The organism is Inhella sp., from assembly GCF_041912635.1.
Classification (GTDB): Bacteria; Pseudomonadota; Gammaproteobacteria; order Burkholderiales; family Burkholderiaceae_C; genus Inhella.
The window spans coordinates 1-55,064 of record NZ_JAYRMO010000025.1; the positions used below are offsets into that span (position 1 = coordinate 1).

Below are 55,064 nucleotides of genomic sequence, written 5' to 3' on the forward strand. Positions count from 1 at the left end.
ATTGGATTGATTTCTTGCAACCCGCGCCATCGGCATTGGCCCGCTCACGGCATCTGCGCTCCTATGAGAACGAGGCCGGAGATGGGTTTTTCAGGGTCGACTAGGTAATCAAATGGTTTGTCTACCAGGTCTCGGATCGCACTTAACTGTTTCGACGATCGGGTGGTGGCTAGCCAGCGAGCCTTAATTTGATACCTTGTGCCCGACTCATCTTGTGCGTCATAGCCCTTGGCTGAATTTGCTGCCAGCTTCAGGGCAAGTTTGTTTGAAACCAGCCACTCAGCCACATCGGCTACGGGATTGTTGAAGGACCTAACGATGCCGTGATGGCGGAGCAGATGCAGGACTGATGCATAAGCTGACAACAGGCCGCCAACACCTTGAACGCGCAAATCGTCTGATCGCATTTGTGAGGCCTAACGAATGAATTCAGCGGACCAGCCAGCGCAGCTGGCGCAGGTCCGCTGCATTGAAGGGTTGGCCGGCACTCTGCTCATAGCGAATATTTCGCTGCAAGGTTATGAAGCGGCTGCACCAGCAGAGCCACTAGAACGCAAGTGAGGGTGAGCCACTTGGAGGCTTTCCGATTCTCTGGGGAGCCTTGCATAGCAAGTGCAAGTGCAGCAATCACGGAGACCGTCAAGACCAGTAAGAGAAGAACCCCCAGAATCAATTCGATGACATCTGAAATTCCATAAGGGTCGTTTGGCCCGATGTACATGCGGCTGTACATAGCGAATCGAAATATCAACCCACCGAAAAACAAGGCCGCGGCAGTGAAAGCAAGTGCCGTCGCCAGTCCTGGACGTAGGATTCTCATGCCGGCCAACGTTGGACGTAACGGGCGCCGGAGCGCAGCGGAGGGAACCAAAATGCGTAGCATTTTGGCGTCCCGTTGACGGACTTGTTGGGCGTCATGCGCTTCCAAACCTTCCTACGATGTTTTGGCAAGCCTCGGTTGCAAAGGGTTTGGCCCAGGCTTCAATCCGCTCGAACTCAGGCTGGAACTTCTTCAGTGCCTCCGGTGACCAACGGCTCTGAATATGGTGCGGGGGAAGATGGTCCGACTCTGATGCGATGGCAACGAACGCCATTAGGTCTGAGTCCCCTTCGGGAACGCCAACGCTTTGGCGGAGGCGAGTGATTTGAATTGCCGCCTCAAAGAACGAGAGTTCTTCCGCGAGCACTGCACGGCATAAGGAGACGAGTTGTCGCCGTGCATGCTCTTGCGATTCGTTGAGTGGTGCGCGATCGGGTTTCATGACGCCCAACGTTCGAATTCAGCGGACCAGACAGCGAAGCTGGCGCAGGTCCGCTGCAATGAATGGTTAGCCATCAGCTACGCGACCATAGTAGAGTTCTTTATAGTTATCTGTTCTGCGACAAATCTCAGTAGCGGAAGCTCTTTGCTGAGCGATCTGTCGTCTCTAAACGGAATGTAGCGCGTGCGCTCGGATTCCTTGCTATGAACGATCGAATTTCTCGTTCTGTAGATTCTTGCTGCCAATTGCTTGGCCGTATCGCCGCCCGAAGTTCCAAGGTCTACTTCATCGGCGCCAGCAAACGCGACCTTGGTCGTTGCATAGTAGGGTAAGAGCGAGGCGTCAAACCGGTCGAGATCCGCACGCAATTGTGTGAAGTCCACAAAGCGACTCAGCGTCAGTCGCAACGCCTCCTGCTCTGAAAAGACTACGCGTTCGTTTCGGAGCTGGATTGCCCGCCCGACTTCTTTGATCAGCGCCGATATGTCCTTCTTTCTCTTGTAGGAGAAGTCCGGCTGAGTTAGGCGAGCTTTTACCTTTTCGACTAGATCGTCGCTAAATATCTCTTCAAAGAAATGCTCAGCGACATGATAAAGCGACAGGTACGCCAAAGCGGCGCTCTCGGTAGCCACGGCAAGCTGATAGTGATAAACCAAATCTGGCAAGTACAGTCGCCGAGGAGGATCGATTTCTGTGATTGCAGCCCGCCGCATACCCTCGAGTCTTCCCGTACGAACAAGGTCCTCAAAGCTTTTGAGCGGCACAAGGGCTGCGTCCAAGTTGTATGTGACTTGGAACAAGAATGCGTTTAGATGGCGTTCAAGATCGACAACCGATCGTGGACGCTGGGATTGAATGCGGACAGTCAGAATCCGCGTTGCGCGCCTCAATATGTCGAGAACACTCGATGACTGTTCTTCGGGAATGCGTTCAATGGCGAATCTCGGCGGCACGCGCGAGAGTAGCCGTGGGCGGCCGACGGCCGCTGCGGCCTGCAATAGGAAAAGCGTGTACTCCGGCGATGCCGGCGCGATCATGTACCTCAGACCATTGTCGGGATCGTCAATCTCTGGCGCCTGATCGCGTAGCCGTAAGGGCAAGCTGGAGTACTGTGAAACGTCATTTACTGCGACCTCGTAGGTGGTACCCGAGGTAAGCGATGCACCGTCTCCTGACTCGAAGGCCCCAAGCGCTCGAATTAATGCCAGCAGTGCATCTCGCTCGAGAACAGGCTTGAGGTCTGGCCGGTATCGTGTCAGGTCAAACGTGTACTTGTCAGCGTCGCGAGTGACCTCGCTTCGTAGGAGGTCTGCTATCCACTGCGACCAAAGATCAGTGTCTTGACTTACGAGCACGGCGGCCCTTTCTTCTGATGGCTAACGTTTGAATTCAGCGGACAAGCCAGCGCAGCTGGCGCAGGTCCGCTGCAATGAAAGGTTAGGCGTCAAACGTCATTTCCTCTTTATCATTGCTTGAACGAATGACATTGAATACTCATCTCGATTGAAAACACCCACATCGTGTTCCAGCGTCTCACTTACCGATACGCCCCCAATAGGTTCCCACCCATTTCGCAAAAGATCGCGAACTTTACTCTCTAAAACTTCCACGGATGTTTCAAATACGACCTTGTAATCCATAATTTGACCCTCTTTGTGTAAATTCACGCAACTGCAGATGCTAAATTCTGAAACCTATATGTGACAGCCTGAACGCCTGCCTTCTTTGCAATTCCTTTCAGTGAAATGGAGCGGCGCCCTTCCTTTCCAGATAAATCAAATAATGCTCTTGGGAGCAGGTAAATCAAGGCTGTATCGCTTTCGAAATCAATGTATATCCACGCCAGGATGGCAAACTCATTCGCATTGCTAATGGTTGTCTTTCCCTGCGGCGACCCGGTTGCCTTTATTTCATAAATCGTCTTAGCTTCAGTAACAGCATCGTGAGTACGGTCAAGACCTACTTCTAGCCCAAGTAGAGCTCTGCAAAGCTGCTCCGAAAAGCCAGATGGGATATCTGGAGACTCCCCGAATTTAAACTTCCGATGCAGTTCATAGAGCTTCTTCAAAGCGAAATAGTACTCTCGATATTTCTCTTCCATAATCTCGCGACGCCCTTTGGTCTTTGACGCCTAACTTGGTTTTAGAGCGCGGTGGCGCGGTTTAACACCGCTTGCTGCGGTGTAACACTGCAGCAGGGGCGGTCCAAGAAGTCTTTTGAAATCAGCATCTTGCCTCTTCTTGACTGGATGTGCATACAGTACTAAATTCGCCGCAAAGTAGCGCAGCCAGTTCGCTCAGCCATTGGGGGAGGCGCTGAAGCTGCGGTGGGGGGTAAGTATGCGTCCCGTGCTTCCGCCGTTGAGCAGTTCCACCCGGGGCCAGTTGCGGCTGGTCAGTGGCGCCAGCGGCTCGGCTGCGCTGCCGCCGCTCAAGGCGCCCAGGCTGCTGGATCAGGTGCGCGAGCGCATCCGCAGCTTGCACTACAGCCGCCGTACCGAGCAGGCCTACCTGCACTGGATCCGGGGCTTCATCCGCTTTCACGGCATTCGGCACCCTGCGGAGATGGGCGGGCCGGAAGTCGAGGCCTACTTGAGCTGGCTGGCGGATGCTCGCAGGGTGTCGGCGTCCACGCACCGGCAGGCCTTGGCAGCACTGGTGTTTCTGTACGCCAAGGTGCTGCAACTGCAGTTGCCCTGGTTGAAGGAGCTGGGTCGTCCGCGCCAGCAGCGCCGCTTGCCGGTGGTGCTGAGCACGGGGGAGGTGGCGGCGGTGTTGGCGGGCTTGGAGGCAGAGCTCGGGCTGTTTGGGCGCTTGCTGTATGGCACCGGGATGCGCATCCATGAGGCGGTGAGCTTGCGGGTGAAGGATGTGGACTTCACCCACCGGGCCTTGCTGGTGCGCCAGGGCAAGGGTGGCAAGGATCGGCTCGTCATGCTGCCCGAAGTGCTGGTGCCGGAACTGAAGGCGCAGTTGCGGGCGGCCCATGGGCTGTGGCTGCAGGACGTGCAGCAGGGGCACGCCGGGGTGTTCATGCCGGACGCGCTGGAGCGCAAGTACCCGCGCGCAGGGGCCAGCTGGCCCTGGTTCTGGCTGTTCCCGCAGGCGGAACGTTCGGTTGACCCGGTGGAGGGCGTGGTGCGCCGCCACCACTGGCACGAAGACCGCTTCCAGCGCGCCTTCAAGCGCGCAGTGGCCGCCGCCGGCATCCACAAGCCGGCCACGCCGCACACGCTGCGGCACAGTTTTGCCACGCACCTGCTGCAGAGTGGGTATGACATTCGCACCGTGCAAGAGCTGCTGGGCCACGCGGATGTGGCCACCACCATGATCTACACCCATGTGCTGAAGCTGGGCGGCGGCGCGGTGCGCAGCCCGCTGGATGCGCTGGCGGCGCAGAGCGTGAGCTGAAGGGGCCGGGTGCAGGGCAGGGTGCGGGCCGGCTGGCGGTAGGGCGTGGGGCGGGGCCCCGGCACAGGGTTGAAACTGCGAGCCATGAGCCAACGCCCGCTACCCCTGGATCAACTGCCGCCCCTGCCCGCAGGGGCGCAAGGCCTGGACGCCGCTCAGGTGCAGGCGGAGCGCGCACGGGGCTTCAACGACATCGTGGCGGCGGGCGGCAGTGGCTGGCGCGAGGTGCTGGGCGATTCGCTGCGCGACCCGATGCTCTGGTTCCTGCTGTTCACGGCCGGCCTGTTCGGCCTGCTGGGCCAGCGTGCCGAGGCGCTGACCCTGCTGGCCGCGCTGCTGCCGCTGCTGGGCATGGACGCTTACCTGCACCGCCGCACGCGCGCCTCGTCGGCGGGCCTGGCCAGCCGCCTGGCCAGCAGCGCCCGCGTGCATCGCTCGGGCAACTGGCAGGAGCTGCCGGCGCGCGAGTTGGTGGTGGGTGATCTGGTGGAGGTGGCGCCGGGCGAGTACTTCCCGGCCGATGGCCTGTTGGTGGGCGGCACCGGGCTGCAGGTGGATGAATCCACGCTCACCGGGGAATCCCTGCCGGTGCCGAAGCGCGCGTTCGAAGGGGCTGCGCTACCGGCCAGCGCGGATGAAGCGCTGTGGGCCAGCGCCGGCACGCGCCTGCTCACCGGCAGCGCGCGGCTGCGCGTGCTCTGCATCGGGGCGGACACCCTGTACGGCGAGATCGTGCGCTCGGCCACCGCGGGCAGCCACGCCGCCACGCCGCTGCAGCAGGCCATTGCTGAGCTGGTGCGGGTGCTGCTGGTGCTGGCCTTGCTGCTGTGCGCCCTGCTGGCCGGCCTGCGCCTGTGGCAGGGGCATGGCTGGGTGGATGCGCTGCTGAGTGCCGTCACGCTCGCAGTGGCGGCGCTGCCGGAGGAATTCCCGGTCGTCTACACCTTCTTCCTGGGCGTGGGGGTGTTCCGGCTGGCGCGCCGCAAGGCCCTGGTGCGGCGGGCGGTGGCGGTGGAAAACATCGGGCGCGTGAGCTGCCTGGTGTCCGACAAGACCGGCACGCTGACGGCCGGCAGCCTGGTGCTGGCGCACCGCGTGCCCGCCGCAGGGTTGGGCGAGGCCGCGCTGCTGGAACTGGCCTGCCGCGCCGCGCGCGCCGACAGTGGCGACCCGCTGGACCAGGCGCTGCACCAAGCCCAGGGGCCGCTGCCGGTGGCCGAGAAGCTGGCCGACTTCCCCTTCACCGAGGCGCGCCGGCGCGAAACCCTGGTGTGGCGCCTGACGGACGGCCGCCGCCTGGCCTGCAGCAAGGGCGCCCCGGAGACCGTGCTGGACCTCTGCGCCCTGGGCAGCACCGAGCGCGCCGATTGGCTGGCCCAGGTGGAAGCCTTGGCGCGCGACGGCCACAAGGTGATTGCCTGCGCCCAGCGCGCCCTGGCGCCGGACGAAGACGCTGCCAGTGAAGCCGGCGCGGGCTTGCGCTTCGGCGGCCTGCTGGCCTTTGAAGACCCGGTGCGCGAGGGCGTGCCCGCCGCGGTGGCCGAGTGCCTGGCCGCGGGCATGCGCGTGATCATGGTGACGGGCGACCACCCCACCACGGCCGCGGCGGTGGCGCGCGAAATTGGCCTGGGCGGCGCGGGCGGCACCCCGCCGCGCGTGGCCGTGCTGGCCCCCGGTGCGGACCCCGCAGCCCTGCTGGCCGAGAGGCCCGACGTGGTGGCCCGCGCCACCCCGACGCAGAAGTTCGCCCTGGTGCAGGCCCTGCAGGCGGGTGGCGAGCGCGTGGCGGTGACGGGCGATGGTGTGAACGACGTACCGGCCCTGCGCCTGGCCGACGTGGGCGTGGCCATGGGCGAGCGCGGCACGCGCAGCGCGCGCGAGGTGGCGGCCGTGGTGCTGCTGGACGACCGCTTCCGCACCCTGGTGGACGCGGTGGCCGAGGGCCGCCAGCTGTTCCAGAACCTGCGCCTGGCCTTTGCCTACCTGCTGCTGGTGCACCTGCCGCTGGTGCTGGGGGCGGCGCTGCTGCCCATGCTGGGCCTGCCGCTGCTGTTCCTGCCCATCCACATCGTGTGGCTGGAGCTGGTCATCCACCCCACGGCCATGCTGGCGTTTCAGGCGCAGCCACGCCCCGGAGCGCTGGCACCGGTGTCAGCGGCGGCGGCGCGGGCGCGCTTCTTCACTGCGCCGGTCTGGTGGCACATTGGTCTGCTGGGCGGGCTGCTGAGCCTGGCAGTGATCGGCAGCTACCTGCACGCGCTGGGCGCGGACCGCGATGTGCCCCACGCCCGCGCCATGGCCCTGAGCCTGCTGCTGCTTAGCAGCGCGGCGCTGGCCGCCGGCCTGAGCGGCCTGCGCCAGCCCAGTGCGCGCTGGCTGGTGGCGGGCACGCTCGGCTCCGTGTTCGCGCTCGTGCAGTGGCCCACCAGCAGCCGCCTGCTGGGTCTGAGCCCGTTGCATGGCGCCGACTGGGCGCTGCTCGGTATGGCCTTCGCGCTGACCGTGCTGGCCTCCTGCGCGCTCGCGCGTCGCCTGCAGGACGTGCGCTGAAGCCACCCGGGCGGCTCAACTTTTCTGCAAGCGACGCCCTGTTGCGCCGCCGTGCCGTGGGCTTGCATCTCGCGGCCGTGGTGCCCGCGCGCCGGGGCACATTCGCGCCGCCCGCATCCAACCCGGTCGATCGCGATGAAGCTCAGGCTCCCCAACACATTTGTTCTCTTGTTTGCGCTGCTGGCGCTGATTGCCGCCGCCACCTGGCTGGTGCCCGGGGGTCAGTACGACACCGTGATGGTGGCGGGCAAGAAGGTCGTCGACCCCGACTCCTTCCGCCACATCCCGGCGCAGCCGCAGGGACTGGTGGCACTGCTCACGGCGCCCATCAAGGGCTTTGTGGAGGCGGCGCTCATCATCGGCTTCGTGCTGCTGGTGGGCGGCGCCTTCAATGTGCTGCACAAGACCGAGGCCATCGACGCCATGATCAAGTCGGTGGCCAAGGCGCACAGCCGCTCCGCCCTGGTGCGAGTGGGGCTGATTCCGCTCTTCGTCACCTTGTTCTCGATCGGCGGCGCCACTTTCGGCATGGCCGAGGAGGCGATCCCCTTCGTGCTGATCTTCATCCCGCTGGCGCTGGCCTTGCGCTATGACTCGGTGGTGGGCGTGGCCATCCCCTTCGTGGGCTCGCAGATCGGCTTTGCCACCGCCTTCCTGAACCCGTTCAACGTGGGCATCGCGCAGCAGATTGCCGGCGTGCCGATGTTCTCCGGCCTGGGTTTCCGCTTCCTGTGCTGGGTGGTGTTCACGGCGGTCACCATCGCCTTCCTGATGGTGTACGCCGCGCGCATCAAGGCCGACCCGCGCCGCAGCTTCACCTACGAGCTGGACGAGGAAAAGCGCAAGACCCTGGACCTGGCCGCCTTCGAGGCCTTTACCGGCATGCGGCTCACGCACAAGCTGGTGCTGGCGCTGTTCGCCGGCACGCTGATCGCCATGATCGTGGGCGTGGTGCGCTACCAGTGGTACATCCACGAGATCGCCGCGCTGTTCCTGGTGATGGCGCTGGCCGTGGGCCTAGTGGCGCGGCTGAAGGCGGACGACTGGGTGGCCGCCTTCGTGCAAGGCGCCAAGGACCTGGTGAGCACCGCGCTGGTGATTGCCCTGGCCAAAGCCACGGTGGTGCTGCTGCGCGACGGCCACATCATCGACACCCTGCTGCATGGCCTGGTGCCTTGGGTGCAGAGCAGCTCGGCGATGTTCTCGGCGCAGAAGATGTTCGTGATCCAGTCGGTCATCAACTTCTTCATCCACAGCGGCACCGGCCAGGCGGCGCTGACCATGCCCATCATGGCGCCGCTGGCGGACCTGGTGGGGGTGACGCGCCAGCTCGCCATCCTGGCCTTCCAGTTCGGCGAGCTCAGCACGCCCATCATCCCGACCTCGGGCATCACCGTGGGCGTGCTGGCGCTGGCCGGCATCCCCTACACCACCTGGGTGCGCGCCATGCTGAAGATGCAGGCGGCCTACTTCGCCATCGCGCTGCTGCTGTTGGCGCTGGGCGCGCAGCTGGGCTGGTGAGTCAGGCCGGTTGCGGCGCTCCGCCCAGCCGGCTGCGCAGGTCGTCCAGCAGGGTGCGGGCGGGCAGGGAGAGGGTGCGGTCCTGCCGCCACACCAGCTGCCACTGCCGGCGCAGCGGAAAGCCCTGCACCGGCAGCACCACCAGGCCCTCGCTGGCGGGGTCTTGCGCCAGGGTGTGGCGCGAGAGCACGGCCAGCCCCAGGCCGGCGCGCACCGCGTGCTTGATGGCTTCGTTGCTGCCCAGGGCCATGCGCGCCGGCCACTGAATGCCGTGCTCGGCAAAGGCTTGCTCCGTCACCACGCGCGTGCCGGAGCCGGCCTCGCGCACCAACAGGGGTTCGGCCACCAGATCGGCCAGCTGCAGGCGGCGGCGCCGGGCCAGGCGGTGGTCGGCCGGGGCGATGAGTACCAGCGGGTTCTCCAGGAAGGGCCAGCGCGCCAGCGGCAGGTGGGCGGGCGGCAGCATCATGGCGGCCAGCTCGTCGTCGCCGCGCTCCAGCCGGGCCACCACGGCGTCGCGGTTTTCCACCGCCAGCTCGATGGCAATGCCCGGGTAGGCGCGCGCAAAGGGGCCGAGCAGGTCGGGCAGGAAGTACTCGGTGGTGGTGACGGCGGCAATGCGCAGCCGCCCCTGGCGCAGGCCCTGCAGCGCGGCCACGTCGTCCTCGAACTGCTGCCAGCAGGCGCCGAGCTCGCGCACCGTCTGCGCCAGGCGGCGCCCGGCCGGCGTGGGCACCAGGCCGCGGCCCTGGGGCTCGAACAGGGTCAGGCCCAGGCCCTGGGCCAGTTCGCGCAGCTGGGTGGAGACGGTGGGCTGCGCCAGATGCAGGGCTTCGGCGGCGCGGCCCACGCCCCCTAGGCGCTCCACGGCCTCGAAGCTGCGCAGCTGCGCCAGGCTGATGCGCCAAGGCTTTTCCAGGCCGGGTGGGGTTCGGTAATCCATCAAATAGTCCGATTTGTTGCATCGGAACATATCACTTGATCGGATGAGAGGACATGGCCACCATCGCGCCCCGCCATGCAAAACCTTCTCGATCCCGCCATCCTCTTCTTCGTGTTCGGCCTGCTGGCCGGCGCTGTGCGTTCCAACCTGGAGATTCCCCCGCCGATTGCGCGCTTCCTGTCGCTCTACCTGCTGATGGCCCTGGGCCTGAAGGGCGGTTTCGCCCTGGCCAAGACGGGCTTCACCCCCGAGGTGCTGGTGGGCCTGGGCTGCGCCGTCACGCTGGCCTTTGCCGTGCCCGCCCTGGGCTACGGGCTGCTGCGCCGGCTGCTCTCGCGCTTCGACGCCGCGGCCCTGGCCGCCACCTATGGCTCGGTGAGCGCGGTCACTTTCATCACCGCCGTGCAGCACCTGGAAAACCAGGGCGTGGCCTTCAGCGGCCACATGCCGGCGGCGATGGCGCTGATGGAGTCGCCCGCCATCATCATGGCGGTGCTGCTGGCCAACCACGCGCGTCGCCTGCAGGCCGCGGCACCCGGCGGGGGCGCTCCGCATGGGCTGCGCCAGGTGCTGCACGAATCGCTGACCGACGGCGCGCAGCTGCTGCTGCTCGGGGCCATCGTGGTGGGCTTCCTGACGGGCGAGACCGGCCAGCGCGCCATGCAGCCGTTCTCGGGCGATCTGTTCAAGGGCATGCTGGCCTTCTTCCTGCTGGACATGGGCCTGCTGGCCGCGCGCAACTTCGGGGCGCTGCGCGGCTGTTCACCTTGGCTGCTGGCCTATGCCGTGCTGGGGCCGCTGGTGCACGCCGGCCTGGCGTTGGGCCTGGCCCAGCTGTTCGGGCTTTCGGTGGGGGACACCACCTTGCTGATGGTGCTGGCGGCCAGCGCCTCCTACATCGCCGTGCCGGCGGTGCTGCGGGTGGCCATCCCCGAGGCCAACCCGGCGCTGTACTTCGGCATGTCGCTGGGGCTTACCTTCCCCTTCAACATCCTGCTCGGCATTCCGCTCTACAGCGCGGTGGCTCACCAGCTGAGCTGACGGGCCGCCACATCCATGCGCACCACCGGCCCCAGGGGCAGGGGGCGGTTGGGCTGGCCGTGGCCGCTGGGCCAGCCGGCCAGCACGGGCTTGTTCAGCGGGTGCAGGTGGTCGGCCAGCACGGCGCTGGCGTCGGCCGCCTCGCTGAAGCGGCCGAGCAGGAAGCCAGCCGCGGCGTCCAACTGCCCGGCCAGGCGCAGCTGGGTGAGGTAGCGGTCCACGCGGTAGGGGTCTTCGGAGATGTCTTCGAAGAACAGGATGGCGCCGTCGACGGGGGGCAGGCCATCGGTGGCCAGACCGGAGGCCCAGACCGAGAGGTTGCCGCCCAGCAGCGGCCCGTGCACCACGGGGGCGGGCCGGCTGAGCGGATGCGGCTCGGCCAGGCGCTCGGTCCACTCGGGTTCCAGGCCGCGGCGCAGGGCGGCGGCCAGGGTCTGGCGGTCGGCCTCGCCGCCCGCGGCCAGCCAATCTGAAGCCGGCATCGGCGCATGCCAGCCGGCCAGGCCCTCGCGGTTCCACAGTGCCAGCAGGGTGGTGATGTCGCTGTAGCCGATCAAGGGTTTGGGGTGGGCGCGCAGCAGCGCGCGGTCGATGCCATCCAGCAGGCGCAGGCAGCCATAGCCGCCGCGCAGGCAGAGCAGGGCGTCCACCTCGGGGTCGAGCAGGGCGGCGTGCAGGTCAGACAGGCGCTCGGCGTCCGGCGCGGCCAGGAAGTCGAGGTGGCTCGGGCCGGCGCAGCCGGGGAAGAGCTTGGCGCGGTAGCCCATGGCCTCGATCTGCGCCGGCACCTGTTCCAGCAGGCCGGGTTTGGGCGGCCCTGCGGGGGCGATGACGCCTAGGCAGGCGCCGGCGTCCAGCGGCGGCAGCGGGTTGAAGTCAAACGGCATCGCAGTTCTCCAGACGGTCGCGCATCAGGGCATCCACGGCCGCGCCCAGCTGCGCCAGTTGCTGCGGGCCGGTGGCCAGCGGGTGCCAGGCGTAGCGGCTGCCCAGGTTGCTGAGGAAGGCCACCAGGTAATGCCGGCGTGACGGGGCGATGCCCTGCGCGATGCCGGCATCGGCGGCGTAGTTCTCGGTGTTGCCGATCTTGTGGGCGAAGCGCACTTCACCGGCTTGGGTGAGGGGGCGCAGGTCACCGGGCAGCTCGTACTCGCCGGCCTTCCACCCACCATCGGCCTGCAGCCAGCGCGCGTTCAGGCGGGTGGGCAGGCCCGCAGCCTGGCCCGGCAGGCCGGCCAGGCTGCCGCTGCTCAGCACCGTGTCCAGCCCCTGCTCCTGCAGGCCGCGCAGCACTTCGTCGCGCAGCGCCGGTTGCAGGCGCGGGGCATCGGGCGGCAGCCAGGGCGGGGGCGGGGCCTGCGGGTCCAGCCACCAGAGCAGGCGCACGGTGTCCCAGGCGGTCATCTGGATCTGCCCGACGCCGGCGCCGGCGGCGTTGCCCCAGCCGCCGTCCGGCTTGGTATTCGCCAGTCGCAGCGTCGGCAGGCCGAGTGCGCTGAAAAGTGCGTGCAGTTCGTTGTGCACTTCCGCATCGCCCACACGGCGGATCGCCCCGCAGGCGTGCAGCCAGGCCACGGCGGCGGAGGTGGCGCGGTTGCAGCTCACCGCCAGCATGTCGAACTGCCAATCGCGCAAGGGGCGGCGCTCGCCCTCGAAGCGCCAGTCGTCTTCGTAGCGGCCCCAGCCCAGCTGGCAGCACCAGGCCAGGCCCACGGCCACCATCAGCTTGAGCAGCGAGGCGGGGTAGGGCGCGCGCATCGGCTCGCCCGCACCCCAGAGCGGCGTGGCGGGCAGGGCGCGCCAGTCGCTCTGTGGCCCCCAGGCGATGGAGACGCCTTCGGCATCGCGCACATCGGCCAGGAACTGGATGCCGCGCACGGGGCCGGCGTTGGGTGGCACATCTGCCAGCCAGCCTTCCGGCCGGGTGCGCGAGAACAGCACATTGGCGGCGATGGGCGCCTGGCCCGGGGCGAAGCCCACCACGGCCAGGTCCAGGCTGGGGAAGTGGCGCAGCGGCCCGCCGCCGTCCTGCGGGTCGGCAATCGTGTGCAGCTGCAGTGCCTGCACGGCGGCGCGCAGCGCCTGCGCCAGGTCGGGGTCGTTCATGCGGCCTGCAGTGTCAGGCCGTCCAGGGGCAAGGGGCTGCTGCGGCCCGAGACCAGCTCGGCCAGGATGCGCGCCGAGGCGAACGCAAAGGTGAAGCCCAGCGCGCCATGGCCTACGTTCAGCCACAGGCCGGGCACGGGGCTGGCGCCCAGGATGGGCGCGCCGCCGGGGGTGGCCGGGCGCAGGCCCGTCCAGGGGCGGGCGCGGCTGTAGTCGGCCGCCTGGGGGAACAGCTCGCGCACATGGCGCTGCAGGGCCTGCAGGCGGCGCGGGTCGATCTGCTCGTCCTCGCCCACCAGGTCCACCATGGCCGCCACGCGCAGCTGCTGGCCGATGCGCGCGTACAGGGTCTTGCGCTCGAAGTCGGTGACGCTGACCTCGGGCGCGCGGTGCTCGGGGGCGATGGGGGCGGTGAGGCTGTAGCCCTTCAGCGGGTAGAGCGGCAGTCGAATGCCCAGCGGCGCGGCCAGGGCGCGGCTTTGCAGGCCAGCGGCCAGCACCACGCCATCGGCCTCCAGCACGCCTGCGGCGGTGCGCACGCCGCGCACGCGGCCTTCATTCAGCGCGAAGCCGGTGGCGGCGGTGTTCAGCTGGCCTTCGAAGCGCGGGTGGGCGCGCAGTCGCTCGCCCAGGGCCAGGCACAGGCGCTGGCAGTCGGCCACCGCCTCGCCGGGGGTGAAGATGCCGCCGGCCAGCTGGCTGGCGCCGTCCTGCAGCGCGGGCTCCAGGGCCACGCAGGCGGCGCGGTCCAGTGCCTGCTCGGGGCCGGAACCGTTCAGCCGCGCCTGCACCTGGCGGAACTCCTCGGCACGCCGGTACACCACCAGCTTGCCCGGGCTGCGCAGCTGGATGTCCTGCAGGTCTGCCTGCAGCGCCAGGTCGGCAAAGGCGCGCTGGCTGAAGGCGCCCAGCGCCAGCAGGCGCTCGGTGGTGGCGCGGTTCACGCTGCCGCGGCAGCGCCACAAGAACTGCGCCAGCCAGCTCCACTGCGCCCAGCGGGCCTCGGGGCGGAAATGCAGCGGCCCCTCGGGGTCCATCAGCCAGCGCAGGGCCTTGAGCGGCACGCCCTGGTCGGCCAGGGGCGAGACGTAGCGGTAGCTGAGCTGCCCGCCATTGGCATGGCTGGCGCCCGCGGCCAGCTCGGGCTGCCGCTCCAGCAGGCGCACGCGATGGCCGGCTTCCACCAGGTTCCAGGCGGTGGACAGGCCCACCACGCCCCCTCCGATCACGACCAGCTGCTGCACGCGCACAGGCTCCCTGCTTTTTCAATCAAGACGGCCTGCAGGCTACGAGAAGGCCGCCCGCGCGCCCAATGAAAGCGCAGGCGCCGCCCATAACCGCACCGCATGTCCGAAGCCCATTCCGGGGCATTCCGCAGGGTGGCGGCGACGGGGCCGCTGGCACACTGGCGCGCATGCATCACTTTCAGTCCATCTGCCTGGAAAGCCCGCTGGCCGGCCCGCGTCTGATCGTCACCGGCGCGGTGCATGGCAACGAGGTCTGCGGCACCCAGGCCATCCGCCGCCTGGTGGCGGAGTTCGAGCGCGGCGAGCGCCGGCTCGCGCGCGGCCGTGTCACCTTCGTGCCCATCACCAACCCGCTGGCTTACCAGAAGGGCGAGCGCAATGGCGACCGCAACCTCAACCGCCGCCTGCGCGCTTGCGACCAGCCCAAGGACTTTGAAGACCACATCGCCAACTGGCTGTGCCCGCTGCTGGCCCAGCACGAGGTGCTGCTGGACCTGCACAGCTTCCAGGCCCAGGGCCAACCCTTCGTGATGGTGGGCCCCGAGGACAACGAGGGGGCGCTGCAGCCCTTCCGCCACGCCGCCAAGGAGCTGGCCCTGGCCAAGGTGCTGGGCGTGCAGCGCGGCGTGGACGGCTGGCTGCAAACCTATGCCGAGGGCGTGCACCGCCGCCGCGCCTGGGCGGTTTCGCTGGCGCCCGAAGTGGCCGCCACGGTGGACCTGGACGAGGCCTATGGCGTGGGCACCACCGAGACCATGCGCGCTTTAGGCGGCTGGGCGCTGACGCTGGAATGCGGCCAGCACGCCGACCCGCAGGCGCCTGAGGTGGCCTACCGCGCCATCATTAACACCCTGCTGCACCTGGGCCTCATCGAGGGCGAGGCGCCGCCGGTGCAAAGCATGGCCGGCCTGAGCCTGGTGACGGTGCAGGACAAGGCCCATGCCGACGACCAGTTCGTCAAGCCCTGGGTCAGCTTCGACCGCGTGCGCGCCGGTGAGCTCATCGGGCATCACCAGGACGGCCGCGCCGTGTACGCGCCGCACGACGGCGCCATCGTCTTCCCCAACCCCAAGGCGCGCGCCGGTCAGGAATGGTTCTACCTGGCGCGCGACACCGAGCGCTTCCGCTGAGCGCCCCGATGGACGAACTGGACCGTCAACTGATCGCCCTGCTGCGCAAGGACGCCCGCATGAACGTGGCCGCGCTGGCGGCCAAGCTGGGAGTCTCGCGCGGCACCGTCACCAACCGGCTGCGCAAGCTGGAGGACGATCAGGTCATCGTCGGCTACACGGTGCGGCTCAAGCCCGAGGCCGAGCCCGACTACATCCGCGCCTGGATGGGCGTGCTGGTGGAAGGCAACCAGACCCGCGCCGTCACCGCCGCTTTGCTGGGCGAGCCGGCGGTGGAAAGCCTGCACGACACCAATGGCCGCTGGGACTTGCTGGCCGAGCTGCGCGCGGAATCGATGGCGGAGCTCTCCAAGGTGCTGGAGCGCATCCGCCTGATCAAGGGCATCGCCAACACCGAGACCAACATCCTGCTGGCCACCTTCCGCTGATGCGTCCGGCTTAGTAGCGCCGCGGGCCGCGGTAGTCGCGGTCGTCGTAGCGGTCGAAACGGTCGTACCGATCACCATAGCGATGGGAATGCCCGCGGATCACCACCGCTGGCACCGGAACCCCGACGCGCACTTCCGAATGACCGTAATGGCCACCGCGATGGCCGGGGCTGAGCACGATGCAGCCCGACAGGCTGGTGGCCAGCAGGCCGAGCAGGGTGGCTTGGAACAGGCGGTTCATGGATCCTCCGAGGTCAGAAATGACCGAGGCCTCCACAACGGGAGGCCTCGATTCGGGTTGACCCGGGGGATGTAAAGAACTCAGGCGGCGCGCTTGAGCTGGGCGCGTTGCGAGCCCAGCAGACCGAACAGGTTCTTCGGGTCCGGGTTGTTCGGCACCAGCTCAATCTGTTCACCGATGCCGAACTCGGCCGCGGCGTCGCGCATGAAGCACAGGGCGGCGAAGTCTTCCAAGGCAAATCCGACGGAGTCGAACACCGTCACCTGCTCGGTGCTCACGCGGCCTGCCTTGCGGCCGGCCAGCACTTCCCAGAATTCGGTGACGGGGAAGTCGGCCGGCATCTGCTGCATGTCGCCTTCGATGCGGCTCTGCGGCTCGAATTCGCAGAACACGGCACCCATCTCCAGTACGCCGCGGTGCAGCTCGGTCTTGCCGGGGCAGTCGCCGCCCACGCCATTGATGTGCATGCCGGGCTCGACCATCTCCGGGGTGATGATGGTGGCGTTGGTCTTGTCGGCCGTCACCGTGGTGATGATGTCCACGCCCTTGACGGCCTCGGCGGTGCTGGCGCACACGGTGATCTCCAGGCCTTGGCCCTGCAGATTGGCGGCCAGCTTGGCGCTGGCGGCCGGGTCCACGTCGAACAGGCGCAGTTCACGGATGCCGACGATGTCGCGGAATGCGAGCGCCTGGAACTCCGATTGCGCGCCGTTGCCGATCAAGGCCATCGAGCGGCTGTTCGGGCGCGCCAGCTTCTTGGCAGCCAGGGCCGACATGGCGGCGGTGCGGATGGCGGTGGTCAGCGTCAGCTCGGAAAGGAAGCGCGGCGCGCCGGTCTCCACGTCGGCCAGCAAGCCGAAGGCCATCACGGTGGGCAGGCCGAAGCGGTGGTTCTTGGGGTGGCCGTTGACGTACTTGAAGCTGAACTGCTGGTCGTCGGCGATCGGCATCAGCTCGACCACGCCATCCGCCGAGTGGCAGGCGATCCGGGCGCTCTTGTCAAAGGCTTCCCAGCGCAGGAATTCCTGCTCGATGCGATCCGCGACGCCGACCAGACAGGCGCTGAGACCCTTGCGTTGGATCAGGCGCACCATGTTGGAGACGCTGACGAAGGTCGTGCTCAGGGGGCTGGCGGTGTGGCGGTTGGAGCGCATAGGCGTGGGTGGAAAGCTGCAATGACGTCAGTTTCGTGGGATGCCTTGTCAAACAGAAGTGGAAACTTTGCTGCGTTATGTAGTGCCTGCAGATCTAAATGTCAGTTGAAATTGACGAAATGATCAAAATTAGGGTTGATCCGGGGCCGCCTAAACTCGCCGCCCCAAAGAGGAAGCCACCATGACCACGCCCCGTGAACAAGCCGCCCTGGACCTGCTCGCCACCCTGATCGACCCCGGTACCGGCCAAAGCTGGAGTACCAGCAAGCAGGTCAAGGGCGTGCACGAGCGGGCGGGCCGCCTGCGGGTGGAGGTCGAACTGAGCTACCCCGCGGCCAGCCAGCATGCCGCCATCGCCAGCGAACTGAAGCAGGCGCTGGGCGCCGACGAGGTCCACGTCACCCAGCGCATCGTGGCCCATGCGGTGCAACGCGGGCTGCAGCCGCTGCCGGGCGTCAAGAACCTGATTGCCGTGGCCTCGGGCAAGGGTGGGGTGGGCAAGAGCACCACCGCCGCCAACCTGGCGCTGGCCTTGCATGCCGAGGGCGCGCGCGTGGGCCTGCTGGACGCCGACATCTACGGCCCCAGCGTGCCCATGATGATGGGCGCGCACGGCCGCCCCGAGAGCACGGATGGCAAGACCATGAGCCCGCTGGTGAGCCACGGTGTGCAGCTGATGTCGATCGGCTTCCTGGTGGACGAAGACCAGGCCATGGTCTGGCGTGGCCCGATGGCCACCGGCGCGCTGGAGCAGTTGCTGCGCCAGACCAACTGGGACGACCTGGACTACCTGGTGGTGGACCTGCCGCCGGGCACCGGCGACATCCAGCTGACCCTGGCCCAGCGCGTGCCGGTGACCGGCGCGCTGATCGTCAGCACCCCGCAGGACATCGCGCTGATCGACGCCAAGAAGGCCGTGCGCATGTTCGAGAAGGTGGGCGTGCCCATGCTCGGCTTGGTGGAGAACATGGCGGTGTACTGCTGCCCGAACTGCGGCCATACCGAACACATCTTCGGGGCCGATGGCGGCAAGGCCATGGCGGAACAGTTCGGCCTGGCCTACCTGGGGGCGCTGCCGCTGCAGCGCTCGATCCGCGAGCAGAGCGACGCCGGCACGCCGCCGGTGGTGGCCGAGCCCGAGGGCGCGATAGCCGGCCTTTACAAGGCGCTGGCGCGCCAGGTGGCGGTGGCGGTGGGCAAGCTGGGCAAGGACTACTCGGCCAAGTTCCCGACCATCACGATCTCGAAATCGACCTGATCAAAGCTTGATCTGAAAGCGCTCGGCAAAGGCCTGGGCGTGGCGGCTGCGGCCCAGGTCGCCCATCACCTGATAGGCGAAGAACAGCGCGTCCTGCAGTTCCTCCGCCGTCTTGCTGCGTTCAATGCGCAGGGCCAGATGGTCGCCCTGGGGCCCGAGCGCCTCGGTCACGGCGTGGGCCGCTTCCAGGCGCTTTTGCAGCGGATCGGCTGCGGGGGGCGGCGGCGCAGGGGTGGGCGCAGCCGGTGCCGGTGCCGCCGCCTCGTTGGCGACAAAGCCTTCTTGCAGCAGGCGGTCCAGCTCCTGGGCCAGCGCCGGGGGCATCAGGGCGCGCAGTTCGGCTTCGCTGCGCTTGCCGTCAATCATCAGCAGCACCGAACGGGCCGCCTGGCGCAGGCCATGGGTGCGCGTGGCGACTTCCTGTCGCCCCTTCTCGGTCTTTTGCAGCATGGACAGTGGGCGGCCTGGGACTCAGCGGGAATGGGCCAGATCGCGCAGGCGGCGCGGGCCGGCGTCACGTTCCACCTCGGCCCAGCACTGCTGCGCCCAACCCAGGCGGTGCAGGCCCTGCAGGCCCACGAACATCGGCGCCAGCAGCCAGCCCGCCAGACCCATGGCCGGGCGGCGCCCTTCATACCAGTGGCCCACCGACTGCAGCAGCAGGCCGGAGGTGGTGAAGGCCAGCGCCCAGCCCAGGTCGGAGAGGTCGCGCAGCAGCAGGCCCAGGCCCATCAGCACCATGGGCACGCCCCAGCAGTGCAGGGCGATGTTGCGGGGGTCGCGGTGGGCGGCGGCAAAACGCGTCATGGACGCTTGGGCGATGCAGTGCATGGTGGCCTCTCGGGGCGAAGACTTCGAGCCATTGTGCAAGGGCCTGCGCGGCCTGGGTGCCACAATTTCTCCATGCCCGTGCATATCTGTGAACAGCCTCTGGATTTGGCCCAGGCCTGGCAGCGCGGCCTGGCGGCCGAGGTCGGCGCCATCGCCAGCTTTCTGGGCGTGGTGCGCGATCTGCCCGGTGGTGGCCTGCAGGCCCTGGAGCTGGAGCATTACCCGGGCATGACCGAGCGCGCCATCGAAACCATGATCGAGCAGGCCCGGCCGCGCTTCGGCCTGCACCACGCCGAGGTCTGGCATCGCGTGGGCCGGCTGGCGGTGGGCGAGCCCATCGTCTACGTGCTGACGGCCAGCCCGCACCGCCAGGCCGCGCTGGATGGCTGCGCCTTTCTGATCGATTACCTGAAGACCCAGGCGCCGTTCTGGAAGAAGGAGCATGGCCCGGCCGGCGCCCAGTGGGTGGATGCCCGCGAGGCCGACGACGCTGCGCTGGCGCGTTGGGGCATCAGCGCCCGCAACTCCGCATGAACCAGGCCCTGGCCGTGGCCTTCGGTGCGGCTGCCGGCGCGCTGCTGCGCTGGCAAGCCGGGTTGTGGCTGAACGCCCGCTGGGGCGGCTTTCCGCTTGGCACCCTCGCGGTGAACCTGGTGGGTGGCCTGCTGATCGGTGCCTGCTTGGTGCTGCTGGCGCGAGCCGATCAGGCGCTGTGGCGCCTGCTGCTGGTGACCGGCTTCCTGGGCGGGCTGACGACCTTCAGCGCCTTTTCCGCCGAATCCCTGACCCTGCTGCAGCGCGGCGCCTGGGGGCTGGCCACCCTGCACAGTCTGGCCCATGTGCTGGGCGCCTTGGGCGCGGCCGCACTCGGGGCCTGGCTGGCGCGCAGCCTTTGACACGGCGCAAAGCGCGCCCGGCTTGAAATGCCAAGCTCAGGGCCCACATGGCAGGCATTCCGGAGGAAACCCCATGCGCCCTGACAAATTCACCACCCGCTTGCAAGAAGCCCTGGCCGACGCCCAAAGCCTGGCCGTCACCCGCTCCAATCCCTACATCGAGCCTGTACACCTGCTGGCCGCCATGCTGGCCCAGCCCGAAGGCCCGCGCGCCTTGCTGGACCGCGCTGGGGTGAAGGTGGCGGCGCTCAAGGGCGCGGTCGAAGGCCTGCTGGGCGGCTTGCCCCAGGTGGAGGGCGGCGGCCAGGCGGTGCAGCCGAGCCGTGACCTGATGGCCCTGCTGCAGGGCGCCGAGCGCGAAGCCGCCAAGCAGGGCGATCAGTACATCGCCAGCGAAATGGCCCTGCTGGCCCTGGCCGATGCCAAAACCGACCTGGCTGGTGTGGCGCGTGGCCATGGCCTGAACCGTGCGGCCCTGGAAGCCGCGCTGAAGGCCGTGCGTGGCGGCGACAAGGTGGACAACCCCGAAGCCGAGGGCCAGCGCGAGGCGCTGAAGAAATACACGCTCGATCTCACCGAGCGCGCCGCTCAGGGCAAGCTGGACCCGGTGATCGGCCGCGACGACGAGATCCGCCGCGCCATCCAGGTGCTGCAGCGCCGCAGCAAGAACAACCCGGTGCTGATCGGTGAGCCCGGCGTGGGCAAGACTGCCATCGTCGAGGGCCTGGCCCAGCGCATCCATGCCGGCGAGGTGCCCGATTCCCTGCGCAACAAGCGCGTGCTGGTGCTGGACATGGCGGGCCTGCTGGCAGGCGCCAAGTTCCGTGGCGAGTTCGAGGAACGCCTCAAGGCCGTGCTCAAGGAAGTGGCCCAGGAAGAGGGCCGCGTGATCCTCTTCATTGACGAGATCCACACCATGGTGGGCGCCGGCAAGGCCGAGGGCGCCATCGACGCCGGCAACATGCTCAAGCCCGCGCTGGCGCGTGGCGAACTGCACTGCATCGGCGCCACCACGCTGGACGAATACCGCAAGTACGTCGAGAAGGACGCCGCGCTGGAGCGTCGCTTCCAGAAGGTGCTGGTGGGTGAACCCAGCGTCGAGCAGACCATCGCCATCCTGCGCGGCCTGCAGGAAAAGTACGAGGTGCACCACGGCGTGGAGATCACCGACCCGGCCATCGTGGCCGCGGCCGAGCTGAGCCACCGCTACATCACCGACCGCTTCCTGCCCGACAAGGCGATCGACCTGATCGACGAGGCCGCGGCCAAGATCAAGATCGAGATCGACTCCAAGCCCGAGGCCATGGACAAGCTGGATCGCCGGCTGATCCAGCTGAAGATCGAGCGCGAGGCCGTCAAGAAGGAGAAGGACGAGGCGTCGCAAAAGCGTCTGGGCCTGATCGAGGAAGAGATCAGCAAGCTCGAGCGCGAGGCCGCCGACCTGGAAGAGGTCTGGAAGGCCGAAAAGGCCCAGGCCCAAGGCTCGGCCCATGTGAAGGAGGAGATCGATCGCATCAAGACGCAGATCGAAGAACTCAAGCGCAAGGGCGACTTCAACAAGGTGGCCGAGCTGCAGTACGGCAAGCTGCCCGAGCTGGAGAAGCGCCTGCACGAGGCCCAGGCCAAGGAAGTCAAGGGAGAAAAGGCCGACAAGCCCAAGCTGCTGCGCACTTTGGTGGGCGCCGAAGAGATTGCCGAAGTGGTGGCGCGTGCCACCGGCATTCCGGTGAGCAAGCTGATGCAGGGCGAGCGCGACAAGCTGCTGGCCATGGAAGACAAGCTGCACCAGCGCGTGGTGGGGCAGGAGGAGGCCATCGTGGCCGTGGCCGATGCCATCCGCCGCAGCCGTGCTGGCCTGAGCGACCCGAACCGGCCGCTGGGCAGCTTCCTGTTCCTGGGCCCCACCGGCGTGGGCAAGACCGAGCTGTGCAAGGCCCTGGCCGGCTTCCTGTTCGACAGCGAAGATCACATGGTGCGCATCGACATGAGCGAGTTCATGGAGAAGCACTCGGTCAGCCGCCTGATCGGCGCGCCCCCCGGCTATGTGGGCTATGACGAAGGCGGCTACCTGACCGAGGCCGTTCGCCGCAAGCCCTACAGCGTGCTGCTGCTGGACGAAGTGGAGAAGGCCCACCCCGACGTCTTCAATGTGCTGCTGCAAGTGCTGGACGACGGCCGCCTGACCGACGGCCAGGGCCGCACCGTGGACTTCAAGAACACCGTCATCGTGATGACCAGCAACTTAGGCTCCCAGCACATCATGGCGCTGGCCGGGCAGGGCGACGAGGTGGTGCGCGAGGCCGTGATGCACGAGGTCAAGGCCCACTTCCGCCCCGAGTTCCTGAACCGCATCGACGAGACCGTGGTCTTCCACGCGCTGGGCCAGGAGCACATCAAGTCGATCGCGCGCATCCAGCTGCGCCATCTGGAGCAGCGCCTTGCCGCACAGGAGATGAAGCTGGAGGTGAGCGAGGCCGCGCTGGACGAACTGGCCAAGGTGGGCTTCGACCCGGTCTTCGGTGCCCGGCCGCTGAAGCGCGCGATCCAGCAGCGCATCGAGAACCCGGTGGCCAAGCTGATCCTGCAGGGCAAGTTCGGCCCGAAGGACATCGTGCCGGTGGATGTGGCCGACGGCGTGTTCAGCTTCGCCCGCGTCGTCCACTGACGCCGCGCTTTTTGGGCCCCGGCGAAGCGCGCCTTCGCCGGGGCCTTTTCATTGCCGGGACAATGGCCCGATGACCAAGCCTTCTGAGACCGGTATGGCACCGGTGGTGATCATCGGCGCCGGCCTGGCCGGCCTGACCGTGGCCCTGCACCTGGCCGACCGCACGCCCGTGCTGGTGCTGGCCAAGCGCGAACTCGGCGAGGCCGCCACGGCCTGGGCGCAAGGCGGCATCGTCGGCGTGCTGGGTAGCGACGACTCGATCGACTCCCACGTGCGCGACACCGCCGATGCCGGTGCCGGCCTGGTGGACGAGGCCACGGCGCGCTTCATTGCCGAGCGCAGCGCCGCCGCCGTGGAGTGGCTGGTGGGGCAGGGCGTGCCCTTCACGCAGGACGACGCCGGTCCGCTGGGCCTGCACCTGACGCGCGAGGGCGGCCATGCGGTGCGCCGCATCGCGCACGCGGCCGACGCCACCGGCAAGGCCATCCACGATGCCCTGCTGGCCAAGGCGGCCGCTCACCCGAACATCCAGCTGCGCCAGCGCTGGATGGCGGTGGACCTGATCACCAGTCGCCACCTGAAGCGCGAGGAGACCACCCGCTGCTACGGCGTGTACGCGCTCGACATCGACAGCGGCCGCGTGGACACCGTGGCCGCCCAGGCCGTGGTGCTGGCGACCGGCGGCGCCGGCAAGGTCTACCGCTACACAACCAATCCCGACACGGCCACCGGCGACGGCGTGGCCATGGCCTGGCGGGCCGGCTGCCGGGTGGCGAACATGGAGTTCATCCAGTTCCACCCGACCTGCCTGTACCACCCGCAGGAGCGCAGCTTCCTGATTACCGAGGCGCTGCGCGGCGAGGGGGGGCATCTGAAGCTGCCCAATGGCCACCGTTTCATGCCGGAGCACGACGAGCGTGCCGAGCTGGCGCCGCGCGACATCGTGGCCCGCGCCATCGACTTCGAGATGAAGAAGCACGGCGTGGACCATGTCTGGCTCGATGCCCGCCACCTCGGCGAGGAGTTCCTGAAGAGCCACTTCCCCACGATTCACGCACGCTGCCTGAAGTTGGGCATCGACATCGCCAAGCAGATGATCCCCGTGGTGCCGGCGGTGCATTTCACCTGCGGGGGCGTGGTCACCGATCTGGACGGCCGGGCCGATCTGCCGGGCTTGTTTGCCGTCGGCGAGACCGGCTACACCGGCCTGCATGGCGCCAACCGCTTGGCCAGCAACTCATTGCTGGAATGCGTGGTACTGGGCCAGACCTGCGCGGCACGCATCGCGGCCGAAGCGCAGGCCAGCACGGCAGTGCTGCCGGCCTGGGACGAGAGCCAGGTGGAGAACGCCGACGAGCAGGTGGTCATCGCCCACAACTGGGACGAGCTGCGTCTCTTGATGTGGAACTACGTCGGCATCGTGCGCACCACCAAGCGGTTGGAGCGAGCGCTGCACCGCATCGAGCTGCTGCGCGCCGAGACCCTGGAGTACTACGCGAATTTCCGCGTCAACCGCGACTTGCTGGAGCTGCGCAACTTGGTGGATTGCGCCGAGCTGATCGTGCGTTCCGCCCTGATGCGGCATGAGAGCCGCGGCCTGCACTTCAGCCGGGACTTCCCGGCCACGCTGCCGGTCAGCTTCCCGACCTTGCTGATCCCGCCGACGCGGCGCTGAGCCCGCGCAGCAGATGCTACTTGCAGTCGGAGGCGATGATTGCCTTCATTTGCTGAATTTCGGCCGCGCGGGCAGCATCGTCCAGGAGCACGCGCTCCCCAGACTCTGTGACTTTGGAAAGCCTGGCGCCTGATTCGAGCGTGGCCAACTGTTGTTTTGCGTTTGCGCAGTTTTCCGCACGAATTTCGGCGTTGCGCTTCTCCACCGCCTTCATGCGGGCTTCACCTTCCTTCGCTGCCCTCACTTTGGCATCGGCCTCACGCTTGGCTGCTGCTGCGCTGGCAGCATCGCCCGGGATACTGGCTGAGGGCTCAGATGCTTTCACGCCGAAGGGCACGATTTGAAGGGGTTTGCGTGCCCCGAGCGGGCGCGCCAGGATGTCTTTCTCAGGCGTGCCCTGGGGCGGCGGGCGGTCGCTGTACTGCACCTTGCCATTGGCGTCACGCCACTTCCACTGGCCCTGGGCCTGAGCAGAGCCCAGCGTCATCAACACACACAAAGCAAGAAGGCTGGCCGAACGGAGTGCAGTCATGGTGGTCAGGCGGGTGAACAGCGAGCAGCCAGTCTAGCCCGACCCCGCCCCGGCAGGGCTTACCCGCGGTGCTCTCTATAATCCCGCTTTGCGTCTGGAGCTTTCCCCATGCGCCTTCTTGGCAAAGCGTTGACCTTCGACGATGTGTTGTTGGTCCCTGCGTTCTCCACGGTGTTGCCGCGCGACACCGATCTTTCCACCCAGCTCACGCGCCGTATCCGCATCAACCTGCCGATTGTTTCGGCGGCGATGGACACGGTCACCGAAGCCCGGCTGGCCATCGCCATCGCCCAGGAGGGCGGCATTGGCATCGTGCACAAGAACCTGCCGGCCGCCGCCCAGGCGGCCGAGGTGGCTCGCGTCAAGCGCTACGAGTCCGGCGTGCTGCGCGACCCGATCACCATCGGTCCCGACCTGAAGGTGCATGAGGTGCTGGCGCTCAGCCAGCAGCATGGCGTCAGCGGCTTCCCGGTCGTCGAGGGCAAGAAGGTGGTCGGCATCGTCACCGGCCGCGACCTGCGTTTCGAGACCCGCATGGACGTGGCGGTGCGCGAGATCATGACTCCGGCGGAGCGTCTGGTCACGGTCAAGGAAGGCGTCTCGCTGGCCGACGCCAAGGCGCTGCTGCAGAAGCACCGCCTGGAGCGCCTGGTGGTGGTGAACGACAGCTTCGATCTGCGCGGCCTCATCACCGTCAAGGACATCACCAAGCAGACCAGCTTCCCGAATGCCGCCCGTGATGCCCACGGCAAGCTGCGTGTCGGCGCCGCCGTGGGGTTTGGTGACGACACCGAAGAGCGCGTCGAGCGCCTCGTCAAGGCCGGTGTGGATGTGCTGATCGTCGATACCGCGCACGGCCATAGCGCCGGCGTGCTGGACAAGGTGCGCTGGGTCAAGAGCCAGTACCCGCAGGTCGATGTCATCGGCGGCAACATCGCCACCGCCGCGGCAGCGCGCGCGCTGGCCGAGGCCGGTGCCGACGGCGTGAAGGTGGGCATCGGCCCGGGCTCCATCTGTACCACCCGCATCGTGGCCGGTGTGGGCGTGCCGCAGATCACGGCGATCGACAACGTCGCCAGCGCCTTGCGGGGCTCGGGCGTGCCGGTGATCGCCGACGGTGGCATCCGCTACTCGGGCGATCTGGCCAAGGCCATTGCCGCCGGCGCCGACGCCGTGATGATGGGCGGCGCCTTCGCGGGCACCGAGGAAGCCCCGGGCGACTTGATCCTCTACCAGGGTCGCAGCTACAAGAGCTACCGCGGCATGGGTTCGCTGGGGGCTATGGCCAAGGGCAGCGCCGACCGCTACTTCCAGGAAGGCGGCAACAACCCCAACACCTCCAAGCTGGTGCCGGAAGGCATTGAGGGTCAGGTGCCCTACAAGGGTTCGGTGGTGCAGGTGCTGTTCCAGATGGCCGGTGGCCTGCGCGCTTCGATGCACTACTGCGGCTGCGCGAGCATCCAGGACATGCAGGAGAAGGCGGAGTTCGTCGAGATCACCTCGGCGGGCATGCGCGAATCTCATGTCCACGACGTGCAGATCACCAAGGAAGCGCCCAACTACCGGGCGGAGTGAGCGACTGAAAGGCAGACAAGGCGGGGGCATTCCCCGCCTTGTCGTTTGAGCAATGCAAAACCGCCAGGCCTCGATGGCCTTCATCTTCGCCACGGTGCTGATCGACATGATCAGCATCGGACTCATCATCCCGGTGCTGCCGGCCATCGCGGGCAGCTTCTCCAGCAGCCAGGCCGACCACGCGGTGGCCTATCTCTGGGTGGCCGGCGCCTTCGGCCTGGCCAACTTCATCGGCTCGCCCATCCTGGGGGCACTGTCCGACCAGTACGGCCGCCGGCCCGTGCTGCTGCTGGGCTTCAGTGGGCTGGCGCTGTCCTTCTTCGTCACGGCCGCGGCCACGGCGCTGTGGATGCTGGTGGCCATTCGCCTCGTCAGCGGCGCCATGCAGGCCAACATCTCGGTGGCGAATGCCTATGTAGCGGACATCACGGCCCCGGCTGAGCGCGCCAAGCGCTTCGGTCAGCTGGGTGCGGCCTTCGGCATCGGCTTCATCCTCGGCCCGGCCACGGGCGGCATGCTGGGTGCGATTGATCTGCGCCTGCCCTTCGTCGTCGCCGGCTGCCTGGCCCTGGTGAACCTGGCCTATGGCTACTTCGTGCTGCCGGAGTCCCTGCCGCAGGACAAGCGCCGCGCCTTCGACTGGCGCACCGCCAACCCCATCAGCAGCCTGAAGAAGCTCGGCGAGCTCAAGGACGTGGGCGTGCTGGTGGTGGTGATCGGTCTCTCGGCCCTGGCGCAGTTCATCCTGCATGCCAGCTGGGTACTGTTCACCACCTTCAAGTTCGGCTGGGGGCCGAAGGAAAACGGCCTGTCGCTATTTGCCGTCGGCTTCATGTCGGTGCTGGTGCAGGGTTTCCTGCTGCCGCGCCTGCTCAAGCGCTTCGCCACGCCGCGCCTGGTCGTGCTCTCGCTCGTGTCCAGCAGCCTGACCTACTTTGGCTGGGCCCTGGTGCCGCAGGGCTGGATGCTGGTGGTACTGATCGTCTTCAATGTGTTCGGCTACGCCGCGTCGGCGGCCATCCAAAGCATCGTCTCCAACAGCGTGGACGCCACGCGTCAGGGCGCCACGATGGGCGCGGTGGCGGGCCTGAACAGCCTGATGGCCGTGCTCGGCCCGCTGATCGGCCCGGGCCTGCTGACGCTGGTGGCGCACCTGCCGCAGGGCGACTGGCGCATCGGCGCGCCCTTCCTGCTCTGCGCCGCGCTGCAGGCGCTGGCCCTCGTCTTCGCGCTGTCCTACCAGCGCCGTCATCCTTCCCAAGCTGCTCTTCAGGTGAATTCCCATGCATGACAAGGTCCTGATCCTCGACTTCGGCTCGCAAGTCACCCAGCTCATCGCACGGCGCGTGCGCGAAGCCCAGGTGTATTGCGAGATCCATCCGAACGACGTCTCGGACGATTTCATCAAGGCCTTCAAGCCCAAGGCCATCATCCTGAGTGGCAGCCATGCCTCCACCTACGAAGACCATGAGCTGCGCGCGCCGGCCCAGGTCTGGGTACTGGGTGTGCCGGTGCTGGGCATCTGCTACGGCATGCAGACCATGGCCGTGCAGCTGGGCGGCCAGGTGAGCTGGAGCGACCACCGTGAGTTCGGCTACGCCGAGGTGCGGGCGCACGGCCACACGCAGCTGCTCAGCGGGATCGAGGACTTCGCCACGCCCGAGGGCCACGGCATGCTCAAGGTCTGGATGAGCCACGGCGACAAGGTCAGCGCGCTGCCGCCCGGCTTCAAGCTGATGGCCAGCACGCCGAGCTGCCCGATCGCCGGCATGGCCGACGAGAGCCGCCGCTTCTATGCCGTGCAGTTCCACCCCGAGGTGACGCACACCCTCAAGGGCGAGGCCCTGCTGCGCCGCTTCGTGCGGGACATCGCCGGCTGCCAGGGCGACTGGCAGATGGGCTCTTACATCGACGAGGCGGTCGCCAAGATCCGTGAGCAGGTGGGGGACGAGGAGGTCATCCTCGGCCTGTCCGGCGGTGTCGATTCCTCGGTGGCAGCGGCGCTGATCCACCGCGCCATCGGCGACCAGCTGACCTGCGTGTTCGTCGACCACGGCCTGCTGCGCCTGAACGAGGGCGACGCGGTGATGGAGATGTTCGAAGGCAAGCTGCACGCCCATGTGGTGCGGGTGGACGCGAGCGAACTTTTCCTCAAGGAACTGGCTGGAGTCACCGACCCGGAGCAGAAGCGCAAGATCATCGGCCGGCTGTTCGTCGACGTCTTCAAGGCCGAGGCCGAGAAGCTCAAGGCCGGCGACCGTGGCCACAAGGGCGCCAAGTGGCTGGCCCAGGGCACCATCTACCCGGACGTGGTGGAAAGCGGCGGCACCAAGACCAAGAAGGCCACCACCATCAAGAGCCACCACAACGTCGGTGGCCTGCCCGAGCAACTCGGCCTGAAGCTCCTCGAACCCCTGCGCGAGCTGTTCAAGGACGAGGTGCGTGCACTGGGCGTGGCCCTGGGCCTGCCGGCCGAGATGGTCTACCGCCACCCCTTCCCGGGCCCGGGCCTGGGCGTGCGCATCCTGGGCGAGGTGAAGAAGGAGTACGCCGACCTGCTGCGCCGCGCCGACGCCATCTTCATCGAGGAGCTGCGTGGCTGGAAGGACGACGCCACGGGCAAGAGCTGGTACGAGCTGACCAGCCAGGCCTTCACCGTGTTCCTGCCCGTGAAGAGCGTGGGCGTGATGGGCGACGGCCGCACCTACGACTACGTGGTGGCGCTGCGGGCGGTGCAGACCAGCGACTTCATGACCGCCGACTGGGCCGAACTGCCCTATGGCCTCTTGAAGAAGGTGTCGGGTCGCATCATCAACGAGGTGCGTGGCATCAACCGCGTGACCTACGACGTGAGCTCCAAACCGCCCGCGACGATCGAGTGGGAATGAGCAAAGGGGCCTGCGGGCCCCTTATTCATTCCCCGAACAGCGATTGATTGCTGGGCTTGTGGGCCTTGGGCCGGGCCCGGAGGCCGCTGGCAGGGCCTTGCACCGCACCCTCCAGCCCCGCCGCCCGCACGCCCATCAGGCGCAGGCGCTTGCTCAAGTCCACCCGCTTCAGGCAGAGCCCGGCGGCGCGGCGGATGTCGGCGGCAGCCTGCACCGGGGCCTCCAAGGTCTGATCCCGGGTGACGGTCTTGAAACCCTCGAAGCGCAGCTTGATGCCGATGGTGCGCGCGCCCAAGTTCTTCTTCGACAGGTCGCGCGCGAGCGCCTCGCAGAGCCGGTCCAGGATGGCGCCCAGCTCGGCTCGGTCTCGCACCGCGTGCAGGTCGCGCTCGAAGGTGGTTTCGTGGCTGATCGAGACCGACTCGCTGTGCGTGACGACCGGGCGCTCGTCGCGGCCATGGGCGGATTCGTGCAGCCAGGCGCCGTAGCTCTTGCCGAAGCGCTGGATCAGCCAGGCCGGGTCGCAGGCGGCCAGCTCGCCAATGCTGTGCACCCCCAGGTCCTCCAGGCGCTGCGCGGCCTTGGGGCCGACGCCGTTGATGGCGCGCACGCTCAGCGGCCAGATGCGCGTGGCCAGGTCCTCGGGGCGGATCAGGGTCAGGCCATCGGGCTTGTCGAGCTCGCTGGCGATCTTGGCCAGCAGCTTGTTGGGCGCCAGGCCGATGGAGCAGGTGAGGGCGGTGGCGGCGCGCACGTTGTTCTTGATGTCCTGCGCGAGCTGCTTCAGCCCACCCAGCGGGTCGTGTGCCACGCTGCCGCGCCCCTGGGCGAGCTCGCTCAGGTCGATGTAGATCTCGTCGATGCCGCGGTCCTCGATGACCGGGGCGATCTCGCGCACGGCGGCCTTGAAGCGGCGCGAGGCGGCGCGGTATGCCTCGAAGTCCACCGGCAGCAGGATGCAGTCGGGCGCCAGCGCGGCGGCCTTCATCAGGCCCAGGCCCGAACGCACGCCGAAGGCGCGCGCCGCGTAGGTGGCGGTGGTGATGACGCCGCGGCCGGTGTAGTCACGCAGGCGGGAGAACTGCAGCTGGCCGTCGGCCCCGGCGCGCGGCTGGTGTTCGCGCCGGCCGCCGATGACCACCGGCTGGCCCTTGAGCTGCGGGTAGCGCAGCAGCTCGACGGACGCGTAGAACGCGTCCATATCGAGATGGGCGATCCAGCGCTCAGCCAAGCCGGCTGCGGTGGCGCGCGATCTGGGCGCGTACCTGCTCGGGCGCGGTGCCGCCCAGCACCTTGCGGCTGGCCAGCGAGCCTTCGAGCGAGAGCGGGCCGAACACATCGGCGTCGATGCGCGCGTCGATGGCCTGCAGTTGCGCCAGCGACAGCGCAGCCAGCTCCAGCCCTTGCTCGCTGGCCACGCGCACCGCGTGGGCCACGATCTCGTGCGCGTCGCGGAAGGGCACGCCCTTGCTGCGCACCAGGTAGTCGGCCAGGTCGGTGGCGGTGGCGTGGCCCTTCTGGGCGGCGGCACGCAGGTTGTCGGCGCGGGCTTCCAGGCCGGCCAGCATCTCCACAAAGATGCGCAGGGTGTCGCGCAGGGTGTCCACCGTGTCGAACAGCGGTTCCTTGTCTTCCTGGTTGTCCTTGTTGTAGGCCAGGGGCTGGCCCTTCATCAGGGTCAAGAGGCCCATCAGATGGCCATAGACGCGGCCGGTCTTGCCGCGCGCCAGTTCGGGCACGTCGGGATTTTTCTTCTGCGGCATGATCGACGAGCCGGTGCAGAAGCGGTCGGGCAGGCGCACGAAGCCGAAGCTCTGGCTCATCCACAGCACCAGCTCCTCGCTCAGGCGTGAGATGTGCATCATGGCCAGCGCGGCGGCATGCGTGAACTCGATGGCGAAGTCGCGGTCGCTCACGGCGTCCAGGCTGTTCTGGCACACGCCTTCCATGCCCAGGGTGCGCGCCACGCGCTCGCGGTCCAGCGGGTAGGGTGTGCCAGCCAGGGCAGCGGCCCCCAGGGGCAGGCGGTTCACCCGACGGCGACAGTCGGCCAGGCGCTCGGCATCGCGGGCGAACATTTCCACGTAGGCCAGCAGGTGGTGACCGAAGCTGACCGGCTGGGCCACCTGCAGATGGGTGAAACCGGGGGCGATGACGTCCGCATGGACCTCGGCGCGCTCCACCAGCACGGCCTGCACCTGGCGCAGCAGCTCCAGCAGACCGTCGATTTCGCCGCGCAGCCACAGGCGCACGTCGGTGGCCACCTGGTCGTTGCGGCTGCGGCCGGTGTGCAGGCGCTTGCCCGCCAGGCCGACCAACTCGGTCAGGCGCGCCTCGATGTTCAGGTGCACGTCCTCCAGCTCCAGCTTCCACTCGAACTGGCCGCTGGCGATTTCGGCGCGGATCTGCTGCAGGCCGCGCTGGATGTCGGTCCAGTCGGCGGCGGAGATCAGTTGCTGCGCGTGCAGCATCTCGGCGTGGGCCAGGCTGCCCTCGATGTCGGCGGCCCAGAGGCGTTGGTCGAAGCCGACGCTGGCGGTGTAGCGCTGCACCAGTTCGCTCATCGGTTCGGCAAACAGGGCGGACCAGGCTTGGGCCTTGTTGGCCAGGGGGTTGGAAGACATGGAGGCGCGAAGGCAGCAAGGAAGCCTAGGATTCTAGGAATCACCCCATGACGCAGACCGAAGCCCCCCTTTCCAGCCTGCTGGAGCCCGTGACCCCGAGTACCGCACCCTTGTTGGTGCTGCCCGTGTTCGAGTTGTGTCATGTGGGCGTGGTGTTGCGCGCCCTTCTGGGTGTGCAGGGTTTGCTGGCGCTGCTGCTGGCAGCTCTGGCGCGCAGTCCGCTCGAATGGATGGATGCCTTCATGAGCGCCAGCACGGTCAGCGTGCCGGCGCTGATGGCGTGGTTGGTGGTGGTGTGCGGGCTGCAGGTGCGCTTGGCCGCCTGGCCCTTGCTGCGTGTGCGGCTGGCCCTGGGAGCCTTGGGGGCGCTGTGTGCCTGGGCGCCCTGGTGGCTGGGTGCGCACTTCTTGGATTTGGCCCAGGCGGAACCCGTCAGCTTGTTTCGGGGTTCGGCGGTCGCGGCTTGTGGAGCCACCGCGGCAACCTTGCTGGTGCAGGCGCTGGTGTTGCGTGCCCGAGCGCAGGCGCCTATGGGTATGCAGGCCCGTTGGGTGGAGCTTCAGGCGCGCATTCGGCCCCACTTCCTCTTCAACACGCTCAACACCGCCATTGCCTTGGTGCGGGTGAGCCCGCAGCAGGCCGAGCAGGTGCTGGAGGACCTGGGGGAGCTGTTTCAGGCCGCACTGGCACCCGACGAGCAGGCCTGCACCCTGGCCGACGAGATCGAGCTCGCGCGTCGCTATCTGGACATCGAGCAACTGCGCTTTGGCGCGCGCCTGCGCCTGCACTGGGAGTTGGACCCGAGTTGCGGTGGCGCCCGCGTGCCCCCCCTTCTCTTGCAGCCCCTGGTGGAGAACGCCGTGCGCTATGGCGTGGAGCCCAACGAGGAAGGCGGCGAGTTGTGGGTTCGCACGCGACGTCGTGCCGGCGGCGTTGAGCTGAAGGTCTGCAACAGCCTGGGTGCGCCAGGTTCGGGCGGGCATGGCCTGGCGCTGGCGAATGTGCGTGAGCGTCTCGCCCTGTTGCACGATGTAGCGGCCACGATGCAAATCGAGGCCTCGCCCCGGCAATACTGCGTCCGCATCACCTTGCCCCTGTAGGGAAGCCCTTCGCATGCTCACCCAGCCGCCCCTGCGCGTTCTGATCGCCGATGACGAACCTCTGGCGCGTGCGCGCCTGCGCACGCTGCTCGAAACCTGCCGCGACCCCCATGCCGAGGTAGTGGCCGAGGTCGGCACCGCCTCCGCCGCCCAGACCTGGCTGCGCGAGCACGGCTGCGACCTGGTGCTGCTGGACATCCAGATGCCCGGGCCCGACGGGTTGATGCTGGCGGAATCTCTGCAGCACCGCCTCGGCAGCCCGCTGGTGGTGTTCGTGACTGCCCACGCCAAGCACGCCGTCGAGGCCTTTGGCCTGGATGCGGTGGACTACCTGACCAAGCCCTTCCGCGCCGAACGCCTGCAGTCCGCCCTGGTGCGGGTGGCACAGCGCCTGCGCGAGCGCGAGGCTGCGGCCCAGCTGGAGCCGCGCCAGGCCGAGGAAGGCGAGGCGCTCAGCATCCACGAGCGCGGTCGATTGCTGCGGGTGCCGCTGTCGGAGGTGCTCTATATCAAGGCCGAGCTCAAGTACCTGACCGTGCGCACCGCCCAGCACCGCTATGTCATGGACGGCAGCCTGAACGACATCGAGCAGCGCCTGGGCCACCGGTTCCTGCGCGTGCACCGCAACGCCCTAGTGGCCAAGGCCGCGGTGCGCGAATTGGCGCGTCACCAGCCCGGCGAGGAGGAGCTGCCGGCGGATTTCGGCGCGGCTGAACTCGAGTCGGCCGAGACCTGGTCGGTGCGCGTGGCGCCCGTCAACGAATGGCTGCAGGTGTCACGCCGCCAGCTCGCCGCGGTGCGAGAGGCGCTGCGGGCGCTGGCGGGCTGAGCGGCGCGGACGGCCATGCTCGCCACCCTGCTGCTCGCCGCCGGCCTCAGCGCCAGCCCTGCCGATCTCGCCTTCATGCAAGGCAACTGGGAAGGCCGCCTGGGCAGCCTGCAACTGCAGGAGCGCTGGACCGACGCGGCCGGTGGCCTGATGCTCGGCGTGGCCCGCAACCTCAAGGGCGAGGGTGCCGCGCGGCGTGCCGTCGGCTTCGAGTTCCTGCGCATCGAGTTCCGCCAGGACGGCTCGGTCGTCTATGTGGCCCAGCCCCAGGGCCGCCCACCCACCGAGTTCCGGCTGACGGCGCTGGAGACTGGTTCGGCCCGCTTCGAGAACCCGCAGCACGACCACCCCAAGTCCATCCGCTACCGGCTGGAGGGGCCGGACGCCTTGGTGGCCGAGTTGGAAGGCACCGAAGGCACGCAGCGCTTTCGCTTCCAGCGCGCACCCAGTGGCGAACGCTGAATTGCCCAGGCACCAAGGCCGCTGACGCCGGGTTTTCACGCGCGGCACCCAGAATCGGCGCATGGAGCGCCCCGTACCCAGTCCGACCGCCTTCCCGACCCGTTCGGACCTGCCGCTGCACCAGGAACTGCATGCCCGCCCCGCGCTGCCGGCGCGTGCGCCCTGTGTGGTGTCGTACTGGGCGCTGGCCGACATGGCCAGCGAGCGCGCCGACGCCGCGCTCCTGGCGCTCAGCCGCTGGGTGGGTGCACCCGACCCGCTGCCCGGCCAACGCCATGCCCGCGTGCCCGGCCCGGGCTGGGAGCTCAAGTTCGAGCGCCATGGCGAGTTCGTCAGCTGGCAGCTGAACCGCCCGCTCAGCGCCTGGACCTGGCCGCAGGACCCGCTGCAGGCGCGCACCGCGCTGCAGCAGATCGGTACCCTGGACGACCTGCCCCAGGCCCTGCTGGCCGAATTCCAGAAGCCCGACGCCGGCCGCCTGATTGCCGCCACCCATGTGCTGATGCTGGCCGCGCGCGGCGACGACGAGCTGCTCGGCCAATGCCGCGAGGCCTTGCGAGGCGGTGGCGGCGATGACAGCGCCCCGCTGATGGGCGCCTTCATCGGCGACGCCCGCAATGCCGCGCTGCTGACCCAGTTGCAGCTCGGCCCAGACGGCTTCACCCGCTTCGTGGTGCTGGACTTTGGCCTGCCGCGCGACCAGGCCGCGCGCGAGGCGCAGCGTCTGTGCGAGATCGAGGCCTACCGCATGCTGGCCATGCAGGGCTTTCCGCTGGCGCAGCAGGAGTCCCAGCGGCTCGATGCGCTGGAGCAGCGCCTGCAAGCCGCCGTGCACGCCCTGGCGCACGAACCCGACACCGACGACGCCGCCGCCTTTGCCGAGCTGACCGCGCTGGCCGCCGAGGTGGAGCACGCCAGCGCGCGCAGCGGCTACCGCTTTTCCGCCACGCGGGCCTACCACGCCCTGGTGCGCCAGCGCCTGGACGACCTGCGCGAGCAGCGCATGATGGGCGTGCAGACCCTGAGCGGCTTCCTGAGTCGGCGCTTCGCCCCGGCCATGGCCTATTGCGAGAGCACCGAGCGCCGCCTGGGCGCTTTGGGCGAGCGCATCAACCGCGCGGTGAACCTGGCGCGTGTGCGCATCGAGGCGCAGCGCGAGCAGGGCAACCAGGAACTGCTCCGCGCCCTGGCCACGCGCCAGCAGGCGCAGCTGAAGCTGCAGCAGACCGTCGAGGGGCTCTCGGTCGTCGCCATCAGCTACTACGCGCTGGGCTTGGTGGGCTACGGCGCCAAGGCGCTGGCCAAGCTGCCCGGCCTGCCAGCCTGGTGGCCCTCGGCCGATGCGCTGGTGGCCCTGGCGGTGCTGCCGGTGCTGGGGGCGGTGGCCTGGGGCTTGCGGCGGCTGCGGCGCGGGGAGTGATCAGGGCTTGATGCGGCGGGGCCTGACTTCCAGCCGCACCACACGTCGATCGGTTTCGGAGTTGAACTCCAGCGTGGCCAACTCACCGTTGGGGACCATCAGCCGCGGCTGCAAGTTGCGGCCCCCGACCTGCAGCTCGAAGCGCAGGTCCAGGTAGGCGGGCAGCCGGGCTTGCATGCGCAGCTTTCCGGCGATCGGCAGGGGGCCGTCGCGGCCCAATTCGATCCGGGTGTCCTGACCCAGGTCGCCACGGGTGTGCACCGTGTCGATGGACTGTCCGTCTACAAAGGCGCGCAGCTCCAGCTCCACCGCCCCCGACTGGTCCGGGTCCACAGGAGTGCTGAGGCCGCCCTGGCCCGGTTCCACGCGATCGATCGTCACCACCGCCCGCTGCTGGCGCAGCTCGGGCTCGTCGACGGCGATTTGCAGCGGCTTGCCGACGCTGATGAGGCCTTCGGCCTCTGACATCGTCACCCTCGGAAAACCCAGGTTCAGATAGGCGTGCACGCGCTGTGAGCGGTCGGCCTGCTGGGCCTGGCCACTGAGGGTCACGAGCAAGTCCTTCTGCTTGAAGCTGCTGAGGCGCACGGAGGCCTGGCCCGGGCTGCCCAGTTCGACCCGTTGCACATCCACCAGACGATCGCTCACATAGCTGCTCACGGCATAGGTCAGGCTCTGCCCCGCAGGTCCGGATGCCGGCGCTGCAGGGGGTGTCAGAGCCCAGGCGCTGCCCAGCAAGGCGAGGCAGCTCAGCACGGCGAGCCAGGGACGGGCGACACGGCGAGAAAGCGACTGGAGCATGGTGATTCTTTCGATCAAGGGATGGGGCGCGAAGGGGCTGATGGCCAGCGGCGTCGCCGCACCGGGTTGGGCTTTGGCCAGCGTGCGCAGATAGCGTCCCGTCTGCTCCGGCTGCGCGCGCAGCACGGCAGCATCGGCGGCCAATTCCTGGTCGGCGCGGAAGCGCCGCAGCGCCCACCAGGCCAACGGGTTGAACCAGTGCAGCAGCCACAGCAGGGCGGCCAGCAGGTTCCAGAGGTTGTCCCGCCTTTGCGCATGCACGCGCTCGTGGGCACGGATCAGGCAGCGCTCTTCGGGCGAGAAGCGCGCACGGAAGTCGCTGGGCAGAAGCAGGCGCGGCTTGAGCAGGCCGACCCAGGCCGGGCTGTGCCCCGCCGGCAGGCGGCGCCTGCGGACCTGGCGCTGGAACTGCCATTGGCGCCCGGCGAGCAGCAGCGCCAGCGCGAAGGCGCCGAGCGCCCACAGGCTCAGCCAAGGCAGGGCCGTCGGGATGGCGGCGCCAGCGGGTGCCGTGGCGGCGGCCGCTGACCAGCCGCCCAACTGGACTGTGTAAGCCAGCGGCAGTGCCGTGGCCGCAGGCCGGGGCAGGGCGGGGCTGAGCAACACCAGCGGCACCGCCATCCAGCCCAAGTACAGCGCCGGGGCGCCGCCCAAGCGCTTGAGCAAGGGGCGCAGCAAGAGCAGGGCTACCACGGTGCCACTCAGCAGCAGACTTTGCTGCAGTAACAGGGCTTCACTCATCACAACTCTCCGCCAGCAGCTTCTGCAGCGCCGCGCGGTCGGCCGCGCTGAGCTTCCTCTGGCTGCTGAACTGCGCCACCAGCGGCGCCAGCTGGCCGCCGAACAGGCGGTCGAGCAGGCCGATGCTCTGGCTGCCCACCCAGTCCTCGCGCGCCAGCAGGGGCCGGTAGAGGTAGCGCCGGCCGTCCTTGTCCGCGGCGATGGCGCCCTTGTTCAGCAGGCGGTTCAGCAGGGTCTTGATGGTGGCGAGCTGCCAGTCCTGCTGGCCGGCCAGGGCGGCGGCGATTTCATCGGTGGCCTGTGGCGCGCGCTGCCACAGCACTTCCATGACCTGGGCCTCGGCTTCGCTGATGGGGAGCTTCATGTGATTGATTACTGATGTAAACGCATTAAGTTTACGGGTGTAATCAAATCCATTGCCGCGGGCAAACCCGCGTTTTGCGCCATCGGCGTGTGCACAGGCGCGCGGGGCGGGGCCGTGCGCTAGCGCTTGTCATCGTTCTGACGTTAAGTTCCCGCTGTCGGTCCGCCAGGGCTTCGTCACGAGGGGCATGTCATGCGATGGTGGTGGGTGCTGGGGGTAGGTGTCATGGGTTCGGCGCTGGCGCAGGACGGCGGCAAGGGATTGAGCGACGCCGAGCGTGCCAAGCGCGATGCGGAAAAGGTGTTCAGCTTCATCAAGTTCCAGACGGTGAAGAAGCCCAGCGCCGCACCAGCAGCGGCACCCAGCGCCGCGGCACCAAGCCCCAGGCTGGCCCCTGCCCGCTCGGACGCCACGCCAACGGCCCGCAGCAAGCCCGCCGCGCCCGAGCCCGGCGTCGCAGCGGCGCAGGCCTCGGCACCAAGCTTGGCCTCTGCGCCGGCAACCGTGCCGCAAATTGTGCCGGAGGCAAGCCGGCCGCAGGGTGCGGCGGCGGAAGACCCGGCCCGCCCTGCGCTTGGGGCGCCGGTTCAACCGCCCGCCGCCGCGGCGCCGCCGCCCACGCCCGAGCCGGAGCCCGAAGAACAGGAGGTTGAGCTGAAGCTGGTGGACTTCGTGGCGCCGGAACTGACGCCGCAGATCCAGGCCACCCTGGGGGCGAGCAGCCCGGTGGTCAAGCTGCGCTTCATGGTGGGCACCGACGGGAAGGTGCAGAGCGCGCGTGCCGTGGAAGGCGTGCCGCGCCGGCTGGGTCAGGTGGCCGAGCGCGCGGTGTTGCAGTGGCGCTTCGAGCCCCTGCCGGCCGCCCGGGAGGTTGAAGTGGAAATCGCCTTCAAGCGCTGACGCCGAGCGCCCGCGCGATGTGCCCGCGCTTGACGGTGGGCTTGGGCACGCGGATTTCCTCGAACCAGCGGCGCACGTCCCAATCCAGCCCCACGCCGTGCATGAAGTTGTAGAGCCCGCGCTTCAGGCCCAGGCCCAGCCGGTCGTGGTCCACGCCGGTGGGGTCGATGAAGCCGATGTCGTTCTTGGCAAAGGTTCCGGGCGGCAGCGGGATCAGCTGCACGCCGAATTCCTCGGGCTTCTGGCCGACGGGCGAGTGCACGGTGCAGGCAAAGCGGTGGAAGAAGCCGCTGTGGATGCAGCCCTCTTCGAAGAGCTGGCGCACGTACTCCAGGGCATCGACGGTGTCCTGCGCGGTCTGGGTCGGGAAGCCGTACATCAGGTAGGCATGCACCAGCACGCCGTGGTCGGCAAAGGCCTTGGTGACGCGTGCCACCTGCTCCACCGTCACGCCCTTGTTCATCAGCTTCAGCAGCCGGTCACTGGCCACCTCCAGGCCGCCGCTGATGGCAATGCAGCCGCTCTCAGCGAGCTTTTCCACCAGGGCCGGGGTGAAGGTCTTTTCGAAGCGCACATTGCCCCACCAGCTGATGTCCAGGCGGCGCTGGATCAGTTCATCGGCCAGGGCTTTCAGCATCTTGGGCGGGGCGGCCTCGTCCACGAAGTGGAAGCCGGTCTGGCCGGTCTCGGCCACGATGGCCTCGATGCGGTCGGCCAGCACTTCGGCGGTGGTGGCCTCGTAGCGGCCGATGTAGTCCAGCCCCACGTCGCAGAAGCTGCACTTCTTCCAGTAGCAGCCCAGGGCCACGGTGAGCTTGTTCCAGCGCCCGTCGCTCCACAGCCGGTGCATGGGGTTGAGCATGTCGAGCAGGCTCAGGTAGTCCTGCAGCGGCAGGCCGTCCCAGGTGGGCGTGCCCACGTCCTCGAAGGGCACCTCGGGTTCGCCCAGGCCAGCCTGGTAACGCACCTGACCTTCCTCGCGCCAGAAGGTGCGCACCAGCCGGCTTTTTCCCCGTTTTCCCTTGAGGTGTTCCAGCAGGGCCAGCAGCACGCGCTCGCCAGCGTCCAGGGTGACGAAGTCAAAGTAGTCGAACACGCGCGGCTCGGCCAGCTCACGCAACTCGGTGTTCACGTAGCCGCCACCCAGCACCAGGGTGATGTGCGGGTGCGCTTGGCGGATCGCCTGGGCGATTCGGAAGGCGCCGTACACGCTGCCGGGGAAGGGGCAGGAGAGCAACACCACCTGCGGCTGGTGCGCTTCGATGGTTTCGAGCGTGAGCTGCTGCAGCGCTTCATCCACCACGGTGGGTGGCGCCGCCAGGGCCTCGGCCAGCGGGTCGAAGCTGGGCTGGCTCATGGCCAGGCGCTCGGCGTAGCGCACGAACTCGAAGCGCGGGTCCAGGGCCTCGCGGATCGCATCGGCCAGGTCATTCAGGAACAGGGTGGCCAGGTGGCGCGCGCGGTCTTGCGCTCCCAGGGTGCCGAAGGCCCAGGCCAGCGGGTCGGGTTCGTCTTCCTGGCCGGGGATGCCGGCATCGGCCGGCGCAAAGCGCGGCCCTTCGGGCAAGTAAGCGCGGCTGTTGATGCGGTGCGCCAGCGTGGCGTCGCGCCCCTGCAGAAAGGCCAGCACCCGGGGCGTGACCTGGGCGATGTGCTCGGCCTCCTGCAGATGGAACTGCAGGCTGGGGCTGGGCTGGGCCACCGCCTGGGCCGCACGGCGCAGGCGCTGCAGGCCCTGCGGGCTGAGCAGGTGCAGCACCAGGGCGAGGGCCAGATCGGCCTGGCGGGCATCCACGCCCTGGCGGCGCAGGAAGCCGGTGAGGTAGGCGGTGGCGGGGTAGGGGGTGTTGAGCTGCGTCATCGGGGGGATGAGCGACAGCACCCGGGGCGATTCGGTCATGGTGGGCAGGGGGTTGAGCCCGGATTGTCTGGCTTGCGCCCCGGCAAAGCCTGGCTTCGGCGGGGCCGGGGTGTGCCTGAATCCCGGACAGTGTTGCAGTGCAGCATTACGGGTGGTTTCGCGTAAGCTCGCGCCCTCTCTTCACGAGGCTGCCCATGAACAAGCTCTACCCGAGCGCCGATGCGGCACTGGCGGGCCTCGTCCACGACGGTCAATTGATCGCCGTGGGCGGGTTCGGTCTGTGCGGCATTCCCGAGGCGCTGATCGACGCGCTGCAACGCACCGGTGCGCAAAACCTGACCGCGATTTCCAACAACGCCGGCGTCGATGGCTTCGGCCTCGGCAAGCTGCTGGAAACGCGCCAGATCAAGAAGATGATTTCCTCCTACGTGGGCGAGAACAAGGAGTTCGAGCGCCAGTACCTGGCGGGCGAACTGGAGCTGGAGTTCACGCCCCAGGGCACGCTGGCCGAGAAGCTGCGCGCCGGCGGCGCCGGCATCCCGGCCTTCTTCACCCGCACCGGCGTGGGCACCCTGGTGGCCGAAGGCAAGGAGCTGCGCGAATTCGACGGCCACACCTATGTGATGGAGCGCAGCCTGCGCCCCGAGCTCAGCCTCATCAAGGCCGACGTGGCCGACAAGGCCGGCAGTCTGCGCTTCCGCCTGACGGCCCGCAACTTCAACCCCGCCGCGGCGATGGCCGGCAAGGTCTGCGTGGTGGAAGTGGAGAAGATCGTCGAGGTGGGCGAGATCGCCCCGGACGACATCCACCTGCCCGGCATCTACGTGCATCGCATCGTGCACAACCCCACCCCCGAGAAGCGCATTGAAAAGCGCACCGTGAGGAACTGAGATGGCCTGGAACCAAGACCAAATGGCGGCCCGCGCCGCCCAGGAGCTGGAAGACGGCTTCTACGTGAACCTCGGCATCGGCATCCCCACCCTGGTGGCCAACCATGTGCCGGCGGACAAGGAAGTCTGGCTGCAGAGCGAGAACGGCATGCTGGGCATCGGCCCCTTCCCCACGGAAGCGGAAGTGGATGCCGACCTCATCAACGCCGGCAAGCAGACCGTGACCACGCTGCCCGGCAGCTCGATCTTCGGCAGCCACGACAGCTTCGCCATGATCCGCGGCGGCAAGATCAACTTGAGCATCCTGGGCGCCATGCAGGTCAGCGGCAGCGGCGACCTGGCCAACTGGATGATCCCCGGCAAGATGGTCAAGGGCATGGGTGGCGCCATGGACCTGGTGGCCGGCGTGGCCCGCGTGGTGGTGCTGATGGAGCACGTGGCCAAGAAGAAGGACGGCACCGAGGACCTGAAGATCCTGCCCAAGTGCACGCTGCCGCTCACCGGTGTGGGCGTGGTGCACCGCATCATCACGGACCTGGCGGTGATGGACGTGACGCCCGCCGGCCTGAAGCTGGTGGAGCTGGCCCCCGAAGTGACGCGCGAGTTCGTGCAGAGCAAGACCGGCGTGCCGCTGATCTGACCGGATCCTGGCGTTAACAGAATGAAGCGGCCGCCAAGAGCGGCCGCTTCTACATTCGGCGCATGCAAGCGCCTGTGCCGATTGAAGGGGAAGTGGCCGAGGTTCCTGCGCCGGAGTTGAGCGCGGAGGCCTTGCTGGGCGCACTGGGCGCCGCCGCATTGCTGACGGCTTGCGGCGGAGGTGGCGGCGGGGCACCGGCCCCCGCGCCTGTCCCCGCACCGGCCCCGCCGCCTGCACCCAGCCCACCAGCGGCGCCGGCACCTTCGCCAAGCCCTTCCCCCGCGCCCAGCCCGGCTCCCACGCCGGCGCCCCCACCTGCACCGGCACCACCCCCCAGCCTTGCCGCGGCCGAGGCCGCGCGCTTCCTGCTGCAGGCCGGGCTGGATGCCCGCCCCGCCGAGATCGCCGCCGTGCAGGCGCAGGGCATCGCAGCCTGGCTGGACGCACAGCTGGCCCGGCCACCCGAAGGCAGCAGCCGCTACGACTGGATGGTGGCCAAAGGCTTTGCCGTCGAGGCCAACACCAACAGCTTCAACGGCGCCGATGCGGCCATCTGGCGCAAGCTGCTGACCGCTACCGACCCGGTGCGCCAGCGCATGGCCCTGGCCCTGTCCGAGATCCTGGTGGTTTCGATGAACGGCCTGCCCATCCCCTGGCGCGGCCTGGCCATTGCGCATTACGCCGATCTGCTGGAGCAGCATGCCTTTGGCAGCTACCGCCAGCTGCTGGAGGCGGTGACCTTCAGCGTGCCCATGGGCAGCTACCTGAACCTGCGCGGCAACCGCAAGGAAGACCCGGCCACCGGCCGCGTGCCCGACGAGAACTACGCCCGCGAGGTGATGCAGCTGTTCTCCATCGGCCTGCTGCTGCTGAACCCGGACGGCACGCCGCAACGCGCGGGCGGCCAGCCTGTGGAAAGCTACACGCAGGCCGACATCACCCAGCTGGCGCGCGTGTTCACTGGCTGGGACAGCAACCGCGCCGGCAACGACGACTACGAGTACGTCAAGCGGCCGATGATCCATGTGGCCAGCCGCTTTGCGGCAGGAGACAAGTCGGTGCTGGGCAAGACCATCCCCGCCAGTGCCGATGGCCCGGCCGCGCTGCAGCAGGCGCTGGACATCCTGGCCAACCACCCGAACGTCGGCCCCTTCATTGGCCGCCAGCTGATCCAGCGCTTCACCCAGAGCCACCCCAGCCCGGCCTATGTGGCGCGCGTGGCGACGGCCTTCAATGACAACGGCCGCGGCCAGCGCGGCGACCTGAGGGCCACCTTGCATGCCGTGCTGCTGGACCCCGAGGCCCGCGCCGCACCCAGCGGGGTGCAGGGCGGGCTGTATGGGGGACGACTGCGCGAACCGGTGCTGCGCTTCGTGCAATGGGCGCGCACCCTGGGACTGAACTCGCCGGGCGACCTTTGGGCCATCGGCGACACCTCCGACCCCGCCACCCGCCTGGGTCAGAGCCCCTTCCGCAGTCCCACGGTCTTCAACTTCTTCCGCCCCGGCTATGTGCCCTCGGGCGGGCCGCTGGCCGCGCAGGCTCTTACCGTGCCCGAGTTCCAGCTGCTCAACGAAAGCAGCATCGCCGGCTACCTGAACACCATGCAGAACTGGATCACGAATGGCGTGGGCGACCTGCGCCCGGATGTCTCGGCCCTGATCCCGCTCGCCGCCGATGCCCCTGCACTGCTGGCGGCGCTGAACCTGCACCTGGCCGCCAACGCCATTCCGGGCGCTGTGCTCAGCCAGCTGTCCACGGCCGTGGGTCAGATCAGTGCCGGCACCGACAGCGGCAAGCTCGCCCGCGTGCGCGCCGCCCAGCTGTTGGTACTGGCCAGTCCGGATTACCTGATTCAGCAGTAGGCACAGTCCGCCATGCACATCAACCGCCTGCCCGAACTGCGCCGCCGAGCCTTTCTGCGCCGCGCCAGCCAGCTGGGCCTGGCCGGCGCCGCCGCGCCCTGGGCGCTGAACCTGGCCGCGCTGGGCGAGGCCGCCGCGGCCGACGCCAGCGGCGGCTACAAGGCCCTGGTGTGCGTCTTCCTCTACGGGGGCAACGACCAGAGCAACACCGTCGTCCCCTACGACACCGCCGGCCACGCCAGCTACACCACGCTGCGCGCCGGCCTGGGCCTGGCCCGCGACACCCTGGCCGCCACGGCCCTGACGCCGCGCCTGGCCTTGCCCGGCGCCACCCAACTCGCGCTGGCGCCGCAGCTGGCGCCGCTCAAGCCCTGGTTCGACAACGGCCAGATGGGCGTGCTGCTGAACGTCGGGCCGCTGCGTGCGCCCACCAGCAAGGCGCAGTACCAGGCGCGCTCGGTGCCGCTGCCGCCGCGCCTGTTCTCCCACAACGACCAACAGTCCGTCTGGCAAAGCAACGAGGCCGAGGGCGCCACGCGCGGCTGGGGCGGCGCGCTGGGCGATCTGTTCCTGGCCAGCAATGCCACCGCTGCCTTCACCTGCATCAGCACCAGTGGCAACGCCGTCTACCTGGCGGGCGATCAGGCCATCCGCTACCAGGTCTCGACCAACGGCGCCGTGCCCATCAATGGCGTCAAGTCCGCGCTCTTTGGCTCCACCGCCTGCCAGCAGGCGCTGCGCAGCCTGCTGACCACGCCGCGTGGCCACTGGCTGCAGAACGAAATCACCCAGGTGGCCGGCCGCGCCATCGACGCCGAGGCCCGCGTGGCCGCCGCGCTGGCGGGGGCGAGTGCGCTGCAAACCACCTTCCCGGCCACGGGCCTGGCGCGCCAGCTGCAGGTGGTGGCGCGCCTGATCGCCGCGCGTGGCGCGCTGGGCGCGCAGCGCCAGGTCTTCATGGTCTCGCTCGGTGGTTTTGACAACCACGACGACCTGACGGCCAACCATCCGGGCCTGCTGACGCAGATCGGCGGCGCGCTGGCGGCCTTCCAGACGGCGATGGTGGAGCTGGGCGTGGCCAATCAGGTCACCACCTTCACCGCCAGCGAATTCGGCCGCACGCTCACCAGCAACGGCAATGGCAGCGACCACGGCTGGGGCAGCCACCAGCTGCTGTTGGGCGGCGCGCTGCGCGGTCAGCGCTTCTGGGGCAACTGGCCGGTGCTGGCCAACAACGGGCCCGACGACGTGGGCCAGGGCCGCCTGATTCCTTCGACCGGCGTGGACCAACTGGCCGCCACGCTGGCGCGCTGGATGGGCGTGGCCGACAGCGAGCTGGCCCGGATCGCTCCCAACATCGGCCGCTTCGCCGCGCGCGACCTGGGCCTGTTCACGGCCTGAAGGGCCCGCTCAACGCCCGCCCGTGGCCGTGCTCAGCAGGGTTTCTGGCGCGCCGCCGGCGATCCAGACGGTCTTGGCGTCCAGCGCAAACAGGGTGGCGAGGCGGCGCTCGCTGCCGCTTTGCTGCAGCTGCCATGTCTGGCCGCCATCCTGCGTGCTGAACAGCAAGCCGCGCCCCAGGCGATCGAAGCGAACCCGAGCGCGCTCCAGCGCACCCTCGGCACGGGCCTTGTCCCATTGCTGGCCGCCGTCCTGGCTGTGCAGCAGCTCGCCCGCCTGGGTCAGGGCCTGCCAGCTGCGGCCGCCGTCTTCGCTGCGCCAGATGCTGCCATCGCTCTTGAGCATCAGACCCGTCTGCGCGTCGAAGAAGCCGAGGCCGTCAGTCCGGCGACGCTCATCCTCGGCGCCCGCGCTGCCGGGCAGGGGCTGCCAGGTGCGGCCCAGGTCTGCCGAGCCGTACCCGCGCCAGGCGCGCCCCTCGCCGAAGCCGGCCAGCAGGGTGTCCGCGCCGCTGCGGCGCAGCGTCTGCGGCCGGCCGGGCTCGCCGGGTACCTAGATCGGCACCGCCGCGGCGTTGCGCGTGTCCCAGACCATGGTGGTGCCGGCCTGCACGAACTGCAACGCACCGCTGTCCAGCAGCGGCTCGTGCTCCCAAAACTGATTGGGTTGATCGGCCAGCGGTGCGCCCAGTAGCTGCCAGCTGGCGCCGTCATCGCGGCTGCTCAGCACCAGGCGGGTCAATTCCTGCCCCGATGCACTGAAGAAGCCACCGCGCTCGAACAGGGCGATGCCTTGCCCACCCGGCCCCAGGCGCAGGGCCTTGAGGATGCTGTCGGCCGGCAACTCGGGCGGCCACTCGATGGGCGCGCTGCTGAACTGCAGCCCGCCATCTTCGCTGCGGCTCAGTTGGCCCGCATCGCCAACCGCCAGGCCCCATCCGGATTCGGCGAAGTGGATGTCATGGATCTCATGCACCGCCCGGGTGGGCATCTGCCAGCACCAGGCGCGCGAGTCGGGCTGGCTGCAATCCCGACCGATCAGGCGCTGGAAATGCCCGACTTCCACGCGGGTCTGCAGCGTGCGCTGCTGGCCCGCGCCATTGCGCAGGGTCAGGCGAACCTCGTAGTGGCCGGGCAGGGCGAACGGATGCTCGACCTGCACGGGCGAGTTGCTCGTGCCGCTGTCGCCGAACTGCCAATCCCAGCTCAGGTCTTGCGCGTTGGCCGCGCCGGTCAGGCCCGACAGCTGCAGGGTGATGAGCGGAGGCTTCGGTATGGTCTCGTGTCTGGGTCAGGGGGCTGAAAGGCCCCGCGCCTCAAAGCCGGTCCAGCTCGGTCAGGAAGCGCTGGCGCTGCACCGGGTCGTTGATGGCCTCGGCCAGGCGTGCGGCAAAGACCTCGCGTGGGCTGCTGGCGGCCTTCTTCACCAGCACCCGGGCGATGGGGCCGATCAGCTGCGCCAGCAGCTTCTCGGCCTTGGCCTGCAGCTCGGGGTCCACCTCTGCCAGGCGGGTGGCCGAGGCCGATCCGGTGGAGCGGCCAGCCCCTTGCGCGATCTGCTCCAGAAAGGCGTTGCGGGCGGTGGCATCGGCCACCTGCTCGGCCAGGCGCTGGCAGAGATCGGGCAGGTCGGCACTTTGGCGCGCGGTGCGCCGCACCATCACCGACGCCAGCGGGCCCACATGGCGCGCGAGCGTCTGTTCGACCTGGCTCAGCGCCTTGGCGTCGAAATGCGTGGGAGGCGGCGCGGCGCCGGTGGAGGCTTCGCTGCCGCGCGTCACCAGCTGGGTCTTGTCGTCGACCGGTGCCTGCGGGCGGCGCAGCGGCACGGCAATGACGGTGGCGTCCGACACCGTCGCGGCCAGCGGCGTGCCGATGCCTTGGGTGAGGGCCGTGCGGAACGCCGCCGCATTGGCAAAGCGGTCCTCCGGGTCCTTGGCCAGGGCCTTGGCGACGATGGCGTCATAGCCCGGCGGGCGGCTGAGGCCGAACTCCAGCGTCGAGGGCGGGCGCGGCGTTTCGTTCAACACCTTGTGCATCAGGCGCTCGGTGCTGCCCACGAAGGGCTGCTGGCCCGTCAGCAGCTGGTAGAGCAGCACGCCGGCGGCGTAGAGGTCGACGCGCCGGTCGATCGGGTTGCCCAGGAACTGCTCGGGCGCCATGTAGGAGGGCGTGCCGATCAGGCCGCCGGCCAGCGTCAGACCGGCGGACTCGATGCGGGCGATGCCGAAGTCCGCCACCTTGAGCTTGCCGCCGCGCGTCATCATCAAGTTGGCGGGCTTGATGTCGCGGTGCCAGACGCCCTGGTCGTGCGCATGCTCCAGCGCGTCCAGCAGCTGGGTCATCACGCTGAGGATGTCCTCATCGGTGAAGCGCACCTTGCGGCCCAGGTAGTGCGAGAGGTTGCTGCCCTCAACGAACTCCATGGCGATGAAGGCCACGTCCTCGTCCTGGCCGAAGTCGTACACCGCCACGATGCCGGGGTGCTGCAGGCGCCCGGCGGCGCGCGCCTCGTTGCGAAAGCGCGCAGTGATGGAGTCCGCCGCGTCCGAGCCGTCGTCGAGCGCGCGGCGAATGGTCTTGAGCGCCACCACGCGGCCGATGTCGGGGTCGAAACCCTTGTAGACGACGCCCATGGCGCCTTCGCCCAGCACCCCGCTGATCTGGTACTTGCCGAGCTTCTCAGGAAGAGGCAGCGGCATCAGCTTTCCAACATCTTCATGGCTTGGACGACGCTGGCGCGCATGCGGGCGAAGGACTGCGCCAGCGTGCCGATCTCATCGCTCGAGCCGGTGGCGAACTCGGGCGCTTCCAGGTCGCCCTGGCTGACGCGGTCGGCCAAGGCCGACAGGCGCGTGACCGGGCGCACCACGAAGGCCCAGATGGCGACATTGAGCAGCACGCCTACGGCCACGAACACGCCTACCAGCGCGGTGATGAAGAGCTTGAACGAGCGCTCGGCGCGTTCCAGCGGCAGGTTCATGGGCACGGACATGATCTGCGCCCCCACCACCTCGTTGTGCGTCCAGCCAAAGCCGTTGGCCGGGCCGTATTTGTCCACCATGGTCTTGGGTGCGGCCTCCACGCTGGAGTGGCAGCGCAGGCAGGCCGGGTCGGTGATGCGCAGCGGGCGCGAGATGAAGAGCGAGCGACCCATCGGCGTGTCGCGCTCGCCGACGAATTCCTTCAACTCCCCGTTGCTGCGGAACTGGCTGACGATGTCCACCTCCCAGCCCACGGCGCGGTCGCGCGGGTTGGTGGGGTTCAGCGTGGCTTCCTTGTAGGCGAACTCGGGGTGCTTGGCCTGCACGGCTGCCAGCACCTCCACGGCTGAGTAGCTGGGCACCGACTGCGGCAGGAACTCATACTTCATCTGCGTTTCCAGCAGCGGGGTGATTTGCTTGCTGGTGTATGCACGTACGGCCACGGCCTTGTCCATCATCAGGCGGGCGCTGTTGAGCACCTCTTCGCGCGCGTTCTCCTGCAGCATGTTGCGGGCAATCAGCCCGCTGCAGCCGATGCCCAGCAGCATGGCCAGCACGTAGAGCAGGTTGAACTTGACGAGCAGTTTCATGGGCGAACTCCGGAGGCGGGGGCCGAGGCAGGTTTTTGGAATCGTTCGGGAAAGAGCACCGGCTCCCATTCGGGGTGGGCGCCGAGGTTCTTGGCGACTTCCGCGCGGAAGGCGGGGTCGCGCACCAGCGGGGCAAAACGGCGCGGGAACTCGCGTCGCAGGCCGGGTTCCGCCTGCAACCAGGCGGCCAGGTTCTCGTAGCGCGGCGCGGGTTGGGCGGCGGGCGTCGGTGCCGGGCCGCTGAAGCGGGCCAGGCGCGGCGGGATGGGGTCGCGAAAGGCGCGCGGCACGGTGCGCAGCCAAGCGGGGTCCGGGCGGGGCAGCAGCTCGCCGCCCTTGCTGCCCTGGCGCTGGTAGCTGGCGCCGGCGGCCACAAGTTGACGGGCCTTGGCGCCACCGCGTTCGATCAGCTTGACCGAGCCACCTTCACAGAACAGCGCCACCTGGCTGGCGCTGAGCTGCAGCACCACCGAACCCGGTGTGGGTTCGAGTTCGAGCAGCGGGCTGAGCAGCCCGCCGTGCGGCTGCTTGGGTCCGCTTTGCAGCTTGACCCACCCCGAGAGCAGGTACAGCCCGGGCGATGCGGCACCGCGCCGGGGCGGCTGCAGCAGTGCGCGGCTGCCGGGGCCGAGGTCAATCAGGCTGCCATCCGCACCCTCAAGGCGCAGCAGCCCGGTGTTGGCCCCGGTTTCGATCAGCGCGCCAGCGGCCAGCCGCAGGCCTTCCTGGGCGTCAAAGGCCTGCGCGCCAATCACCAGCGCCGCCGGCCCTTCCAGCAGGGTGAGCGTGAGCTGAGCGGCCTGAGCGCCTTGAGCTCCTTGCGCGCTTGCCAGCCCCGGAACGGTGGCGCAGGCCGCCAACCAGCTCCTGCGTGTGCAACCCCAAGCCCTGCTCAATGAGCGCTCCCTGTCTGTTTGAAGAGCCTGGGATCGTACTGGGCAGGGCCTGTCGGCCGCCCCTGGGTTCAACCGGTGTTGCGCAGGCCCGCGGCGATGCCGTTGATGGACAGGTGGATGCCGCGCTGCACGCGCTCCATCACCGTCGGGTCGACCTGCTTGTCACTCGACAGTTGGCGGTAGCGCCGCATCAGCTCCACCTGCAGGTGGTTCAGCGGGTCGATGTAGGGGAAGCGGTGGGCGATAGAGCGCGCCAGCGAGGGGTTGCCGGCCAGGCGCTGGGCTTCGCCGGTGATCAGGCTCAGGGCCTCCTCGGTGCGCGCGAATTCGGCCTTGATGGCGGCAAAGATGCGCCGGCCCAGCTTCTTGTCTTCCACTAGCTCCACGTAGCGCGCGGCCAGCTCCAAGTCGCTCTTGGCCAGCACCATGTCCAGGTTGGAGAGCAGGGTGCGGAAGAAGGGCCACTGCTTGTGCATCTTGCGCAGCAGGGTCAGGCGCTGGGTGCGTTCCTTCGTGCCTTCCTCGCCCAGGTAGGCCATCACGCCCGAGCCGAAGCCGCACCAGCCCGGCAGGGCCACGCGGGCCTGGCCCCAGCTGAAGCCCCAGGGGATGGCGCGCAGGCCCTCGATGGCCTTGGGGCCGCCGCCGCTGCCCGGGCGCTTGGCCGGGCGCGAACCGATGTTGAGCTCGGCGATCTCGCGGATCGGCGTGGCGGCAAAGAAGTAGTCAGCAAAGCCTTCGGTCTCGTAGACCAGGCGGCGGTAGGCGCCGAAGCTTTCGTCCGATAGCTGCTGCGCGGCCTCCAGGAACTTGGCCGGCGCGTCCTGCGTGGGGTGCAGCAGGCTGGCCTCCAGCGTGGCGGCCACCAGGGTTTCCAGGTTGCGCCGGCCGATCTCGGCGTTGGCGTACTTGGAGGCGATCACCTCGCCCTGCTCGGTCAGGCGGATCTGCCCGTTCACCGTGCCCGGGGGCTGGGCCAGGATGGCCTGGTAGCTCGGGCCGCCGCCGCGGCCCACGGTGCCGCCGCGGCCGTGGAACAGGCGAAGGATCGGCCCGCCATGGCGGGCGCGCAGCTCGTCGAACAGCTCGACCAGGGCGATCTCGGCGCGGTAGAGCGACCAGTTGCTGGTGAAGACGCCGCCGTCCTTGTTGGAGTCGGAGTAGCCCAGCATCACGTCCTGCTCGCCGCCGCTGGCCATCACCAGCTCGGGGATGCCTGGCAGGGCGTAGAACTCACGCATGATGGCCGGGGCCTCGCGCAGATCGCCAATGGTCTCGAACAGCGGCGAGACGATCAGCGCGCACTGCGCGTCTTCACCCAGGCGCCCGCGCAGCAGGCCCACTTCCTTGCACAGCAGCAGCACTTCCAGCAGGTCGGACACCGACTCGGTGTGCGAAATGATGGCGTGGCGGATGGCGTCGCGGCCAAAGCGCTGCAGGGCTTCCTGGGCGGCCTCGAACACCGCCAGCTCACCCAGGGACTTCTCGCTGTAGGCGTGGCCGATGACGCGTAGCGGCCGCGCCTCGCCCAGCAGGCGCAGCAGCAGGGCGCGCTTGGCCAGTTCGTCGAGTGCGCTGTATTCAGGCTCGATGCGCGCGGCCAGCAGCAGCTCGGCCACCACGGCCTCGTGCTGGTCGCTGCTCTGGCGCAGGTCCAGGGTGGCGAGGTGGAAGCCGAACACGCTGAGGGCCCGCATCAGCGGCGTCAGGCGCGGGGCGATCAAGGCATCCGCATGGTGATGGCGCAGAGAAGCCTCGATGGTGCGCAGATCGGCCAGCAGCTCCTCGGGGTCGCGGTAGGCGTCCTGCGGTGCCACGGCATGGCGCAGGGCCTCGGTGCCGGTCAGCTCGTGCAGGGTGGCGGCCAGGCGCGCGTACATGCCGGTCAGCGCGCGGCGGTAGGGCTCGTCCAGGCGGTGCTCGTTGCGGTCCGGGCTGCGTTCGGCCAGGGCTTGCATCTCGGGCGTGATGCGCGCCAGGCGCGCCGAGATCGAAAGCTCGGCGCCCAGCTCGTGCAGCTCGGTGAGGTAATGGCGCAGCACCACTTCGCTCTGGCGCTTCAGCGCATGGCGCAGCGTGGCGGCGCCCACATTCGGGTTGCCGTCGCGGTCGCCGCCAATCCAGTGGCCCATGCGAAGGAAGGCGGGCAGCTGCTGGCCGGGCAGGGCGGCTTCCAGTTCGGCGTACAGGCGCGGAATTTCGCTCAGGAAGGTGGCCGGGTAGTAGGAAAGCGCGTTCTCGATCTCGTCCGCCACCGTCAGCTTCGAGTAACGCAGCATGCGCGTCTGCCACAGCTGGGTGATGCGGGCGCGCATCAGCTCCTCGTTGGCACGCTGCTCGCGTTCGCTCAAAGGCGCGTCGCGCTGCGCCAGCAGGTGGGCGATGGCGCGCTCGGCGTCCAGGATGGACTTGCGCTGCACCTCGGTGGGGTGGGCCGTCAGCACCGGCGAGATGTGCGCGCGCTGCAGCAGGGCGCCAATCTCCACCGGCCGCACGCCGGCGCTGTGCAGGGCCTCCAGGCTGTAGGCCAGCGAGCCGGCCTGCAAATGCCCGGCGCGCTCGTGGTGCTCGCGCCGGCGCACATGGTGGCGGTCCTCGGCCAGGTTCGCCAGGTGCGAGAAGTAGCTGAAGGCGCGGATCACCATCACCGCCTGATCGGCCGAGAGGCCCTTGAGCAGGCGATCAAACTGGCGGCCGGCCTGCTGATCCTGCCCGCGCCGCCAGGCCACCGAGAGCTGGCGGATGCGCTCCACCAGTTCGAAGGCCTCGCGGCCTTCCTGGTCGCGGATCACCTCGCCGAGCAGGCGTCCGAGCAGGCGAATGTCCTCGCGCAGCGGCTGATCCTTGTCGGCTTCAGGTTGGGCAGCGGGTGCTTTGGAGCGGGCAGGGCGTGGCATGGTCGATGTAACTTGAAAAGGCCAAAACAATGTAACCGAGTTACTTTGACGTTCGGCAAGAGTTTCCTCCCCAAGGCGAAGCCGCCTTCGCCTGCCAGATAGCATCCTGGCCATGAGCGAAATCCTGAGAATTGCCACCCGCAAAAGCCGTCTGGCCCTGTGGCAGGCCGAGCATGTGCGGGACCGTCTGCAGGCCGAATGGGGCGTGCAGGTGGAACTGGTGCCGCTGAGCACGCGCGGTGACGAGATCCTCGACCGCAGCCTCTCCAAGGTGGGCGGCAAGGGCTTGTTCGTCAAGGAATTGGAGGTGGCGCTGGAACTGGGCGAGGCCGATCTGGCCGTGCATTCGCTCAAGGACGTGCCGATGGCCCTGCCGGATGCCTTTGCCTTGGCTTGCGTGATGGAGCGCGAGGACCCCCGCGATGCCTTCGTCAGCCCCGGCTATGCCAAGCTGGATGAGCTGCCGCAAGGCGCCAGGGTGGGTACCTCCAGCCTGCGCCGTGCCAGCCAGCTCAAGGCACGCCGGCCCGATTTGGAAATCCTGCCGCTGCGCGGCAATCTGGACACGCGCCTGCGCAAGCTCGACGAAGGCGGCTTTGACGCCATCGTGCTGGCCGCTGCTGGCCTGAAGCGCCTGGAACTTGGCACTCGCATCCGCTCGCACTTTGCGCTGGACGAACTGATCCCCTGCGCCGGCCAAGGCGCGCTGGGCATCGAGGTGCGCGCGGGCGACCACGCGCTGCGCGAGCGCCTGGCCAGCCTGGCGCACACGCCGACCTGGCTGGCCTGCGCGGCCGAGCGCGAGGTTTCGCGCCGCCTGGGGGGCAGCTGCTCCATGCCGCTGGCCGCCCATGCGCAATGGCAGGGCGGTGCACTCTTCTTGAACGTGGCCTTGGGGGCGCCTGAGGGGGAACAGGGTGCGCTGCTGCGCGCCCAAGTGAGCGGGCCGGCCGCCGACCAAGCCGCCGCCGAGGCCTTGGGCGCCCGCGCGGCCCAGGCCTTGCTGGACCAGGGCGCCCAGCTCCCCGCCTGATGCGCGGCCCCCTGGTGCTGACGGCACCGCAGGCCCAGCAGGCGCGTTGGTGCAATGCGCTGCAGGCGCTCGGCGTGCCGGTGCAAGGACTGCCCCTGATCGCCATCGGCCCCGCGGCCGACCCGGACGCTGTGGTCAAGGCCTGGTCCGCCCTGCAGCAGGCGCCGCGCCTCGCCGTCTTCGTCAGCCCCAGTGCGGTGACGGCACTCGACGCAGGCGATTGGTCCTGCTGGCCGCCTTCCACCTCGGCCGCCTGCGTCGGGCCCGGCACTGCGCACGCCTTGCGCGAGCGGGGTGTTAGCCAAGTGCTGTGCCCCCCCGAGGACAGCGAACGCTTCGAGTCCGAATCCCTCTGGCCGCTGCTGGAGCAACTGGGCGGCTGGCGCGATGCGGATGTGCTGCTGCTGCGCGGCGATGGCGGCCGCGAATGGCTGGCCGAACGCCTGGTGGAGCAGGGCGCCAGGGTGCGGGCCATGTCGGTCTACCGCCGCATGGCGCCACCTGCGGAGGGCGACTGGGCTCGGCAGGCCCAGGCCTTACGTGGGCAGCCGGCGTTGTGGCTGCTGACGAGCACCCAGTCGCTGGAGCACGGGCTGCAGCTCGACGTGTTTGGCCCCGGTGCCACGGTGCTGGCCTCGCACCCGCGCATTGCCGCCGTGGCGCGCAAGGCCGGGCTTGCGGTGCAGGAACTGCGCGCCGACCCCGAGGCCGTCGCCCAGGCCTGGCGGCACTGGGCCGCTGCCTAGAATCTTCCGGATGTCCGCCGAGACCCCCCAATCCCCCGAACCCAGCCCCGTTGCGCCCGCCAGCCCGGGCCCGCGCGCACCCGCAGCCCCCTGGTGGATGGGGGCCGTGCTGGCCGGCCTGAGCCTGGCCGCGCTGGGCCTGGCCTGGCAGTCACAGACCCGGGTACGCGAACTGGAGCAGGAGTTGGTGCGCCGCCAGGCCGGCACGCAGAGCCTTGCCGGTGAAGCCCGCCAGGCGGCCCAGCAAACCCAGGAACAGGTGCGCGACCTGGCTGCCAAGCTGGCCTTGGCCGAGGCGCGTCTGGCCGAGGTGGCGGTGCAGCGCAGCCAGCTGGAAGAGCTGCTCTCATCGCTTTCGCGCTCGCGCGACGAGAACGTCGTCGGCGATCTGGAAGCCAGCCTGCGCCTGGCCAGCCAGCAGGCGCAGCTTTTTGCCAGCGCCGAGCCGCTGGTGACGGCGCTCAAGCAGGGGGAAGAACGCCTGCAGCGCCACAAGCAACCGCGCCTGGAGGGCGTGCGCCGCGCCATGCTGCGCGACCTCGATCGCGTGAAGGCCGTGGGCGCGGTGGACAACGCCACATTGGCACTCCGCCTCGATGAAGTGACGCGCCTGGTGGACGAGCTGCCCCTGCTGGTTGAGCCGCAGCGCCTGCAGCGCGCGGCGCCCG

Annotated in this window: 50 protein-coding genes (1 of these 50 running past the window's edge); 26 read left to right on the top strand and 24 right to left on the bottom strand. The window is 68.6% G+C overall.

Annotated features, from left to right (window positions below; genetic code table 11):
* Positions 1-44 precede the first annotated feature (44 nt).
* The 4 genes from ACE3QP_RS14805 to ACE3QP_RS14820 all read right to left on the bottom strand — a co-directional run bounded on the left by ACE3QP_RS14805 (position 45) and on the right by ACE3QP_RS14820 (position 3,363).
* A complete protein-coding gene (locus tag ACE3QP_RS14805; RefSeq protein WP_374437231.1) occupies positions 45-407 on the bottom strand; it encodes a hypothetical protein in 363 nt (120 codons plus the stop codon).
* Positions 408-914: 507 nt separating this feature from the next.
* Entirely contained in the window at positions 915-1,262 is a 348-nt protein-coding gene (locus ACE3QP_RS14810; RefSeq protein WP_374437232.1) for a DUF2489 domain-containing protein, read from the bottom strand.
* Between the two features lie 77 nt (positions 1,263-1,339).
* The gene (locus ACE3QP_RS14815) at positions 1,340-2,299 is read right to left on the bottom strand and encodes a hypothetical protein (protein WP_374437234.1); all 960 of its coding nucleotides are present in this window, start codon (positions 2,297-2,299) and stop codon (positions 1,340-1,342) included.
* Positions 2,300-2,925: 626 nt separating this feature from the next.
* Entirely contained in the window at positions 2,926-3,363 is a 438-nt protein-coding gene (locus tag ACE3QP_RS14820; protein ID WP_374437236.1) for a hypothetical protein, read from the bottom strand.
* Between the two features lie 289 nt (positions 3,364-3,652).
* On the opposite strand from ACE3QP_RS14820, the gene ACE3QP_RS14825 reads away from it, so the two are divergent.
* The 3 genes from ACE3QP_RS14825 to ACE3QP_RS14835 all read left to right on the top strand — a co-directional run bounded on the left by ACE3QP_RS14825 (position 3,653) and on the right by ACE3QP_RS14835 (position 8,743).
* The gene (locus ACE3QP_RS14825) at positions 3,653-4,672 is read left to right on the top strand and encodes an integron integrase (RefSeq protein WP_374437328.1); all 1,020 of its coding nucleotides are present in this window, start codon (positions 3,653-3,655) and stop codon (positions 4,670-4,672) included.
* 84 nt (positions 4,673-4,756) lie between these two features.
* Positions 4,757-7,222: a cation-translocating P-type ATPase gene (locus ACE3QP_RS14830; protein WP_374437238.1), complete on the top strand. Its 2,466-nt coding sequence runs from the start codon at positions 4,757-4,759 to the stop codon at positions 7,220-7,222.
* Positions 7,223-7,357: 135 nt separating this feature from the next.
* Positions 7,358-8,743: a YfcC family protein gene (locus ACE3QP_RS14835; RefSeq protein WP_374437239.1), complete on the top strand. Its 1,386-nt coding sequence runs from the start codon at positions 7,358-7,360 to the stop codon at positions 8,741-8,743.
* 1 nt (position 8,744) lies between these two features.
* On the opposite strand, the gene ACE3QP_RS14840 is transcribed toward ACE3QP_RS14835, so the two are convergent.
* The gene (locus ACE3QP_RS14840; RefSeq protein ID WP_374437240.1) at positions 8,745-9,686 is read right to left on the bottom strand and encodes a LysR family transcriptional regulator; all 942 of its coding nucleotides are present in this window, start codon (positions 9,684-9,686) and stop codon (positions 8,745-8,747) included.
* Positions 9,687-9,761: 75 nt separating this feature from the next.
* Between ACE3QP_RS14840 and ACE3QP_RS14845 the strand changes: the two genes are divergently transcribed.
* On the top strand, positions 9,762-10,727 hold the full coding sequence (locus tag ACE3QP_RS14845; RefSeq protein ID WP_374437242.1) for a sodium-dependent bicarbonate transport family permease: 966 nt from the start codon (positions 9,762-9,764) through the stop codon (positions 10,725-10,727).
* Here ACE3QP_RS14845 and ACE3QP_RS14850 read toward each other — a convergent pair.
* From ACE3QP_RS14850 to ACE3QP_RS14860, 3 genes are read right to left on the bottom strand one after another with little or no spacing between them, the layout of a single operon-like run.
* Positions 10,712-11,614 (bottom strand): LD-carboxypeptidase, encoded by a 903-nt coding sequence (locus tag ACE3QP_RS14850; protein WP_374437244.1) that lies wholly within the window; start codon positions 11,612-11,614, stop codon positions 10,712-10,714. The two genes, ACE3QP_RS14845 and ACE3QP_RS14850, sit on opposite strands and share 16 nt — an antisense overlap.
* Positions 11,604-12,833: a hypothetical protein gene (locus ACE3QP_RS14855; RefSeq protein ID WP_374437245.1), complete on the bottom strand. Its 1,230-nt coding sequence runs from the start codon at positions 12,831-12,833 to the stop codon at positions 11,604-11,606. The genes ACE3QP_RS14850 and ACE3QP_RS14855 overlap by 11 nt, the downstream gene beginning before the upstream one ends.
* On the bottom strand, positions 12,830-14,077 hold the full coding sequence (locus ACE3QP_RS14860) for a D-amino acid dehydrogenase (RefSeq protein WP_374437247.1): 1,248 nt from the start codon (positions 14,075-14,077) through the stop codon (positions 12,830-12,832). Before ACE3QP_RS14860 ends, ACE3QP_RS14855 begins: the two co-directional genes overlap by 4 nt.
* Positions 14,078-14,247: 170 nt before the next feature.
* On the opposite strand from ACE3QP_RS14860, the gene ACE3QP_RS14865 reads away from it, so the two are divergent.
* Complete coding sequence (locus tag ACE3QP_RS14865; protein WP_374437248.1) at positions 14,248-15,210, top strand: succinylglutamate desuccinylase/aspartoacylase family protein; 963 nt, start codon at positions 14,248-14,250, stop codon at positions 15,208-15,210.
* Between the two features lie 8 nt (positions 15,211-15,218).
* Positions 15,219-15,638, top strand: a complete 420-nt coding sequence (locus ACE3QP_RS14870) for an Lrp/AsnC family transcriptional regulator (protein WP_374437250.1) — start codon at positions 15,219-15,221, stop codon at positions 15,636-15,638.
* Positions 15,639-15,648: 10 nt separating this feature from the next.
* Here the strand turns inward: ACE3QP_RS14870 and ACE3QP_RS14875 are convergent, their stop codons facing one another.
* The gene (locus ACE3QP_RS14875) at positions 15,649-15,879 is read right to left on the bottom strand and encodes a hypothetical protein (protein WP_374437251.1); all 231 of its coding nucleotides are present in this window, start codon (positions 15,877-15,879) and stop codon (positions 15,649-15,651) included.
* Positions 15,880-15,959: 80 nt separating this feature from the next.
* Entirely contained in the window at positions 15,960-17,033 is a 1,074-nt protein-coding gene (locus ACE3QP_RS14880; protein WP_374437252.1) for an ornithine cyclodeaminase, read from the bottom strand.
* Between the two features lie 181 nt (positions 17,034-17,214).
* Here ACE3QP_RS14880 and apbC point away from each other — a divergent pair, with 181 nt between their 5' ends.
* Complete coding sequence (gene apbC / locus ACE3QP_RS14885) at positions 17,215-18,291, top strand: iron-sulfur cluster carrier protein ApbC (RefSeq protein ID WP_374437254.1); 1,077 nt, start codon at positions 17,215-17,217, stop codon at positions 18,289-18,291.
* Here the strand turns inward: apbC and ACE3QP_RS14890 are convergent, their stop codons facing one another.
* Together ACE3QP_RS14890 and ACE3QP_RS14895 are read right to left on the bottom strand one after the other, a co-directional pair.
* Positions 18,292-18,741 carry a hypothetical protein gene (locus ACE3QP_RS14890; RefSeq protein WP_374437255.1) on the bottom strand — a complete coding sequence of 150 codons (450 nt, stop codon included), beginning with the start codon at positions 18,739-18,741 and terminating at the stop codon, positions 18,292-18,294.
* Between the two features lie 21 nt (positions 18,742-18,762).
* Positions 18,763-19,098 carry an Mpo1-like protein gene (locus ACE3QP_RS14895; protein ID WP_198112525.1) on the bottom strand — a complete coding sequence of 112 codons (336 nt, stop codon included), beginning with the start codon at positions 19,096-19,098 and terminating at the stop codon, positions 18,763-18,765.
* Positions 19,099-19,194: 96 nt separating this feature from the next.
* On the opposite strand from ACE3QP_RS14895, the gene ACE3QP_RS14900 reads away from it, so the two are divergent.
* From ACE3QP_RS14900 to nadB, 4 genes are all read left to right on the top strand, one after another.
* On the top strand, positions 19,195-19,656 hold the full coding sequence (locus ACE3QP_RS14900; RefSeq protein ID WP_374437257.1) for a molybdenum cofactor biosynthesis protein MoaE: 462 nt from the start codon (positions 19,195-19,197) through the stop codon (positions 19,654-19,656).
* Positions 19,653-20,018, top strand: a complete 366-nt coding sequence (gene crcB, locus ACE3QP_RS14905) for a fluoride efflux transporter CrcB (protein WP_374437259.1) — start codon at positions 19,653-19,655, stop codon at positions 20,016-20,018. Before ACE3QP_RS14900 ends, crcB begins: the two co-directional genes overlap by 4 nt.
* A 73-nt stretch (positions 20,019-20,091) precedes the next feature.
* Positions 20,092-22,683: an ATP-dependent chaperone ClpB gene (clpB, locus tag ACE3QP_RS14910; protein WP_374437260.1), complete on the top strand. Its 2,592-nt coding sequence runs from the start codon at positions 20,092-20,094 to the stop codon at positions 22,681-22,683.
* A 70-nt stretch (positions 22,684-22,753) separates the two neighbouring features.
* Positions 22,754-24,358 (top strand): L-aspartate oxidase, encoded by a 1,605-nt coding sequence (nadB, locus tag ACE3QP_RS14915; RefSeq protein WP_374437262.1) that lies wholly within the window; start codon positions 22,754-22,756, stop codon positions 24,356-24,358.
* 16 nt (positions 24,359-24,374) lie between these two features.
* Here nadB and ACE3QP_RS14920 read toward each other — a convergent pair whose 3' ends face one another.
* Entirely contained in the window at positions 24,375-24,890 is a 516-nt protein-coding gene (locus tag ACE3QP_RS14920) for a DUF4124 domain-containing protein (protein ID WP_374437264.1), read from the bottom strand.
* Between the two features lie 108 nt (positions 24,891-24,998).
* Here ACE3QP_RS14920 and guaB point away from each other — a divergent pair, with 108 nt between their 5' ends.
* The 3 genes from guaB to guaA are packed head-to-tail and all read left to right on the top strand — an operon-like array spanning position 24,999 to position 29,353.
* Positions 24,999-26,465 carry an IMP dehydrogenase gene (guaB, locus tag ACE3QP_RS14925; RefSeq protein ID WP_374437266.1) on the top strand — a complete coding sequence of 489 codons (1,467 nt, stop codon included), beginning with the start codon at positions 24,999-25,001 and terminating at the stop codon, positions 26,463-26,465.
* A gap of 52 nt (positions 26,466-26,517) precedes the next feature.
* Positions 26,518-27,756 carry an MFS transporter gene (locus ACE3QP_RS14930; protein ID WP_374437268.1) on the top strand — a complete coding sequence of 413 codons (1,239 nt, stop codon included), beginning with the start codon at positions 26,518-26,520 and terminating at the stop codon, positions 27,754-27,756.
* On the top strand, positions 27,749-29,353 hold the full coding sequence (guaA, locus tag ACE3QP_RS14935; RefSeq protein ID WP_374437269.1) for a glutamine-hydrolyzing GMP synthase: 1,605 nt from the start codon (positions 27,749-27,751) through the stop codon (positions 29,351-29,353). The genes ACE3QP_RS14930 and guaA overlap by 8 nt, the downstream gene beginning before the upstream one ends.
* 25 nt (positions 29,354-29,378) lie before the next feature.
* Here the strand turns inward: guaA and dinB are convergent, their stop codons facing one another.
* Positions 29,379-30,584: a DNA polymerase IV gene (gene dinB / locus ACE3QP_RS14940; protein ID WP_374437271.1), complete on the bottom strand. Its 1,206-nt coding sequence runs from the start codon at positions 30,582-30,584 to the stop codon at positions 29,379-29,381.
* A complete protein-coding gene (gene argH, locus ACE3QP_RS14945) occupies positions 30,577-31,977 on the bottom strand; it encodes an argininosuccinate lyase (RefSeq protein ID WP_374437273.1) in 1,401 nt (466 codons plus the stop codon). The genes dinB and argH overlap by 8 nt, the downstream gene beginning before the upstream one ends.
* Positions 31,978-32,024: 47 nt before the next feature.
* Between argH and ACE3QP_RS14950 the strand changes: the two genes are divergently transcribed.
* The 4 genes from ACE3QP_RS14950 to ACE3QP_RS14965 all read left to right on the top strand — a co-directional run bounded on the left by ACE3QP_RS14950 (position 32,025) and on the right by ACE3QP_RS14965 (position 35,788).
* Positions 32,025-33,077, top strand: a complete 1,053-nt coding sequence (locus ACE3QP_RS14950; RefSeq protein ID WP_374437275.1) for a sensor histidine kinase — start codon at positions 32,025-32,027, stop codon at positions 33,075-33,077.
* Positions 33,078-33,090: 13 nt separating this feature from the next.
* A complete protein-coding gene (locus ACE3QP_RS14955) occupies positions 33,091-33,906 on the top strand; it encodes a LytR/AlgR family response regulator transcription factor (RefSeq protein WP_374437277.1) in 816 nt (271 codons plus the stop codon).
* Between the two features lie 15 nt (positions 33,907-33,921).
* Complete coding sequence (locus ACE3QP_RS14960) at positions 33,922-34,368, top strand: DUF6265 family protein (protein ID WP_374437278.1); 447 nt, start codon at positions 33,922-33,924, stop codon at positions 34,366-34,368.
* A gap of 61 nt (positions 34,369-34,429) precedes the next feature.
* Positions 34,430-35,788 (top strand): DUF3422 domain-containing protein, encoded by a 1,359-nt coding sequence (locus tag ACE3QP_RS14965; RefSeq protein ID WP_198112513.1) that lies wholly within the window; start codon positions 34,430-34,432, stop codon positions 35,786-35,788.
* On the opposite strand, the gene ACE3QP_RS14970 is transcribed toward ACE3QP_RS14965, so the two are convergent.
* The gene (locus ACE3QP_RS14970) at positions 35,789-37,330 is read right to left on the bottom strand and encodes a M56 family metallopeptidase (RefSeq protein WP_374437280.1); all 1,542 of its coding nucleotides are present in this window, start codon (positions 37,328-37,330) and stop codon (positions 35,789-35,791) included.
* Positions 37,323-37,694, bottom strand: coding sequence for a BlaI/MecI/CopY family transcriptional regulator (locus ACE3QP_RS14975; protein WP_374437282.1), 372 nt, complete (start codon positions 37,692-37,694; stop codon positions 37,323-37,325). Before ACE3QP_RS14975 ends, ACE3QP_RS14970 begins: the two co-directional genes overlap by 8 nt.
* A gap of 192 nt (positions 37,695-37,886) precedes the next feature.
* On the opposite strand from ACE3QP_RS14975, the gene ACE3QP_RS14980 reads away from it, so the two are divergent.
* Complete coding sequence (locus ACE3QP_RS14980; RefSeq protein WP_374437284.1) at positions 37,887-38,594, top strand: TonB family protein; 708 nt, start codon at positions 37,887-37,889, stop codon at positions 38,592-38,594.
* Here the strand turns inward: ACE3QP_RS14980 and ACE3QP_RS14985 are convergent.
* A complete protein-coding gene (locus ACE3QP_RS14985) occupies positions 38,584-40,494 on the bottom strand; it encodes a radical SAM protein (protein WP_374437285.1) in 1,911 nt (636 codons plus the stop codon). The two genes, ACE3QP_RS14980 and ACE3QP_RS14985, sit on opposite strands and share 11 nt — an antisense overlap.
* A gap of 155 nt (positions 40,495-40,649) precedes the next feature.
* Between ACE3QP_RS14985 and ACE3QP_RS14990 the strand changes: the two genes are divergently transcribed.
* The 4 genes from ACE3QP_RS14990 (at position 40,650) to ACE3QP_RS15005 (ending at position 45,251) form a co-directional block, all read left to right on the top strand.
* On the top strand, positions 40,650-41,345 hold the full coding sequence (locus ACE3QP_RS14990) for a CoA transferase subunit A (protein ID WP_374437287.1): 696 nt from the start codon (positions 40,650-40,652) through the stop codon (positions 41,343-41,345).
* Between the two features lies 1 nt (position 41,346).
* Entirely contained in the window at positions 41,347-41,985 is a 639-nt protein-coding gene (locus tag ACE3QP_RS14995) for a 3-oxoacid CoA-transferase subunit B (protein ID WP_374437289.1), read from the top strand.
* A 62-nt stretch (positions 41,986-42,047) separates the two neighbouring features.
* The gene (locus ACE3QP_RS15000) at positions 42,048-43,850 is read left to right on the top strand and encodes a DUF1800 family protein (RefSeq protein ID WP_374437290.1); all 1,803 of its coding nucleotides are present in this window, start codon (positions 42,048-42,050) and stop codon (positions 43,848-43,850) included.
* A gap of 12 nt (positions 43,851-43,862) precedes the next feature.
* Complete coding sequence (locus ACE3QP_RS15005; protein ID WP_374437292.1) at positions 43,863-45,251, top strand: DUF1501 domain-containing protein; 1,389 nt, start codon at positions 43,863-43,865, stop codon at positions 45,249-45,251.
* 9 nt (positions 45,252-45,260) lie between these two features.
* Here the strand turns inward: ACE3QP_RS15005 and ACE3QP_RS15010 are convergent, their stop codons facing one another.
* The 6 genes from ACE3QP_RS15010 to ppc all read right to left on the bottom strand — a co-directional run bounded on the left by ACE3QP_RS15010 (position 45,261) and on the right by ppc (position 52,617).
* On the bottom strand, positions 45,261-45,596 hold the full coding sequence (locus ACE3QP_RS15010) for a WD40/YVTN/BNR-like repeat-containing protein (protein ID WP_374437293.1): 336 nt from the start codon (positions 45,594-45,596) through the stop codon (positions 45,261-45,263).
* Between the two features lie 207 nt (positions 45,597-45,803).
* Positions 45,804-46,526 (bottom strand): PKD domain-containing protein, encoded by a 723-nt coding sequence (locus tag ACE3QP_RS15015; protein WP_374437329.1) that lies wholly within the window; start codon positions 46,524-46,526, stop codon positions 45,804-45,806.
* A 40-nt stretch (positions 46,527-46,566) separates the two neighbouring features.
* Positions 46,567-47,952 (bottom strand): serine/threonine-protein kinase, encoded by a 1,386-nt coding sequence (locus tag ACE3QP_RS15020; protein ID WP_374437295.1) that lies wholly within the window; start codon positions 47,950-47,952, stop codon positions 46,567-46,569.
* Positions 47,952-48,824: a DUF3365 domain-containing protein gene (locus ACE3QP_RS15025; protein ID WP_374437296.1), complete on the bottom strand. Its 873-nt coding sequence runs from the start codon at positions 48,822-48,824 to the stop codon at positions 47,952-47,954. The genes ACE3QP_RS15020 and ACE3QP_RS15025 overlap by 1 nt, the downstream gene beginning before the upstream one ends.
* A complete protein-coding gene (locus tag ACE3QP_RS15030; protein WP_374437298.1) occupies positions 48,821-49,684 on the bottom strand; it encodes a hypothetical protein in 864 nt (287 codons plus the stop codon). Before ACE3QP_RS15030 ends, ACE3QP_RS15025 begins: the two co-directional genes overlap by 4 nt.
* A gap of 104 nt (positions 49,685-49,788) precedes the next feature.
* Positions 49,789-52,617, bottom strand: a complete 2,829-nt coding sequence (gene ppc, locus ACE3QP_RS15035; protein WP_374437300.1) for a phosphoenolpyruvate carboxylase — start codon at positions 52,615-52,617, stop codon at positions 49,789-49,791.
* Positions 52,618-52,729: 112 nt separating this feature from the next.
* Here ppc and hemC point away from each other — a divergent pair, with 112 nt between their 5' ends.
* The 3 genes in view from hemC to ACE3QP_RS15050 are tightly spaced (at most 10 nt apart) and all read left to right on the top strand, a layout consistent with a single transcriptional unit that may run on beyond the window.
* Positions 52,730-53,650 (top strand): hydroxymethylbilane synthase, encoded by a 921-nt coding sequence (gene hemC, locus ACE3QP_RS15040; protein ID WP_374437302.1) that lies wholly within the window; start codon positions 52,730-52,732, stop codon positions 53,648-53,650.
* Positions 53,650-54,396, top strand: coding sequence for a uroporphyrinogen-III synthase (locus ACE3QP_RS15045; protein ID WP_374437304.1), 747 nt, complete (start codon positions 53,650-53,652; stop codon positions 54,394-54,396). Before hemC ends, ACE3QP_RS15045 begins: the two co-directional genes overlap by 1 nt.
* A gap of 10 nt (positions 54,397-54,406) precedes the next feature.
* A protein-coding gene (locus ACE3QP_RS15050) for a uroporphyrinogen-III C-methyltransferase (protein ID WP_374437306.1) crosses the window boundary here: on the top strand, positions 54,407-55,064 show its 5' portion. Its footprint extends 419 nt past the window's final position; only the first 658 of its 1,077 coding nucleotides appear in the window; the start codon lies at positions 54,407-54,409; the stop codon falls past the right edge of the window.

Bases quoted from the DNA above. Each gene is read 5' to 3' on its own strand.
- ACE3QP_RS14850 (WP_374437244.1), bottom strand. From the start codon at position 11,614: ATGCCGTTTGACTTCAACCCGCTGCCGCCGCTGGACGCCGGCGCCTGC.
- ACE3QP_RS14900 (WP_374437257.1), top strand. From the start codon at position 19,195: ATGCCCGTGCATATCTGTGAACAGCCTCTGGATTTGGCCCAGGCCTGG.
- argH (WP_374437273.1), bottom strand. From the start codon at position 31,977: ATGTCTTCCAACCCCCTGGCCAACAAGGCCCAAGCCTGGTCCGCCCTG.
- ACE3QP_RS14965 (WP_198112513.1), top strand. From the start codon at position 34,430: ATGGAGCGCCCCGTACCCAGTCCGACCGCCTTCCCGACCCGTTCGGAC.
- ACE3QP_RS15005 (WP_374437292.1), top strand. From the start codon at position 43,863: ATGCACATCAACCGCCTGCCCGAACTGCGCCGCCGAGCCTTTCTGCGC.
- ACE3QP_RS15020 (WP_374437295.1), bottom strand. From the start codon at position 47,952: ATGCCGCTGCCTCTTCCTGAGAAGCTCGGCAAGTACCAGATCAGCGGG.
- crcB (WP_374437259.1), top strand. From the start codon at position 19,653: ATGAACCAGGCCCTGGCCGTGGCCTTCGGTGCGGCTGCCGGCGCGCTG.
- ACE3QP_RS15025 (WP_374437296.1), bottom strand. From the start codon at position 48,824: ATGAAACTGCTCGTCAAGTTCAACCTGCTCTACGTGCTGGCCATGCTG.
- ACE3QP_RS14960 (WP_374437278.1), top strand. From the start codon at position 33,922: ATGCTCGCCACCCTGCTGCTCGCCGCCGGCCTCAGCGCCAGCCCTGCC.
- ACE3QP_RS14975 (WP_374437282.1), bottom strand. From the start codon at position 37,694: ATGAAGCTCCCCATCAGCGAAGCCGAGGCCCAGGTCATGGAAGTGCTG.
- ACE3QP_RS14815 (WP_374437234.1), bottom strand. From the start codon at position 2,299: ATGATCGCGCCGGCATCGCCGGAGTACACGCTTTTCCTATTGCAGGCC.
- ACE3QP_RS14995 (WP_374437289.1), top strand. From the start codon at position 41,347: ATGGCCTGGAACCAAGACCAAATGGCGGCCCGCGCCGCCCAGGAGCTG.
- ACE3QP_RS14820 (WP_374437236.1), bottom strand. From the start codon at position 3,363: ATGGAAGAGAAATATCGAGAGTACTATTTCGCTTTGAAGAAGCTCTAT.
- ACE3QP_RS14835 (WP_374437239.1), top strand. From the start codon at position 7,358: ATGAAGCTCAGGCTCCCCAACACATTTGTTCTCTTGTTTGCGCTGCTG.
- ACE3QP_RS14880 (WP_374437252.1), bottom strand. From the start codon at position 17,033: ATGCGCTCCAACCGCCACACCGCCAGCCCCCTGAGCACGACCTTCGTC.
- ACE3QP_RS14840 (WP_374437240.1), bottom strand. From the start codon at position 9,686: ATGGATTACCGAACCCCACCCGGCCTGGAAAAGCCTTGGCGCATCAGC.
- ACE3QP_RS15000 (WP_374437290.1), top strand. From the start codon at position 42,048: ATGCAAGCGCCTGTGCCGATTGAAGGGGAAGTGGCCGAGGTTCCTGCG.
- ACE3QP_RS14875 (WP_374437251.1), bottom strand. From the start codon at position 15,879: ATGAACCGCCTGTTCCAAGCCACCCTGCTCGGCCTGCTGGCCACCAGC.
- ACE3QP_RS15010 (WP_374437293.1), bottom strand. From the start codon at position 45,596: ATGCTCAAGAGCGATGGCAGCATCTGGCGCAGCGAAGACGGCGGCCGC.
- ACE3QP_RS14865 (WP_374437248.1), top strand. From the start codon at position 14,248: ATGCATCACTTTCAGTCCATCTGCCTGGAAAGCCCGCTGGCCGGCCCG.
- ppc (WP_374437300.1), bottom strand. From the start codon at position 52,617: ATGCCACGCCCTGCCCGCTCCAAAGCACCCGCTGCCCAACCTGAAGCC.
- ACE3QP_RS14895 (WP_198112525.1), bottom strand. From the start codon at position 19,098: ATGACGCGTTTTGCCGCCGCCCACCGCGACCCCCGCAACATCGCCCTG.
- ACE3QP_RS14805 (WP_374437231.1), bottom strand. From the start codon at position 407: ATGCGATCAGACGATTTGCGCGTTCAAGGTGTTGGCGGCCTGTTGTCA.
- ACE3QP_RS14985 (WP_374437285.1), bottom strand. From the start codon at position 40,494: ATGACCGAATCGCCCCGGGTGCTGTCGCTCATCCCCCCGATGACGCAG.
- hemC (WP_374437302.1), top strand. From the start codon at position 52,730: ATGAGCGAAATCCTGAGAATTGCCACCCGCAAAAGCCGTCTGGCCCTG.
- ACE3QP_RS14970 (WP_374437280.1), bottom strand. From the start codon at position 37,330: ATGAGTGAAGCCCTGTTACTGCAGCAAAGTCTGCTGCTGAGTGGCACC.
- nadB (WP_374437262.1), top strand. From the start codon at position 22,754: ATGACCAAGCCTTCTGAGACCGGTATGGCACCGGTGGTGATCATCGGC.
- guaA (WP_374437269.1), top strand. From the start codon at position 27,749: ATGCATGACAAGGTCCTGATCCTCGACTTCGGCTCGCAAGTCACCCAG.
- ACE3QP_RS14930 (WP_374437268.1), top strand. From the start codon at position 26,518: ATGCAAAACCGCCAGGCCTCGATGGCCTTCATCTTCGCCACGGTGCTG.
- ACE3QP_RS14890 (WP_374437255.1), bottom strand. From the start codon at position 18,741: ATGCTGCAAAAGACCGAGAAGGGGCGACAGGAAGTCGCCACGCGCACC.
- apbC (WP_374437254.1), top strand. From the start codon at position 17,215: ATGACCACGCCCCGTGAACAAGCCGCCCTGGACCTGCTCGCCACCCTG.
- ACE3QP_RS14980 (WP_374437284.1), top strand. From the start codon at position 37,887: ATGCGATGGTGGTGGGTGCTGGGGGTAGGTGTCATGGGTTCGGCGCTG.
- guaB (WP_374437266.1), top strand. From the start codon at position 24,999: ATGCGCCTTCTTGGCAAAGCGTTGACCTTCGACGATGTGTTGTTGGTC.
- ACE3QP_RS14950 (WP_374437275.1), top strand. From the start codon at position 32,025: ATGACGCAGACCGAAGCCCCCCTTTCCAGCCTGCTGGAGCCCGTGACC.
- ACE3QP_RS14855 (WP_374437245.1), bottom strand. From the start codon at position 12,833: ATGAACGACCCCGACCTGGCGCAGGCGCTGCGCGCCGCCGTGCAGGCA.
- ACE3QP_RS14810 (WP_374437232.1), bottom strand. From the start codon at position 1,262: ATGAAACCCGATCGCGCACCACTCAACGAATCGCAAGAGCATGCACGG.
- ACE3QP_RS14955 (WP_374437277.1), top strand. From the start codon at position 33,091: ATGCTCACCCAGCCGCCCCTGCGCGTTCTGATCGCCGATGACGAACCT.
- ACE3QP_RS14830 (WP_374437238.1), top strand. From the start codon at position 4,757: ATGAGCCAACGCCCGCTACCCCTGGATCAACTGCCGCCCCTGCCCGCA.
- clpB (WP_374437260.1), top strand. From the start codon at position 20,092: ATGCGCCCTGACAAATTCACCACCCGCTTGCAAGAAGCCCTGGCCGAC.
- ACE3QP_RS14870 (WP_374437250.1), top strand. From the start codon at position 15,219: ATGGACGAACTGGACCGTCAACTGATCGCCCTGCTGCGCAAGGACGCC.
- ACE3QP_RS14845 (WP_374437242.1), top strand. From the start codon at position 9,762: ATGCAAAACCTTCTCGATCCCGCCATCCTCTTCTTCGTGTTCGGCCTG.
- ACE3QP_RS15045 (WP_374437304.1), top strand. From the start codon at position 53,650: ATGCGCGGCCCCCTGGTGCTGACGGCACCGCAGGCCCAGCAGGCGCGT.
- ACE3QP_RS14990 (WP_374437287.1), top strand. From the start codon at position 40,650: ATGAACAAGCTCTACCCGAGCGCCGATGCGGCACTGGCGGGCCTCGTC.
- ACE3QP_RS14920 (WP_374437264.1), bottom strand. From the start codon at position 24,890: ATGACTGCACTCCGTTCGGCCAGCCTTCTTGCTTTGTGTGTGTTGATG.